At 64.9% G+C, this 43,368-nt stretch carries 31 protein-coding genes and 3 pseudogenes (1 of these 34 cut by a window edge); 15 read left to right on the top strand and 19 right to left on the bottom strand.

Annotated elements, in window-relative coordinates:
* Together LN450_RS03975 and trpB are read right to left on the bottom strand one after the other, a co-directional pair.
* Nucleotides 1-218, bottom strand: a pseudogene (locus LN450_RS03975) (hypothetical protein); the annotation flags it as partial.
* A 54-nt stretch (nt 219-272) separates the two neighbouring features.
* A complete protein-coding gene (gene trpB, locus LN450_RS03970; protein ID WP_005914297.1) occupies nt 273-1,490 on the bottom strand; it encodes a tryptophan synthase subunit beta in 1,218 nt (405 codons plus the stop codon).
* 104 nt (nt 1,491-1,594) lie between these two features.
* On the opposite strand from trpB, the gene LN450_RS03965 reads away from it, so the two are divergent.
* Nucleotides 1,595-2,521 (top strand): LysR family transcriptional regulator, encoded by a 927-nt coding sequence (locus tag LN450_RS03965; RefSeq protein WP_011347951.1) that lies wholly within the window; start codon nt 1,595-1,597, stop codon nt 2,519-2,521.
* A 191-nt stretch (nt 2,522-2,712) separates the two neighbouring features.
* Here the strand turns inward: LN450_RS03965 and LN450_RS03960 are convergent, their stop codons facing one another.
* The 8 genes and pseudogenes from LN450_RS03960 to prmB form a co-directional block, all read right to left on the bottom strand.
* Nucleotides 2,713-3,381 carry a phosphoribosylanthranilate isomerase gene (locus LN450_RS03960; protein WP_008570953.1) on the bottom strand — a complete coding sequence of 223 codons (669 nt, stop codon included), beginning with the start codon at nt 3,379-3,381 and terminating at the stop codon, nt 2,713-2,715.
* Entirely contained in the window at nt 3,378-4,151 is a 774-nt protein-coding gene (gene truA / locus LN450_RS03955) for a tRNA pseudouridine(38-40) synthase TruA (RefSeq protein WP_008570951.1), read from the bottom strand. Before truA ends, LN450_RS03960 begins: the two co-directional genes overlap by 4 nt.
* 162 nt (nt 4,152-4,313) lie before the next feature.
* Nucleotides 4,314-4,720, bottom strand: a pseudogene (locus LN450_RS03950) (VOC family protein).
* Nucleotides 4,717-6,672 carry a type IV pilus assembly protein FimV gene (locus LN450_RS03945; RefSeq protein WP_443735597.1) on the bottom strand — a complete coding sequence of 652 codons (1,956 nt, stop codon included), beginning with the start codon at nt 6,670-6,672 and terminating at the stop codon, nt 4,717-4,719. The pseudogene LN450_RS03950 and the gene LN450_RS03945 overlap by 4 nt, the downstream one beginning before the upstream one ends.
* Before the next feature lie 684 nt (nt 6,673-7,356).
* Nucleotides 7,357-8,382 (bottom strand): aspartate-semialdehyde dehydrogenase, encoded by a 1,026-nt coding sequence (locus tag LN450_RS03940; RefSeq protein ID WP_011347954.1) that lies wholly within the window; start codon nt 8,380-8,382, stop codon nt 7,357-7,359.
* Between the two features lie 83 nt (nt 8,383-8,465).
* Complete coding sequence (locus tag LN450_RS03935; protein WP_041855066.1) at nt 8,466-9,539, bottom strand: 2-hydroxyacid dehydrogenase; 1,074 nt, start codon at nt 9,537-9,539, stop codon at nt 8,466-8,468.
* Nucleotides 9,532-10,635 (bottom strand): chorismate synthase, encoded by a 1,104-nt coding sequence (gene aroC, locus LN450_RS03930; RefSeq protein ID WP_008577522.1) that lies wholly within the window; start codon nt 10,633-10,635, stop codon nt 9,532-9,534. The genes LN450_RS03935 and aroC overlap by 8 nt, the downstream gene beginning before the upstream one ends.
* A 10-nt stretch (nt 10,636-10,645) precedes the next feature.
* Nucleotides 10,646-11,572: a 50S ribosomal protein L3 N(5)-glutamine methyltransferase gene (prmB, locus tag LN450_RS03925; protein WP_008577520.1), complete on the bottom strand. Its 927-nt coding sequence runs from the start codon at nt 11,570-11,572 to the stop codon at nt 10,646-10,648.
* Nucleotides 11,573-11,652: 80 nt separating this feature from the next.
* Between prmB and LN450_RS03920 the strand changes: the two genes are divergently transcribed.
* Together LN450_RS03920 and asd are read left to right on the top strand one after the other, a co-directional pair.
* Nucleotides 11,653-12,303 carry an SCO family protein gene (locus tag LN450_RS03920; protein WP_008577518.1) on the top strand — a complete coding sequence of 217 codons (651 nt, stop codon included), beginning with the start codon at nt 11,653-11,655 and terminating at the stop codon, nt 12,301-12,303.
* A complete protein-coding gene (gene asd / locus LN450_RS03915; protein ID WP_011347956.1) occupies nt 12,300-13,142 on the top strand; it encodes an archaetidylserine decarboxylase in 843 nt (280 codons plus the stop codon). Before LN450_RS03920 ends, asd begins: the two co-directional genes overlap by 4 nt.
* A 256-nt stretch (nt 13,143-13,398) precedes the next feature.
* On the opposite strand, the gene LN450_RS03910 is transcribed toward asd, so the two are convergent.
* A complete protein-coding gene (locus tag LN450_RS03910; protein ID WP_011347957.1) occupies nt 13,399-14,982 on the bottom strand; it encodes a transglycosylase SLT domain-containing protein in 1,584 nt (527 codons plus the stop codon).
* Nucleotides 14,983-15,274: 292 nt separating this feature from the next.
* Here LN450_RS03910 and LN450_RS03905 point away from each other — a divergent pair, with 292 nt between their 5' ends.
* Nucleotides 15,275-16,780 (top strand): helicase HerA-like domain-containing protein, encoded by a 1,506-nt coding sequence (locus LN450_RS03905; protein WP_011347958.1) that lies wholly within the window; start codon nt 15,275-15,277, stop codon nt 16,778-16,780.
* A gap of 50 nt (nt 16,781-16,830) precedes the next feature.
* On the opposite strand, the gene nudK is transcribed toward LN450_RS03905, so the two are convergent.
* Nucleotides 16,831-17,451 (bottom strand): GDP-mannose pyrophosphatase NudK, encoded by a 621-nt coding sequence (nudK, locus tag LN450_RS03900; protein WP_011347959.1) that lies wholly within the window; start codon nt 17,449-17,451, stop codon nt 16,831-16,833.
* A gap of 354 nt (nt 17,452-17,805) precedes the next feature.
* Between nudK and LN450_RS03895 the strand changes: the two genes are divergently transcribed.
* Nucleotides 17,806-19,080, top strand: coding sequence for a DUF4013 domain-containing protein (locus LN450_RS03895; protein WP_011347960.1), 1,275 nt, complete (start codon nt 17,806-17,808; stop codon nt 19,078-19,080).
* A 137-nt stretch (nt 19,081-19,217) separates the two neighbouring features.
* On the opposite strand, the gene LN450_RS03890 is transcribed toward LN450_RS03895, so the two are convergent.
* A complete protein-coding gene (locus LN450_RS03890; RefSeq protein WP_011347961.1) occupies nt 19,218-20,684 on the bottom strand; it encodes a rhomboid family intramembrane serine protease in 1,467 nt (488 codons plus the stop codon).
* 111 nt (nt 20,685-20,795) lie between these two features.
* Here LN450_RS03890 and greB point away from each other — a divergent pair, with 111 nt between their 5' ends.
* Entirely contained in the window at nt 20,796-21,302 is a 507-nt protein-coding gene (gene greB / locus LN450_RS03885) for a transcription elongation factor GreB (protein WP_011347962.1), read from the top strand.
* 323 nt (nt 21,303-21,625) lie between these two features.
* Here the strand turns inward: greB and rimO are convergent, their stop codons facing one another.
* Nucleotides 21,626-23,002 carry a 30S ribosomal protein S12 methylthiotransferase RimO gene (gene rimO / locus LN450_RS03880; RefSeq protein WP_011347963.1) on the bottom strand — a complete coding sequence of 459 codons (1,377 nt, stop codon included), beginning with the start codon at nt 23,000-23,002 and terminating at the stop codon, nt 21,626-21,628.
* Between the two features lie 180 nt (nt 23,003-23,182).
* Between rimO and LN450_RS03875 the strand changes: the two genes are divergently transcribed.
* From LN450_RS03875 to LN450_RS03860, 4 genes are all read left to right on the top strand, one after another.
* A complete protein-coding gene (locus LN450_RS03875) occupies nt 23,183-23,845 on the top strand; it encodes a dienelactone hydrolase family protein (RefSeq protein WP_011347964.1) in 663 nt (220 codons plus the stop codon).
* Nucleotides 23,842-24,276: an HIT domain-containing protein gene (locus tag LN450_RS03870; protein WP_008577500.1), complete on the top strand. Its 435-nt coding sequence runs from the start codon at nt 23,842-23,844 to the stop codon at nt 24,274-24,276. Before LN450_RS03875 ends, LN450_RS03870 begins: the two co-directional genes overlap by 4 nt.
* Before the next feature lie 27 nt (nt 24,277-24,303).
* Nucleotides 24,304-24,471, top strand: a complete 168-nt coding sequence (locus tag LN450_RS03865) for a LiaI-LiaF-like domain-containing protein (RefSeq protein WP_008577498.1) — start codon at nt 24,304-24,306, stop codon at nt 24,469-24,471.
* 410 nt (nt 24,472-24,881) lie between these two features.
* On the top strand, nt 24,882-25,067 hold the full coding sequence (locus LN450_RS03860) for a LiaI-LiaF-like domain-containing protein (RefSeq protein WP_008577497.1): 186 nt from the start codon (nt 24,882-24,884) through the stop codon (nt 25,065-25,067).
* Between the two features lie 21 nt (nt 25,068-25,088).
* Here the strand turns inward: LN450_RS03860 and dcd are convergent, their stop codons facing one another.
* On the bottom strand, nt 25,089-25,658 hold the full coding sequence (dcd, locus tag LN450_RS03855; RefSeq protein ID WP_008577495.1) for a dCTP deaminase: 570 nt from the start codon (nt 25,656-25,658) through the stop codon (nt 25,089-25,091).
* Between the two features lie 91 nt (nt 25,659-25,749).
* The gene (gene apbC / locus LN450_RS03850; RefSeq protein ID WP_008577493.1) at nt 25,750-26,601 is read right to left on the bottom strand and encodes an iron-sulfur cluster carrier protein ApbC; all 852 of its coding nucleotides are present in this window, start codon (nt 26,599-26,601) and stop codon (nt 25,750-25,752) included.
* Between the two features lie 335 nt (nt 26,602-26,936).
* Between apbC and LN450_RS03845 the strand changes: the two genes are divergently transcribed.
* A complete protein-coding gene (locus LN450_RS03845; protein ID WP_011347965.1) occupies nt 26,937-29,927 on the top strand; it encodes a TonB-dependent receptor plug domain-containing protein in 2,991 nt (996 codons plus the stop codon).
* A gap of 360 nt (nt 29,928-30,287) precedes the next feature.
* Nucleotides 30,288-33,345, top strand: a pseudogene (locus LN450_RS03840) (TonB-dependent receptor).
* A 112-nt stretch (nt 33,346-33,457) separates the two neighbouring features.
* On the opposite strand, the gene LN450_RS03835 reads toward LN450_RS03840, so the two are convergent.
* The gene (locus LN450_RS03835; protein ID WP_039417675.1) at nt 33,458-35,053 is read right to left on the bottom strand and encodes a phytoene desaturase family protein; all 1,596 of its coding nucleotides are present in this window, start codon (nt 35,051-35,053) and stop codon (nt 33,458-33,460) included.
* A gap of 450 nt (nt 35,054-35,503) precedes the next feature.
* On the opposite strand from LN450_RS03835, the gene LN450_RS03830 reads away from it, so the two are divergent.
* The 3 genes from LN450_RS03830 (at nt 35,504) to LN450_RS03820 (ending at nt 42,288) form a co-directional block, all read left to right on the top strand.
* Entirely contained in the window at nt 35,504-37,606 is a 2,103-nt protein-coding gene (locus tag LN450_RS03830; RefSeq protein ID WP_039417676.1) for a M13 family metallopeptidase, read from the top strand.
* Between the two features lie 385 nt (nt 37,607-37,991).
* Nucleotides 37,992-40,088 (top strand): M13 family metallopeptidase, encoded by a 2,097-nt coding sequence (locus tag LN450_RS03825; protein ID WP_041855067.1) that lies wholly within the window; start codon nt 37,992-37,994, stop codon nt 40,086-40,088.
* 184 nt (nt 40,089-40,272) lie between these two features.
* Nucleotides 40,273-42,288 (top strand): M13 family metallopeptidase, encoded by a 2,016-nt coding sequence (locus LN450_RS03820; protein ID WP_011347971.1) that lies wholly within the window; start codon nt 40,273-40,275, stop codon nt 42,286-42,288.
* A gap of 208 nt (nt 42,289-42,496) precedes the next feature.
* Here the strand turns inward: LN450_RS03820 and LN450_RS03815 are convergent, their stop codons facing one another.
* Both LN450_RS03815 and LN450_RS03810 read right to left on the bottom strand, forming a co-directional pair.
* A complete protein-coding gene (locus tag LN450_RS03815; RefSeq protein ID WP_014090553.1) occupies nt 42,497-43,192 on the bottom strand; it encodes a rhomboid family intramembrane serine protease in 696 nt (231 codons plus the stop codon).
* 40 nt (nt 43,193-43,232) lie between these two features.
* On the bottom strand, nt 43,233-43,368 hold the end of the coding sequence (locus LN450_RS03810) for an MGMT family protein (RefSeq protein WP_011347973.1). 272 nt of this gene lie beyond the right edge of the window; the window shows 136 of its 408 coding nt (coding positions 273-408); its start codon lies off the right edge, out of view — the gene reads right to left on this strand; its stop codon occupies nt 43,233-43,235.

Raw genomic sequence — 43,368 nt, 5'->3', positions numbered from 1 at the left:
TCAGCAGCGCTGCCAGTCGCGCGCAAGGTCGCAGTGAGGTGCTGCGGCAGCAGGCAGAGACTGACACCGCCAAGTAACGCGCCCAGGATTGCGTAGCCCACTGCCGCCAGCCAGGGCGAGGGCCTGCGCTCGAACGACTCGGCGACAGAGTGCAGGCCAAGTTCGATCAGCAGCTCGGCCAAGGCCTGCAGCAGCACCTCGGCCACCAACTGAAGCATTCCTTCGAGCATCGCCGCGTCCCTGCATCCGGATAGCGTCAGCCGCCACCACTTTTAAAGAGCGATCCCCTCGCGCGCTGCGATGGTATGCACATCCTTATCGCCACGCCCGGACAGATTGCACAACACCAGCGCATCCCTGGGCAGCTCGCGCGCAAGCTTGATCGACTGCGCCACCGCATGGCTGGACTCGAGCGCGGCAAGAATGCCTTCGGTATGCGCCAGCAGATGGAAGGCGGCCATCGCCTCGTCGTCGGTAATGCCCTGGTACACCGCGCGACCGCTGTCGGACAGGAACGAATGCTCCGGGCCCACACCCGGGTAATCCAGGCCGGCGGAAATCGAATGGGTCTCGGTGATCTGGCCGTCATCGTCGCAGATCACGTAGGTGCGGTTGCCGTGCAGCACGCCCGGGCGACCTGCGGCGATGGAGGCGGCGTGGCGGCCGGTGGCGATGCCATCGCCGGCCGCTTCGGCGCCATAGATCTTGACGCCCGGATCATTGAGGAAGGCATGGAACAAACCGATCGCATTGCTGCCGCCACCCACGCAGGCACTGATCGCATCCGGCAGCCGACCATAGTCCTGCAGCATCTGTTCGCGCGCCTCGCGACCGACAATCGCATTGAAGTCGCGCACCATGCGCGGGTATGGGTCCGGGCCAGCCACGGTGCCGATGATGTAGAAGGTGTCGCGCACGTTGGTCACCCAGTCGCGCATGGCTTCGTTGAGCGCGTCCTTGAGCGTGGCCGAGCCGGAAGTCACCGGGATCACCGTGGCGCCGAGCAGCTTCATGCGGTAGACGTTGATCTTTTGCCGCTCGATGTCGGTGGCGCCCATGTAGACCACGCATTCCAGGCCCAGGCGTGCCGCCACGGTGGCACTGGCGACGCCGTGCTGGCCGGCGCCGGTCTCGGCGATGATGCGGGTCTTGCCCATGCGGCTGGCCAACAGCGCCTGGCCGATGGTGTTGTTGATCTTGTGCGCGCCGGTGTGGTTCAGGTCTTCGCGCTTGAGCAGGATCTGCGCCCCACCCACTTCACGGCTGAGCCGCTCGGCGTGGTAGATCGGGCTGGGCCGGCCGACGTAATGCTTGAGGTCCTTGTCGTATTCGGCAATGAAACTCGGGTCCTGCCGTGCCTGATCGTAGGCGGCGGACAATTCCTGCAGCGGGCCGATCAAGGTTTCGGCGACGAAACGGCCACCGAACTTGCCGAAGTGACCGGCAGCATCCGGATAGGCGTAAAAGTCACTGATGGGCTGGGCCGACATGGAATCCTCTGCAGCGATGCGTCATACGAGAGGCATCACTTTAGCGCAGCCGCGGTGCGCAATAAATCGATAAGATTGCCGCAACCTGTGAGCTGGAATCACATATGAGTGCCTTGCTTCCTCCACTGGCGGCGCTGCGTGCGTTCGAAGCTGCCGCGCGCCTGCAGAGCCTCAGCCGTGCTGCGCAGGAATTGCACGTCACCCATGGCGCCATCAGCCGGCACGTGCGTTCGCTGGAACAGGCGTTGGGCGCCGCGCTGTTTGCACGCCAGGGCCGCGGCCTGGTGCTGACCGCGGCGGGCGTTCGGCTTCGCGATGCCACCGGCGAAGGCTTTGGCGTGATTGGTCAGGCCTGGGCGGCATTACAACGCCCGACCGCCGAAGCGCCGCTGGTGCTGGGGTGTTCGGGCAGCTTGCTGGCGCGCTGGGTGATTCCGCGCCTGGGACTGCTGCAGCAAGAGCTGCCTGACGTGCGCCTGCATCTGTCGGCCAGCGAACAGCCACCTGGCCCGGACCTGGACGGCCTGGATGCCGCCCTGCTGCTGGACACCCCGCCCTGGCCCAGCGAGTGGCAGGTGCACACCCTCGGCGTGGAGTGGATTGGGCCGGTGCTGAGTCCTCAGCTCGCATCGACCTTGCAGATCGAGGGGAGCAACCCGGCCGCGCTCGGCGATCACGCGCTGCTGCACACCCGCTCGCGCCCGCAAGCCTGGCCGGAATGGGCCCAGGCGCACGGGCTGGCACCCGAGGGGCTGCGCTTCGGCACCGAATTCGAACACCTGGTGTATCTGCTGGAAGCCGCTGCTGCTGGTCTTGGGATCGCGATTGCGCCGCAGCCGTTGGTCGCCGCGGACCTGGCAGCCGGGCGCCTGCTGGCGCCATGGGGCTTCACCGCCACGCACGGCCGCTGGGTCTTATGCGCGGCCAAGCGCAACCCCGATCCACGCATCGAGCGGCTGGCCGGCTGGCTAGGCAAAGCGCTGGCGACAGACCAGCACACCTCTTCAACCCTGCAGGCAGCGGAGAACTGAGCAGCCATCGCGCGCGATCACCACATGAGCACTTCGCCAGCTGCTGGCGCATCGCGAACACGTGCAAGCGAAAAGGCGCAAGGATCAGGCGACTGTCCAGTGGATCCTGACGCAGCGGTGTTGCAGGCAAGAAGCAGCGCTTGAGATGCCTCGGCATAGCCGCTGCCACGAATCCCGAACCCCAATCACCCTCACGACATGTCGTGACAATCCGCCCGCCGCACTTCCTCGACGAACTTGCGCATCTTGTGGCCGTCCTTGATGCCGGGCGCCAACTCCACGCCACTGGAAACGTCCACGCCCCAAGGCAACGTGGCCACGATGGCGTCGAACACGTTGTCGGCGTTGATGCCACCGGCCAGCAGAAACGGACGGTGCAAGCCGGTGGGCAAGCGCGACCAGTCGAAGGTCTTGCCGGTGCCGCCGCCCGCGCCGGGCGCATGGCTGTCGAACAGAAAGCCAGCGGTATTGGGATACGACAACTGCAGCGTGCGCGCGTTGGCGTCCTCGCCATTCACGCCGCTGCTGCCCATCGGCACCGCCTTGAGATACGGCAGGTTGAAGCTACGGCAGAACGCGTCGTCTTCCTCGCCATGGAACTGCAACAAGGTCGGGCGCACGGTGCGCACCACTTCGCGCACTTCTTCCTTGGAATTGTTGCGGAACAACGCCACCACATCGACCATCGGCGCAGTGGCCTGGCGCATCGCGCGCGCCTCGGCCGGCGCCACGCGCCGGGGGCTGCCATGCGCAAAGATGAAACCTACCGCGTCCACACCCAGCTCGCCGGCCAGCCGGATATCGCCGGCGCGGGTCATGCCACAAAACTTGATACGGGTGCGGTACAGCGATCGATTCATTGGGTCACCTCAGCAGGCAGATGCCACTCTGCAGGATACAGAGGTCCGATAAATACCAGACCTTGTGGCGGCGCTGTCGGGCCGGCCACAGTGCGGTCGCGTCCGGCGAGCAACGTCGCGATCCAGTCGGCCGGCTGCTCGCCGGTACCGACCAAAATCAGCGAACCCACAATATTCCGCACCATGTGATGAAGGAATGCATTGGCCTGGACCTGCACCTCCACCACCTCGCCGATACGCTGCACGTGGATGGCCTGCAGGTGACGGCGCGCGTGCAAGGCCTGACATTGCACGCTGCGGAACGCGCTGAAATCGTTCTCGCCCAATAAGGCCTGCGCCGCCGCATGCATGGCATCGGCATCGAGCGGGCGACGCTCCCAGCTCAGGGTCTGCCGATACAGGGCTGGGCGAATCTGCCGATTGAGCAGGCGATAGCGGTAACGACGCGCGCGTGCGGAAAAGCGCGCGTGGAAGTCATCGGCTGCCGGCACGCACCAGCGCACGGCGATCGACGGCGGCAGGCGCGCAGTGGTGCCCAGCATCCAGCCACGCGGCTCGCGGCGTGCGTCGCTATCGAAATGCACCACCTGGCATTCGCCATGCACGCCCGCGTCGGTGCGCCCGGCGCAGACCACCTGCACCGGCGCATCGGCGACCGACGACAAGGCCGCCTGCAGGCTGGCCTGCACGCTCGGCCCGCCATGCTCGCCCAACTGCTGCCAGCCCTGGAACTCGCTGCCGTCGTATTCCACGCCCAGCGCGTAACGCATCGGTACCTGCCCTATGAGTGAATCGATGAAATCGGCGCGCCGGTCATGCCGCCGCCATCGCAGGCGATTGCCAGCACAGCCCCGTCGCTGCAAAAAAGGTGAAGTGTACGAGCCGCATTGGCTGGTGCCGAGCCGCGGGACGCGCGTGCGACCAGCGCGCAGTCAGTCGTCGGACGCGACGCTGCGCTCGGACCACACGGCCAACGTGGTGCCGCCGGGCTCGCGGAAATGAAACCGGCTCCGCCCGGAAAGCCGAAGACCGGCTTGACGATCACCCCGCCTGCGCCACGCACGCGCTCGATCACCGGGGCCAACGCGTCGGCATACAACACCACAAGCGGACCACCCCCGTCCGGCGCCGGCGCGGCTGCACGGTAGAAGCCGCCGTCCAGGCGTCCATCGTTGAGGGCCAGGTAATCCGGACCGTAGGCCTGGAATTGCCAACCGAACACCGCTTCGAAGAACGCACGGCTGGCATCCGGATCGATGGAGGCGAACTCCACATAGTCGATCCGGCGCTCGCGTGCGTCACTTTCCTGCGCGGCAAGGCGATCGATCGCCGGGCTCATGCCAGGCGTTCCAGCAGCTCGGCGGCTTCGGCGCGCGTGGCGTCGTCGCCGGTGGCGGCAACTTCCAGCAGCAGGCCGCGCGCGGTGTCCTTGTCGCCCAGGTCCATGTAAGCCACCGCCAGTTCCAGGCGATCGCGCCCGGCCGAGGCGACGTCCCGGCTGGCCGAGGGGCTGGGCGCAGCGCTCGGCGCCGCAGGCGGACGCTCGAAATCCAGGCTGTCTTGCGTGGCCACCGCTACCGGGGAAGCGGTAGACGGGACATCACCGATCGTGGGCGCGACATCTGCGTGACTCGCTTCCACGGCCTCGGACGCCGGGTGCGGCGGAGCCTGCGCCGCGTCGACGGGGGCGCTGTCCTGCGGCGGCGTTGCCACCACCGGCGGTGCGGCTCTCAGCGCACGCCAATCGTCGCTGTTGACCGCCATGGGCGCAGCAGCCGGCTCGGACGGCAGCGGCTCGCGACGCAGCACGTCCGACAATGGTTGCTGCGCGTCATGGGCGCGCTCTTCGTCGCGCAGATCGGCCTGCTCGAATTCGGTCTCGTGCACCACATCGGGCTCGCTGGGCTCAGTGGCTTGCGTCGCCTCTTGCGGCTCGGCGGCCTGCACCGGCGCGCCAGGCAGGACGAAGTCGAACTGCCGACGCGGCAACGGCGGCAGCGGCGAGGGTTTGCGACGGCGCGCGGCCAGCCACGCCACCACGGCCGCGACGATCAACACCAGCCCGCCGATCAACCACAGCGGAAAACCGCCACCCTGTTGTGCGGCCGCCGGGGTTTCCGACAGGCGCTTCTGTGCAGCCGCCAGGTCGCTGTCCTTCATGGCGATCAGCGCTTGCTGTTGCTGCTTGAGCTTTTCCAGATCCGCCACGCGGGTCCGCAGGTCCTGCAATTCCGCATCGCGGGTGGCGATGTCTTCCTTGGCCTGTTGCAACTGTTGATTGGCCGCCATCTCGCCCTCGCCTTCGGCACTGGTGCCGGACGTGACGCCGGCCTTGTTGGTCTGACTCGCCACTGCAGGGGCGATTTCGAGCCGCGCGCCGTTGCCAGCCGCTGCGGCAGGTGTGGCGGGCGGCGGCGTTGCGGCAGCGGCGGCGCCGGCCTCGGCCGGTTGCGGCACCGCCGATCGCGCCTGCCGCCACTTGGCGGCCTGCTCGCGCACCATGACCGCCGCTTCGGCCGCACCGACCTGGGCAAGCGCGTCTTCCTGCGGCGTGCGCAGCACCGCGCCCTGCTTCAGGCGATTGATGTTGCCGTTGATGAAGGCGTCCGGATTGGTGCGCAGCAACGCCAGCATGGTCTGGTCCAGCGAGTGCCCGCTGGAACGCGCCACCGCCGCGGCGATCTCCGACAAGGTCTGGCCCGCGCGCACGGCCGGCAACGTGTCGCCGGCCTGCGTCGCAGACGCAGCAGACGCACTGCCAGTTGCACGCGCAGCCGGTTCGGCCCTGGCGTTGTCCTGCGCGGCGGGCGCGGCGACCGGCGCCGGCTCGCGTGCAATCGCATTGCTGGAACCGGCACGCGGCGCTTCGATGGCCGGCTCGGCGATGGCGGCCGCGGTGTTGGGCGCATCGACCAAGGCGGAATATTCGCGCACCAGCCGGCCCTGGCCCCACTCCACCTCGATCAGGAAGTTGATCGCCGGCTGGTCCACCGCCTGGCTGCTGGTCACGCGGATCACCGCACGCCCGCGTGCGTCCTGCGCGAACTGGAACTGCAGATTGCTGACCAGCCCTTGCGGGCGCTCCAGGCCGACGCGCGCAAACGTGGTGGCCGATGCCAATGCCACGCGCGCGTTGTCGAGTTCGCCCGGCTCGTTGGAGATGACCGGAATCTCGGCCACCAGCGGTTGCCCGGGCTTGGACAGCACCCGGATATCGCCCAGTCCCAACGCCATTGCAGCGCCGCTGCAGGCCATCAGCAGCAACGCACCTATCCCTTGTATCGGACGCATCGCGCCCACGCCCCTATGTTTCATGGGCATCAATATAGCCGCTGGATGAGCGAAAAAGTCGGCGCCGTGATGCAGAGCGCTGTGCCAGCGACACTGCCGCAGTGCGGCATGCATGCGTGGCCAATGCAAACCGGCAAGTGCTGATGGGCGCTCTCACTGCGCGAGGTCTCAAGCGCGCAACGGCCTGTCGGCAGATTGCGTGGTGCAAAGTCACGCGCTGCGGGATGCCATGACATGGCGCCAATGGCGTGTCGCCTGAGCAGGCAACGGAGTGTGTGCAAGCGGCTGGCGACAGGTCTGCGCACTGCAAGCTGCAAGGTCCTCCAATGCCACATGAGGCGATACGCGCACGTGCGCATGCCCGCAGGCACGCGGTGGACAGCGCGCCTGCAGGTGGAATTCGGTTGAGGTGGAATTCGGTTGAGAATCGAGCCGACGTTCCATGTGTCGGTGCGCACCCTGCCGGAGCGCTTGCGCGCGGTGCGCCTCTCTGGGAAGCATCACCGCGCGCCGGCATGCTCCAGCACGTGCACGGCGGTTGAGAGCGCCAACCGCACGTCGCGAGCCGTCCCCATGCAGGCGCGAACGGCGCGCTCAGCATCGCAGTGGCCGGGTGACGCCTGCTGCACCAGGCGCCGGCCGCGCGCACGCATGGCGGCTGCGCGGTCGTCTTTGTCGTGCTGCTTAGCCTTCCTGTGCGACCAGTTCGGCCAGCTGCACGGCGTTGAGCGCAGCGCCCTTGCGGATATTGTCGGAGACGATCCACAAGTTCAGGCCGCGCGGATGCGAAAAGTCTTCACGGATGCGGCCGACGAACACCGCATCCTTGCCGGAAGCATGCGTGACCGGCGTCGGGTAGCCGCCGGGCTTGCGCTCGTCCACCACTTCCACGCCAGGCGACGCTGCCAGCAGCGCGCGCGCCTGCTCCACGGTGATCTTGTCGCGGGTCTCGATCGCCACCGCTTCGGAATGGCCGTAGAACACCGGCACGCGCACCGCGGTGGGGTTCACCTGGATGCTGTCGTCGCCGAGGATCTTGCGGGTCTCCCAGACCAGCTTCATCTCTTCCTTGGTGTAGCCGTTGTCCTGGAAGTCGTCGATGTGCGGGATCAGGTTGAAGGCGATCTGCACCGGGAACCGCTGCGGGTCGATGTCCTGAAAGCTCAACAACTCGCTGGTCTGCTTGCCCAGTTCTTCCATCGCCGAACGCCCGCCGCCGGAGACCGACTGGTAGGTCGCCACGTTGATACGCTCGATGCCGTACTGGCGGTGGATCGGGCCCAGTGCCACCAGCATTTGCATGGTCGAGCAATTGGGATTGGCGATGATGCCGCGCGGGCGCTGCTTGAGCGCTTCCGGGTTGACCTCGGACACCACCAGCGGCACGTCGTCGTCATAGCGGAAGGCCGAGGAGTTATCGATCACCACCGCACCGGCCGCGGCGAACTTGGGGCCGTATTCCTTGGACACGCTGCCGCCGGCGGAGAACAGCGCGATGTCCACGCCGGCGGGGTCGAACTCGGCCAGGTCCAGCACATCGACCTTGCCGCCATTGAACTCCACCTGCCCGCCCGCCGAGCGCGACGACGCCAGCGCGTACAGGGTGGCGACCGGGAAGTTGCGCTCGGCCAGTATGCTCAGCATGGTCTCGCCGACAGCGCCGGTGGCGCCCACGACGGCGACGTTGAAACGACGGTTTTCGTTGCTCATGAGTTTGTCTTTATCGAAAGGGGAAATGAGGAAGCACTGCGCGCTGGGTTCGGGGAACCTCCAACGCTGGCCGCGGAGGTTCCCTATCGTTTGGTCGAAATGCTGCCGGTGACGCCGGTTTCTTTCGCATCCACGCCGGTGCCGCCACGTTTGGCAGCGGCAACTGCATCGGCGTTGAGCGCGCTCGGCGGGTTGCCGGCATGCGGGCCCTTGCCCAGCGCAGCGATCAGGTTGTCCACCGCCAGTTGCACCATCGCGCGGCGCGTGGCCAGGCTGGCGCTGCCGATGTGCGGGGTGAGCACCACGTTGTTCAGCGCCAGCAGCTCCGGACGCACATGCGGCTCGCCTTCGTAGACATCCAGGCCGGCACCGGCCAGGCGGCCGTTGGCCAGCGCATCGGCCAATGCCAGCTCATCGACGATGCCACCGCGGGCGATGTTCACCAGCGTGGCGGTGGCGCGCATCTTGCCCAACGCCGCGGCATCGATGATGTGGTGAGAGTCCCTGGTGTACGGCAATACCAGCACCAGGTGATCGGACTGCGCCAGCAACGTCTCGAAATCCACATACCGTGCGCCCAGCGCCTGTTCGGTAGCGGCCGGCAACGGGCTGCGGTTGTGGTACAGCACGCGCATGCCGAAACCGTGCGCACCGCGCCGGGCGATGCCTTGGCCAATGCGTCCCATGCCCAGGATGCCGAGCGTGCTGCCGTGGATATCGGCGCCGAGCATGGTCTTGAACGACCATTGCCCCCACTGCCCGTCGCGCAGCCAGCGCTCGGATTCGGTGATGCGGCGCGCGGTGGCCATCAGCAACGCAAAGCCGAGATCGGCCGTGGTTTCGGTAAGCACGTCCGGCGTGTTGCTGGCCAGGATGCCGGCCGCGCTCAAGGCGTCGATGTCGAGATTGTTGTAGCCCACGCCGACATTGGCGATGGCGCGCAGCTGCGGCGCGGCGGCGATTTCGGCCGCGCCGATGCGCTCGTTGAGGGTGATCAGGGCGCCGTCCAACGGTGCCAGTTGCGCGGCCAGCTCGGCCGGCGAATATGCGCTGACGCGCTGCGTGGTGGTCAGCTCGAAATGCTCGCCCAGCTGCGCGACGACATCGTCGAACAGCGGCTGGCTCACCCACACCCTGGGACGACGTCCGTCAGACATCGACCTGACCGGGAATGCGCGGCGACACCTCGCCCACATCGCCGCACTGGGCACGATGGCGCAACGCCTGGTCCATCAGCACCAGCGCCATCATCGCCTCGGCGATCGGGGTGGCGCGGATGCCCACGCACGGGTCGTGCCGGCCGGTGGTGATGACATCGACCACGCTGCCATCGGCATCCACCGTCGCGCCGGGCAGGCGCAGGCTGGAAGTGGGCTTGAGCACCATCGAAGCAGTGACCGCCTGGCCAGTGGAAATACCGCCCAGGATGCCGCCGGCATGGTTGCTGAGAAAGCCTTCCGGGGTGATCAGGTCGCGGTGTTCGGTACCCTTCTGCGCCGCGCTGGCGAAGCCGTCGCCGATCTCCACGCCCTTGACCGCATTGATGCTCATCAACGCCGCCGCAAGTTCGGCATCGAGCTTGCCGTAGATCGGCTCGCCCCAGCCTGCCGGAACGCCGCCGGCCACCACGTCCACGCGCGCACCGACCGAGTCGCCGGATTTGCGCAGCGCGTCCATGTAGGTTTCCAGCTCCGGCACCTGCGCCGCATGCGGCCAGAAGAACGGGTTGTCTTCCACCGCATCCCAATCGAAACCAGCGGGACGGATCTGGCCCAGCTGCGACAGGAAACCGCGCACCAGCACGCCATAGCGCTGCTTGAGCCACTTCTTGGCGATCACGCCGGCGGCCACGCGCATGGTGGTTTCGCGCGCCGACGAACGCCCGCCGCCGCGAGGATCGCGAATGCCGTACTTCTGCCAGTAGGTGTAATCGGCATGGCCGGGACGGAACTGCTGGGCGATGTTGCTGTAGTCCTTGCTGCGCTGATCGGTATTGCGGATCAGCAAGCCGATCGGCGTGCCGGTGGTACGGCCTTCGTACACGCCGGACAGGATCTCGATCTCGTCGGCCTCGCGGCGCGCCGAGGTGTGCCGGCTCTTGCCGCTAGCGCGGCGCTGCAGATCGTGGGTGAACTCTTCCGGCGCGAGCTCCAGGCCGGGAGGGCAGCCGTCGACGACGCAACCGATCGCCGGCCCGTGCGACTCGCCGAAGGTGGTGACAGTGAACAGCTTGCCGAACGAATTGGCACTCATGCGCGCAGGCTCATCGCTGCGCGGCCAGCTCGGCGATGCGGGCACCGTGGGCGATCAATTCGCGGCATTCCACGGCGAAGATGCCCATCTGCCCGACCTTGAACTCGACCCAGGCCAGATCCACTTCCGGCAGCAGCTTGACCAGGTGCTGCTCGGACTCGCCCACTTCGCAGATCAGCAAGCCGTCTTCGCTCAGGTGCTGCGGCGCATCGCGCAGGATCTTCAACACCAGGTCCAGGCCATCGTCGCCGGCGCGCAGGCCGAGTTCGGGCTCGTAGGAATACTCCTGCGGCAGCGCGTCGGTTTCCTCGTTGGTGACGTACGGCGGGTTGGTGACGATCAGGTCGTACTGGCGACCGCCCAGACCGTTGAACAGGTCCGACTTGAGCAAGGTGACATTGTCGGCATGCAGGCGCGCCTTGTTTTCTGCGGCCAGCGCCAGCGCATCGTCGCTGATGTCCACGCCGTCCACATCCCACTGCGGGTTGTAGTGGCCCATCGCGATGGCGATGCAGCCCGAACCGGTGCACAGGTCCAGCGCGCGGGTCACTTCGCGCCCGCCCAGCCAGGGCTCGAAGCCGGCTTCGATCAATTCGGCGATCGGCGAACGCGGCACCAGGGCGCGCGCATCGCTCTTGAAACTCAGGCCTGCAAACCAGGCCTCGCCGGTGAGGTAAGCGGCCGGCACGCGCTCGGTGATGCGGCGCTCGAACAGACCAAGCACCTGCTCTTTTTCCGAGCGCAGCAAGCGCGCCTGGCCGTAGGCCGGGCCCAGATCGTGCGGCAGATGCAGGCTGTGCAGGACCAGCTGGGTGGCTTCGTCCAACGCATTGTCGTAGCTGTGGCCGAAGGTCAGACCGGCTGCGTTGAAACGGCTGGTGCCGTAGCGGATCAGGTCGATGATGGTGTGCAGTTCGTCGGCCGCGGCGGCAGTCATGGCAACAACTAAAGAGGAATCGGCCCCCGATTATAGAGGTCGGATCGGTATCATGAGCGTCCGTTGCACTGGAAACCGCCATGTTCAATCGCAATACCGGCATCGTGCTGCTGGTGGCCCTGGCCGCTGGCCTGGGGATGTTGCTGGGCCAGAAGTTCCTTGGCGGCGCGCCCAGTTCGCCATGGCCGCCCACCAAGACCATCACCTTTTATCCGCAGCCGCGCCCGCTGCCGCAATTCAGCCTGCGCCAGTCCGACGGCACCCAGCTGGTGCCCGGCGAACTCAAGGGGCATTGGACGCTGGTGTTTCTGGGCTTCACGTTCTGCCCCGATGTCTGCCCCACCACCTTGACCGATCTGGCAGTGGCGCAACAGCAATGGGAAAGCATTCCCGATGGCCTGCGCCCGCGCGTGCTGTTCGTGTCGGTGGACCCGCAGCGCGATCCGCCCGCGCGCCTGGGCGAGTACGCACATGCCTTCCACAAGGACACCCTGGCCGCCACGGCGGACGTGCCGGCGTTGGAGCGCTTCGCCACCGCGCTGGGCTTCGTGTTCCAGAAGGTCCCGGGCAAAGGCTATGCGCAAAATCCCAACGACTACAGCATGGACCACTCCGCCGGCATTGCCGTGCTCGATCCGCAAGGCCGCCTGGCCGGGCTGATCCGCCCCCCGCTCGATCCGAAGGCGATTGCCGCCGACCTCCAACAGCTGACCAAGGTAACCGCTCCGTGAGTCTTGTCACTTCCCTGACCTACGTGCTGCCGCACCGGTTGCTGTCCTCGCTGGCGCGCGCGCTGGCCTACTCGGATAGACCCGCCACCAAGCAGTGGTTGATCGACACGGTCACACGCAAGTTCGGCGTGGACCTGAGCGAGGCACAGGAGCCGGATCCGCGCGCCTATCCCACCTTCAATGCGTTCTTTACCCGCGCCTTGAAGCCCGGCGCACGCGTGCCGGATGCCGACCCGGCTGCGTTGCTGATGCCCGCCGACGGCCGCATCAGCCAGCTCGGCCCGATCGAGAACGGCCGCATTTTCCAGGCCAAGGGGCAGTCGTTCACTGCTGCAGAATTGCTTGGCGACGAGGCCGCGGCGGCGCCGTTCAACGACGGCCTGTTCGCCACCGTGTATCTGTCGCCCAAGGACTACCACCGCGTGCATATGCCGTGGACCGGCACCCTGCGCGAGACCGTGCACGTGCCAGGGCGGCTGTTCAGCGTGGGCCCGGACGCCGTACGCAACGTGCCGCGCCTGTTCGCGCGCAACGAGCGGCTGGTCTGCCACTTCGACACCGATTTCGGCCCGATGGCCTCGGTGATGGTGGGGGCACTGCTGGTCTCCGGCGTGGAGACGGTCTGGAGCGGCGTGGAGATTCCGCGCTACGGCGACCGCATCACGCGCAAGGACTACCGCGGCAAGGGCATCGTGCTGGAGAAGTTCGCGGAGATGGCCAGGTTCAATTACGGCTCGACCGTCATCGTGTTGCTGCCGCCGGGTGTGGCCAGGCTCGATGGCAGACTAGCGGCCGAAACATCGGTTCGTCTTGGCCAGGCACTCGCGCGTCGTCAGTGAAGTGCAACGCCGCCCTCGTAGGAGCGGACCTGGCCGCGACCAGGCGTTTCCGGTGATACGCCGCCCCTACGCGCACGCCATCCTGCTCAGCCTCGGATGAAGAACATCCGGCATAAAACGGGCTGTTTGGATGGTTTGGTTGCGACCGGGTCCGCTCCCACAGCAACCAGGCTTGTCGTGCGCTCGCTGCCAACGTAGCAGCGAACCTGGCCGCGACGAGGCCTTCCCCACAAGGCCTCGCACACCAGCGCCCGGTTCAGCGATCGCACCCCGCCAACCTGATGCTCTGCCCCGGCTTGAGCGCATACGACGGCGCTTTCAAGCCGTTGGCCTTGGCCAGCTCCTTGATCTCGCATTGGTACTTCTGCGCGACGCGACCGAGCGTGTCGCCCTTGGCGATGGTGTAGCTGCGCACTTGCTTGGCCTTGGGCTTGGCCACTGCCGGCTGACCGGTGGCGACGGTGGTCGGGACGCCGGCCATCTGGCTGACATCGCCCACCGCCACGCTGGGCACGTACTCGGGCGCGCTGCTGCTGCGCACGATCGCGCTGTTGAGATCGGCGGTGATCAGGGTGCGCGCCAGATCCGCACGCGGGCCATTGACGCAGTAACGGGTGTAGAGGTTGACGATGCGGTTGGTGGCATTGATGACCGTGCCGGCCGGAATCCAGCCATCGGATTCGTAACGTGGGTTGAGATTGCGCAACGCACGCATGTAGCCGTCGCGTGTGCCCATGCTGCCTAGGCAGATGGTGAGTTCGTAGATGGTGGTCGACTTGGCCAGCTTGAGCGTGGCCGGCTGCGCATCGAGCTTGGGAAAGTCCACCCCGTATTGACGCGGGTGCAGGAAGATCCACGCCGCCGCGATCACCATTGGCACGTAGTCCTTGGTTTCGGCCGGGAACTGGTTATAGACGTCCTGGTCCCAGAAGCCGCGCCCGCCGCTCTGCGCGAACACGCGCGCGGCACGGCCTTCGCCACCGTTGTAGGCGGCCAGTGCCAGTTCGATGCTGCGGTTGAGTCCGGCCATGCGTTCGTTGAGGTAGGCGGCGCTGGCTTCGGCGGCGCTGCGTGCATCGAAGCGGGTGTCGAAGCCGGTGCCGTCCGGGCCCAGCCCGAAGCGACGTCCGGTGGCGGGCATGAACTGCATCAACCCGGCGGCACCAGCGCGCGAGCTGGCATGCACCTTGCCGTTGGATTCCTTGGCCATGATGCCGAACAGCAGCGCTTCTGGAAGGCCGCGCTTCTGCCATTCCGGCCACATCACGCCGCGCAGGTTGCTGTAGTTCTCGTAGCTGGTCAGCAGCGCCGGGCGCATATCGGTGAGCCAGCGCCGGATACCGGCCTGCACGGCCGGGTTGTACTGCACCATCTTGTCGAATTCGTGGCGCTGGTCGTTGAGCAGCGTGGCGGCACGCGCGGCCTCGGGCACGCCGTTCGACGCCGGACCCAGATGGTCCGGGTCGGCTTGCAGCAGCGTGTCGTCGTCTTCCGGATCTTCGGCGGCCGGCGCCTCGGCATCGGCGCGCGCCTTGAGCAGGCGCTTGTAGGTGGCCAACTGATTGGACACCAGGCAACCACGCTGCTTGATGCAGGCGTCGATGATGTCTTCCATGTCCTCCAGCGCAGCATCGCCTTCGGCAGTGCCCTTGGGGTCGGAGTTGTTCACCAGCACCAGCGCATCGCGATAGCGCTTTTCGGCGGCGGCCATGCGCGCATCGAGCGCGGCGGCCTTCTCCGTGTCGCGTTTGGAGATGGCGTGGGCGGCGGGGACGACAGACATCAGCGCCACCACAGCCAGGACAGGCCATGGGCGCAAACCAAAATGAGCGAGCGGCATCGTAGGCAGTACAGCGGAAAGGCAGGCAGGGTAGCTGCCGGGGCAACATCGGGGCAAGGCAGCGAGGCCACCGGGGTCAGTGGGCCGTTAGCTTGGTGGGCGCGGTCGATGCGTGCAGTACCTGCAAACCGGCGCACCGACGCGAACGATCGAGTGCGTCTGCGGCTGCCGCGCGGCGTGCGTGCGTCGCCCGTTCGACCCAGCCTGCCTGCCAGGATCTGCCGCGTTGCCGGTTGGCATTGCCCGCTGGGATTGCCCGCTAGAATCGGCCCTTTCCTACCGGATCAGCGCAATGGCCTCGTTCCTGCTCGGCAAAGGCGTCACCGACGACATCCCTGTAGTGCTGGAAGGACGCTTCGGCAACCGCCACGGGCTGGTGGCCGGCGCCACCGGGACCGGCAAGACCGTGAGCTTGATGACGCTGGCCGAAGGCTTCTCGCGGCTGGGCGTTCCGGTGTTCCTGGCGGACGTGAAAGGCGATGTCGCCGGCCTGGCCGTGGCTGGCGATGGCGCGCCCGGCGTGCTGCAGCGCGCCAACGATTTGGGCATGACCGACTACGCCCCGGCCGCCAACCCGGTGGTGTTCTGGGACCTGTATGGCCAGATGGGGCACCCGGTACGTACGACGGTCAGCGAGATGGGCCCCACCCTGCTCGCCCGGATTCTGGAACTCAACGACACCCAGTCCGGCGTACTCGACATCGTGTTCAAGCTGGCCGACGACCGCGGCTTGCTGCTGCTGGACCTGGACGACCTGCGCGCGCTGCTCGCGCTGGTGGTCGAAGAGCGCAAGGAGCTCTCCACCAGTTACGGACTGGTGTCCAGCCAATCGGTTGCCGCCATCCAGCGCGCCTTGCTGCGTTTGTCCCAGGACGGCGGCGAACAGTTCTTCGGTGAGCCTGCGCTGGAGCTGGCCGAACTGATGCGCGTCGCGCCGGATGGCCGTGGCGTGATCGGCATCCTGGCTGCCAACCAATTGGTGCTCAAGCCGAAGCTGTATTCCACCTTCCTGCTGTGGCTGCTGTCGGAACTGTTCGAACGCTTGTCCGAAGTGGGCGACCTGGAAGAACCCAAACTGGTGTTCGTCTTCGACGAGGCGCACCTGCTGTTCGACGATGCGCCGGCGGCGCTGGTGCAGCGCATCGAGCAGGTGGTGCGCCTCATTCGTTCCAAGGGCGTGGGCGTGTATTTCTGCTCGCAGTTTCCCGACGACATTCCCGACAATATCCTTGGCCAGCTCGGCAACCGCGTGCAGCACGCGTTGCGCGCCTACACGCCGCGCGACCAGAAGGCGGTCAAGACTGCCGCGCAGACCTTCGTCGGCAATCCCAAGCTCGATGTCGCCACCGCCATCTCCAGCCTGGGCACCGGCGAGGCGCTGGTGTCGCCGCTGCAGGGCAAGGGCGTGCCGGCGCCGGTACAGCAGACGTTGATCGCACCGCCGCGCTGCCGCATGGGCGCCATCAGCGAAACCGAACGCGCTCAGGTGCGCGCGGCAAGCCCGGTCGGCACCCGCTACGACACCGCGATCAACCGCGAATCGGCTGCCGAACTGCTGGCGCGCCGCGTCGAACAGGCCGCCGAACACAACGCAGCCCCACCTGCCCGCACTCGCGAAGATGACGACGCGCACGACAGCGGCTTCGGTCAGGCGGTCAAGGACGCGGTCTTCGGCACCCGCCGCCGCCAGGGCATGCTGGAAGCGATGGCCAAGCAGACCTCGCGCACGGTGGGCAACAAGATCGGGCAGCAGATCGTGCGCGGCATCTTCGGTAGCATTTTTGGCGGGAAGCGATGATCTGCTTGATCGCCGCTGCCACGTCTCGATGACACCGTCGCCGTGAAGGGCTACCGCGTGTTGGCGTGAACGGACTCCAACACGCCATGCAACTTGGCGTACTGCAACAGCATGATGGTCTTGGCATCGGCGATCTTCCCTGAGCCGATCATCGCCAGCGCTGCATCCAGTGACAGCTCCAGCACTTCGATCTCTTCGCCGTCTTCTTCGAGTCCACCGCCGCAGCTGACCTTGTCGCCGTCGACGTATTCGCCGACGAAAAAGTACAGGCGTTCGGTGACCGAGCCAGGGCTCATGAAGGCCTCGAATACCTTGCGCACGTTGTCGATCCGGTAGCCGGTTTCCTCTTCGGTTTCCTTGCGGATGCAGGTCAGCGCATCGTCCTGGTCGAGCAGGCCGGCACAGGCTTCGATCAACATGCCATCCGGGTTGCCATTTAGCAGCGTCGGCAGGCGGAACTGGCGGGTGAGCATCACCGTCTGCTTGGCGCGGCTGTACAGCAGAATGGTGGCGCCATTGCCACGATCGTAGGCCTCGCGCGACAAGGTCTGCCAGCGGCCGTCCTTGCGCTGGAAATCGAACGTGACCTTGCGCAGCACATACCAATTGTCCGAGAGCACATCGATGCTGCGGATGCGGACCTGCGGGTTGCCGGTGGCAGAGGGAATCAAGCGACACTCCTTGTGATGCAAGCGACGGCAGTGCCACGGTTGCGGCGCGCACGGTCGCTCGTAGGGCCGCGATAGTGCGGCGGGCCACCATTTTACCTGTCGCTCAGGTTGAACCTCAGGCAATCACGCACGCACCGCGTCGAAGGTCTGCCGATGCGCTTAGGGTGCTGTCTGACACTGCATGCTTCGATGTAAGGCCGGCACTGACGCACGGCCTGGCCAGCAGTATCCAGACCATGCCCGCAACATATCGCCGGTCGCTGGCGATCCGGGTTCGTCGGCTTGCCCTCCCCCAATTGCGCAGCGACACGCGGCCCCGCACAATCCCTTCACATCACACGCTTGGGGAGCGTCATGGAAGACCGTTTTCGCGCACGCAAGGTGGCCACGCAGGCTGCGCCTGCACCGTTCTGGACCCGCATTCCCGCCATCGCCACCTACCCGCTGCGTGGCTCGGCGCTGTATGCGCTGATCGCATTGACGCTGTGCAGCGCCTTGCTGGTGCTGCCGGGCATCCTGAAACTGGTGATTGCCGGTGTGCTGGGCATGGCGACCTATACCTATGCCTTCGACATTCTGCGCCACACCGCCGATGGCCAGACCGATGCGCCACGCCTGGGCTATAACAGCTTCGACAGCGCGGTACTGCGTCTGATCCTGCTGGCCGTCGCGCTGGGCATCGTGATCGGCGTAGGAGCCGTGATCGCCGGCCCGTTCGGCCTGACCATCGCCTATCTGGGCACCATGCTGCTGCTGCCTGGCATGCTGATCTCGCTGGCCATCGACGGCAGCCTGCGCCGCGCGCTCAACCCCGCCGTCTCCATCGACATGGCGCTACGGATCGGCTGGCCGTATCTGGCCGCCTACGGCCTGCTCTACGTGATCCAGGGCAGCGGCGCGGCAGCGGTCTTCTTCGCTACCAAATACCTACCGCCGCTCGTGCGCGAAGCGACGGTCATGGTGACCTCGATCTGGACGCTGTTCGCCAGCTTTCACCTGCTGGGGTATCTGGTGTACCAGTACCACGAGGAGCTGGGCTATGTGCCCAGTGGCGCGGATGCGCACGAACGCAGCGACCCGGACCAGCGCCTGCTCGACGAAGCGGAACAGTACGTGCGCGACGGGCATTCCGACGAAGCCTTTCAGGCCCTGCGTGGCGCGGTGCGCTCGCGCGCGGTGAGCCTGGCGGTGCACGAGCTGTATCAGCGCCTGTTGCGCCAACACCATCGCAACGACGAGCTGCGCGAACACACTCGCCAATACATCAATCGCCTGTTGCAGGAAAAGCAGGAACGGCGTGCACTCGCGCTGCAGCGCGAAGCGCTGGACATCGACCCCACGTTTACGCCGCTGACGCCCGAGCAGGCCAACCTGCTGGCCGAGCGCGCAAGGATGGCCGGGCAGTTCCAACTGGTCACCGATGGCCTGCTGGCCGCCATTGCTGCGTGGCCGCGCGACCCGATGCTGCCTGCCTGGTCGCTGGACGCCGGCGTGCTGCTGGCCGAGCGCTTCGGGCGCGATGATCAGGCGCGCGTCGTATTGCAGAACGCAAAGGATCGCTGCGACGACGAAGCACTACGCGCGAAGCTGGACGCGGCACTGAAAGCGGTGACGATTCAGCCGGCGTGATCGGCTGAGGATCCGTTCTGCAGCTTCCAGGCAGACAGATCCCATCAAGCTCCGAACCATGCATGTCAGCCAACGCGACCGGCCCTTGCCCGCCCGGCGCCGCGCGAGTCAAAGAGCACGCGTTGGGCAGAAACCGCTCAACCGTTTTCGAGCAAAAAGCGTGCTTTTTTGGCCTGTCCCTGCTCGGGAAACTGATCCAGCAGCTGGCGCAGCAAGCGCGTGCGCTGCGCACCGTCCTGCAGCTCACCGTGACGCAAGGCAAGCACGAACCATTGTTGGGCCAATTCATCGCGCGGCGTACTCAATTCGCTTTCCTTCAATAGACGCTCGGCATCGGCCAACAGGCCGTTACGCATGCACGCAGCGATCAGCGCCCTGCGCGCCGTCGGGCTGCAGGCAATCCTGGCCTTACTGAGTTCGGCGGCAACTGCCAGCTGGATGCGTGTCTGTTCGGCGCTATGGGTCTGCAGGGCCAGCAGCGTCTCGGCATGGCGCAGGCTGTCCTGGCTGCGCCCTGCATGACGCGCAGCGCGATAGCGCGCAAGCGCAACCTCCAGATTGTGCGGCTGCTCGCTCGCCAACTCCGCCAGCAAATGTTCGGCCTCGGCGTTTTCCATCCGGCCCAGATGGCGCTGCGCACGCTCCCAGCGATCGTCCACCGCAACCGCGTCGCCCTCCTGCATAAATTCTGGCCGAGTTTGCCGCAGCACCACTAGCAAGGCGCCCAGCAACGCACCGCTCACCAGTCCGCCGGCATGCGCCTCGAAGGCGACTGCGCCGTCGTCGCTGGATGCCAGGCTATACAACTCCCAGCCCAGCCACAGCGGCAACAGCAGGATCGCCGGGCCGCGCACGTAATTGAAGACGACGAAAAACCAATAGAAAAAACGCACCCTGCGCCCGCCCCAGACCACGCAGAACGCGCCCATCAGCGCGGCGATGGCACCGGAGGCACCCAGACCGCCACCGGGCTCGCCCCAGCGCCACCACAAGCTGGCCAGGCTGGCGCCGAATCCGCCGAGCAGATACAGCACCAGGAACCAGCCACTGCCGATCGCGCCTTCCAGCAAGGTACCCAAGGCAAGCAGGAACAGCATGTTGCCCAGCAAATGATCGAAGCTGCCGTGCAGGAACGTGGCAGTCGGCATGCGCGCTGGCGACCATTCGGAACTGCGCTGCACATGGCGCAGCGTAAATATCCTGGACAGCCGCGTGTCGTAAGGCGCACGCAATGCGCGCCACTCGCGCAGACGCGCGTCGCCGTTGAACAACGTGCCGCTGCGCAGGGCGTGTTCGAAGGCGACATCGTGCATCGTCAGGTGCGCCAGATACGCGATGCGTTGCGGTTTAGGCACGCTGTCCAATTTTGCCTGGCGTGCCGCGCGCAACTTGGCGTTGGCGGTCTGCTGCAGGTAGCGCGCATGCGCATCGGCCTCCAGCGCGCCCAAGCCGGAGTGCACGTAGTAGTGCACGGCGCTCTCGACCAGGCTGTCGTCCTTGCGCTGGTAGCCCAGGTAGACCGCCACATTGATCAGCACCAGCAGCAGCGTCACCCAGGGGATGTTCTGCCTCGACCAGGGTTTGTGCAGCGGCATGATCAGCATGACAACGTCCGTGTCTTAAGAATGGCGGAAAGCTTCGCTGTGCGGCGGCAGATGCGCAAGCACGTCATGCGCGCTAGCATCGCGGCCCCGCCGTTGGAAATTGCCTGCCCCATGAGCCGCTGGCGCCCGCCTGCCGAGAAAAGCACTGCGCTGATCACGCCCGAAGGCCATGCCCGCCTCAAGGCCGAGCTGGACGACTTGTGGCGCGTGCGGCGGCCCGAAGTAGTCCGTGCCCTTGCGGCGGCCGCCGCAGAAGGCGACCGCTCTGAAAATGCGGAATACACCTATCGCAAGAAGCAGCTCGGTGAAATCGATCGGCGTGTACGCTATCTGAGCAAGCGGCTGGAAGCGCTGCGCGTGGTGGACACCGCACCCACCGACGCGAACGCGGTGTTCTTCGGCGCACAGGTGGAACTGGAAGATGCCGACAGCGGCGAGTTGCTGCGCTACCGCATCGTCGGCCCGGACGAAACCGATGCCGGACGCGGCTGGATCAGCATCGATTCGCCGCTGGCGCGCGCACTGCTGAAAAAGCGCGTGGACGACGAATTCGACGCGCACTTGCCGGCCGGCAAGCACACGTTTGTGGTGGTGTCGGTGCAGTACGTGCCGCTGTAAGGGATATACAGCGCGCGAAGCGATTCTGGCGCGTGCATCGGCAACGGCGGTAATCGAGGCCACAGAGAACCGAACACCCAGTGCCCCAGGACTGCCGCGTGACCTGCTGATACGCTCGCGCCCCGACCACCCTCATGCGGCGATGTCATGCCCACAGGCGATGTTGGTGCGCAGCGCGTCGTGCCGGGGGCGGCTGCGCGTCGCCAGCCTCGTCGCGCTCAGGCACGCTCCTACGGCTTGGCGTGCCCACCGCGGCATGTGCGCCGACGGTTCGGCACAGTCGGGAGCGCCGACGCCATCGGCCAGCCGGCATCCTGCTGCGGCTAAACGATCTGCAGGTTCAATGTCCGCCCTGGCTGCTGCACCGCGGGGCCAGACGGCAATGCATCGCCAAACAGATCGTGCTCGTCGCTGTCGGTGATTTCCACATCGACCAGATCGCCCACCTTCAAGCCGAGCTCGCCGCCGTTCTGGATATGCACCAGCCCATCGATTTCCGGCGCATCGGCACGCGAGCGGGCCACCGCGATGTCGTCTTCGATCACATCCACCAGGCACTGCTGCACGCTGCCGATCTTGGATTCCAGGCGCAACGCAGAGATCTGCGCCTGCTTGGCCATGAAGCGCGCCAGGCGCTCGTGTTTCACTTCTTCGGGCACCTGATCCGGCAATGCGTTGGCGCTGGCGCCATCGACCGGCGAATACGCAAACGCACCGACGCGGTCCAGCTGCGCCTGATCCAGGAAGTCCAGCAAGGATTCGAATTCGGCATCGGTTTCGCCGGGGAAACCGACGATGAAGGTCGAGCGCACGGTGATCTCCGGGCACATCGCCTTCCAGCGCTGCACGCGCTCCAGGGTTTTTTCCACCGCGCCCGGGCGCTTCATCAACTTGAGGATGCGCGGGCTGGCGTGCTGGAACGGGATGTCCAGATACGGCAGCAGCCTGCCTTCGGCCATCAGCCCAATCACATCGTCCACGTGCGGATACGGGTACACGTAATGCAGGCGCGTCCACACGCCCAGCTCCGACAACCCCTCGCACAGCGCCTTCATGCGGGTCTGGTACATGCGGTCGCGCCACGGACGCTCGGCGTACTTCAGGTCCACGCCATAGGCCGAGGTGTCCTGCGACACCACCAGCAATTCCTTGACGCCACCGCGCACCAACCGCTCGGCTTCGCGCAGCACCTCATCGACCGGACGCGAGACCAGATCGCCGCGCATCGAGGGAATGATGCAGAAGCTGCACCGGTGATTGCAGCCTTCGGAAATCTTCAAGTAAGCGTAATGGCGCGGGGTCAGCTTGATGCCGTAGTCCGGCACCAGGTCCACGAACGGGTCGTGACGCGGCGGCAACGCGGCGTGCACTGCCTCCATGACGCTCTGGTAGTCCTGCGGGCCGGATACTGCCAGCACCTGCGGATACGCCTCACGAATCTGCTCCGGGCGCTTGCCCAGGCAGCCGGTGACGATGACCTTGCCGTTGGCGTTCATCGCTTCGCCGATCGCGTCCAGCGATTCGGTCACTGCCGAATCGATGAAGCCGCAGGTATTGACCACCACCACATCGGCAGCGTCGTAGCTGGGCACGATGTCGTACCCCTCCACGCGCAGCTGGGTGAGGATGCGTTCGGAATCGACGAGCGCCTTCGGGCAGCCAAGGCTGACGAAGCCGACTTTAGGGTTCAGCTGGGACATGGAAGCAGGAGCCTGGGAAGCGGAGCGGCCTGGGGCCTGAGCGGGTCAATTATAGCGGCGCGGGGGCGACGCTCTGAACCGCATGCCGCGCAAGCGGGGTCATCTTAGCGGAACCCTCACCTTCGCCCCCGCCGATCCGTTCGATAATGCGCGCCTCCCCGGACTGCAGCAGGAGTTTCCATGGGTCACTGGACCACGCTCGACACCCCCGACGGCCAGGTTGCCGCCTGGCACGCCACACCCGCTTCCAGCCCGCGCGGCGGCCTGGTGGTGATTCAAGAAATCTTCGGCGTCAACGAACATATCCGCGCAGTGGCCGACGACTACGCCGCACGCGGCTATGAGGTGCTGGCACCGGCCTTTTTCGACCTGGAAGAAAAGGACGTGCAGTTGCCGTACGACCAGCAGAGCCTGCAGCGGGGCCTGGCGCTGGCCAACGCGGTCGGCCTGGAGCGCGCCGTGGAGGTGGTGAAATCTGCCGCCACCCTGCTCACCCGCGCCGGCAAGGTCGGTACGGTGGGCTACTGCTGGGGCGGCTCCGTCGCGCTGCTGTCGGCCATTCGCCTGGGGCTGCCGTCGGTCAGCTACTACGGCGGCCGCAACACCCAGCTGCTGGACGAAACCCCCAAGGCGCCGGTGATGTTCCACTTCGGCGAGCGCGATGCCAGCATTCCGCCCGAGGCGATCCAGGCCCATCGCGAGAAGCTGCCGCAGATGGAAACCTTCGTTTACCCGGCCGGGCACGCCTTCAACCGCAGCATCGACCCCACCCACTACGACGCCGACAGTGCCGAGCGCGCACTGGAGCGCACCCTGGGCTTCTTCGCGGCGCACCTGGGATGAGCGACACCGCACCGGACAGGCCTGCGGGCGACTTCCAGCTCGACCCGCGCCTGGCGGCCGATAGTGTGTTCGTGGCCGACGGGCCGCTGTCGCAGGTGCGGCTGATGGACGACACCCGCTTCCCGTGGCTGGTGCTGGTGCCACGGGTGGCCGATGTCAGTGAATGGATCGATCTGGATGGCGGCCAGCAGCGTTTGTTGCTGGCCGAAATCAACCAGCTCTCGCAGTTGCTGCGCGCCGAACCCGGGGTGGGCAAGCTCAATATCGGCGCGCTGGGCAACATCGTGCGGCAGCTGCATGTGCATCTGGTCGGCCGCCACCCCGGCGATGCCGCCTGGCCCGGGCCCGTCTGGGGCAGCGGCAGTGCGCAGCGCTTTGCGGCCGAGGCGTTGCAGCAGCATGTCGCGGCGTGGGCGCAACGGCTACGATAGGCACCTGTCTTTCAACCAGTCTCCCGCATGAAATCCAATGTCGTCGCCGCGCTGATCCTGATCCTCGTCGGCCTGCTGTTCCTGGCCAACAACCTGGGCTGGACCAATCTCAGTATCGGTCGCTTGATCGCCACCTGGTGGCCGGCCGCACTGGTTGCGTGCGGAATTGGCATGCTGTTCGGGCGCGGGAAGTAGGTCGGGCGGGGATTCGGGAGTCGGGATTGGCGAATCGCAGCAGCGGTATCTGGCTGCTAATGGCCCTAACGACCTATCTTCTGCGGTGGCATGCAGCAGCTTCCTTCTCCCCTGGGGACATTGTCCTCCTTTATGGGGGAGAAGGTGCCCCGAAGGTTCGGATGAGGGTACGGGCGAAGCCTCGTGCATTTACCGACGGCTAGTCTGAGCTGGCACTTCCGGCCCCGCCCCACATAACCGAACACTGACAGCCCAGACCCGCGTCGCCTGCCCTGATCACGCATCACCGCACTTGAGGCACTCACTGGCGATGCAACATGACGACTGTCATCCGCAACTGTTGACTTCCGGCACCTGATTGACGGGCGCATCGAGCGCAGCATGGCCTCACACCAACCGAGGATGTCGCCATGAACTACCGTCTGATTCCTGCCCTGTTCCTGATCGTCCTGGGCGCGTTGTTTCTGCTGGACAACCTGGGATTGGCGCATATGGATGTGGGCAACCTGATCGCGACCTGGTGGCCGGTGTTCCTGATCGCCGCCGGTGTGCGCCAATTGCTGCGCTACCGCGAGAAGGCGGCTGTGACCTGCTGAAGGCCACGGCCGCGCCACCCATCAGGTCCGCGGCAGGGTCACGCCGGTCTGGCCCTGGTACTTGCCGCCGCGGTCCTTGTACGAGGTTTCGCACACTTCGTCGGACTGGAAAAACAGCATCTGCGCCACGCCTTCGTTGGCATAGATGCGCGCCGGCAGCGGCGTGGTATTGCTGAATTCCAGGGTCACGTGGCCTTCCCACTCCGGCTCCAGCGGGGTCACGTTGACGATGATGCCGCAACGTGCGTAGGTGCTCTTGCCCAGGCATACCACCAGCGTGTCGCGCGGGATGCGGAAATATTCCACCGTACGCGCCAGCGCGAAGCTGTTCGGCGGAATGATGCAGACATCCGATTCGATATCGACAAAGCTGCCGGGATCGAAGTGCTTCGGATCGACGATCGTCGAGTTGATGTTGGTAAAGACCTTGAACTCGCGCGAGCAGCGTACGTCGTACCCGTAGCTGGAAGTGCCGAAGCTGACGATGCGCTGCCCGGCAGCATCGTGCTTGACCTGGCCGGGTTCGAACGGCTCGATCATCGCGTGCTGTTCGGCCATGCGCTTGATCCAGCGGTCGCTCTTGATGCTCATGCGTGTTCCTTGAAGACGGAAGGCGGCGGGCCGAGCGGCCCGCGCGAAGACGGCGAATTCTACCAGCGGCCGGCATCGCCGGCCCGATGCGCTACAGCAGGGATGCAGAGATCGGGATGCTGGCGCGTGGGCGCTTGCCCAGTTCCTCGGCAAGCCGCGTCGCCGCCGCTAGGTAGGCCTTGGCTGCCACCGACTCTGGCGCGGCCACCACAACCGGCTGGCCGGCATCGCCTTGCTCACGGATTGCGATCTCCAGCGGCAACGACCCCAGCAACGGCACGCCGTACTGCGCCGCCATGCGCTCACCGCCGCCTTCGCCGAACAGATGCTCGCGGTGGCCGCAGTTGCCGCAGGTATGCACCGCCATGTTCTCGACGATGCCGAGCACCGGCACCTCGACCTTTTCGAACATCTTCAAGGCCTTGCGCGCGTCCAGCGTGGCGATGTCCTGCGGCGTGGTGACGATGACCGCACCGGCTACCGGAATCTTCTGCGACAGTGTCAACTGGATGTCGCCGGTGCCCGGCGGCAGGTCGATCAGCAGATAGTCCAGGTCGTCCCACAGGGTGTCGTTGAACAACTGGGTCAGCGCGGACGTCGCCATCGGCCCGCGCCAGATCATGGGGGTGTCCTGATCGACCAACAGGCCGATCGACATCGCCTCGATCCCGAATGCACGCAGCGGCTCGATCGACTTATTGTCCGGGCTGTCCGGCCGCCCGCTCAGGCCCAGCATTGCCGGCACGCTGGGGCCGTAGATATCGGCATCCAGCACGCCGACGCGCGCGCCCAACTGATGCAGCGCCAGTGCCAGATTCACCGCAGTGGTGGACTTGCCCACGCCGCCCTTGCCCGACCCCACCGCAATCACATTGCGGATGCGCGAATGCGGCGCCAACGTGCCCTGCACCGCGTGCGCGGCGATTCTGCGTTCGCCCGTCATGCGCCAACCGCCTGCGCAACCGCGCGCGTCGCCAAGAAACCACTTTTCGCCATCGTGTTCATCGCCTACCCGGTTTGTCGTGTGCTACCGCGAGCGACTCAAGCATCGCCTTGCGCCGCATCGAAGAGGGCGTGAGTGTACCGGCTCGATCAGACGCAGCCGCCTTGTTTGCCAACGCGACACAGACGCACGTGCAGCTCGCACGTGACACTTACTGACAAATTTCGCAGAGATGGACACAAGATTAAAGAATTGTTACGGTCAAAATGCGGTTCAGCTGGTGCTCAGCGAACCCAACTGTGCAAATCGAATCCCAGCAAGGAATCCGCGAAATCATGTCGAGCCGTACCTCGCAACGCACCCGTCGCCATCGCCTCAGCACTGCACTTTTCGGCGTACTAGCCGCCTCTGCGGGCAATGCTGCCGCCCAATCCGAAAATGGCGTCGCGCCTGATACGACCGATCTGGACAAGGTCACCGTCACCGGATCGCGCATTGCGCGTACCGGCTTTGTCACGCCCTCGCCCGTGACGGCCATCAGCGCCGAAGAAATCCGCGCCACCGGTGCGACCACCATCAGCGACCTGATGGCGCGTATGCCGGCACTGGCACCGAGCTACACATTAGGCAACTCCACGCGCTTCATCGGCACCGCCGGCCTGGGCCTGCTCGACCTGCGCGGCATGGGCGTGGACCGCACGCTGGTGCTGGTCAACGGGCGTCGCCACGTAGGCTCAAGCCCAGGCTCGACTGCGGTGGACGTCAACACCATTCCGGTGGAATGGGTCGAGCGCGTGGAAGTCATCACCGGCGGCGCATCGGCGGTGTATGGCGCCGACGCGGTGGCCGGCGTGGTCAACTTCATCCTCAAGAAATCCTTCACCGGTTTTGAAACGCGCGCGCAGACCGGCCTGGCCGACGAAGGCAACTACAACCGCTCATTTGCCAGCTTTTCTGTCGGTACCGATTTCGCAGGCGGTCGCGGCAACATCGCGGTGTCCGGCGAATACAGCAAACAAGATCGTTTCGGTCGCGGCAACCGCGCCATCGGCCGCGAGTATCTGGTGAGTGTGCCCAACCCCGGTTTCGACCCCACCCGTCCGCCGAGCGAAAGCAATCCGCAAAACGTGCTCAGCGGCCCCGGTGGCAATCATTCGACCTCCTACGGCGGCACCTTCAATCTGGGCACGTTCGATTTCCGTAACCCGGCCAGCTACGGCAACCGCTATGTGTTCAACGACGACGGCAGCTTCCGGCGCAACCGTTACGACGGCACCGTGGTGAGCAACACTTCGTGCGTGGATTGCGATTTTGTCGACCTCAATGCGGTGGCCGATCTGCAACCCGGCTTCGATCGTAAAAGCGTCAACACCATGGTCAACTTCGAGATCAGCGAAAACCATCGCGTGTTCTTCGAAGGCAAGTACAGCGAAACCGATTCGGAATTTTTCGGCCAACCGGCATTCGACAGCTCGCTGCGCGTGCGCCGCCAGAACCCGTACGTCAGCCCCGAGCTCGGCGCCCTGATGGATTCGCGCGGCGCCACGCAGATCCTGATGAACCGCTTCAACGTCGATGCCGGCCGCCGCGGCGAAAACATCGAACGCAAGACCTACCGCGCGGTTCTCGGCGCCGAAGGCAACCTGACCGACAACTGGACCTACGATGTGTCTGCCAATTACGGCAAGACCACGGTGGACCGCCTCAACCTCAACAACCGCATCAATGAACGCTGGCAGGCCGGCATCGACGCCGCACGCGATGCCAGCGGCAACATCGTCTGCCGCACCACGCTGGATCCGACTGCGGTCAACCCCAACACCGGCCGCGTGTACTCGGCGCTGGCACGCGAGGGCTGCGTGCCTTTCAGCGTGTTCGGCAATGGTGCGGTCACTCCGGAAGCGGCTGCATGGTTCAACACCACCGCGCGCTCGCAAGCCAAGATCCAGCAGACCGTATTCAGCGCCTCGGTGGCCAACAGCAGCCTGCTGTCGCTGCCGGCGGGCGACATCGGTTTCGCTGGCGGCGTGGAATACCGCAAGGAACAGAGCGAGGAAGTCACCGACCCATTGGCTGCGTCGGGCGCGACCTTCCTCAACGCCATCCCGAACAGTGGCGGCGACTACAGCGTCAAGGAAGTGTTCGTCGAAAGCACCATCCCGTTGCTGGCCGGCCTGCCGGGCGTGGATCGCTTGGCGCTGGACGTTGCAGGGCGCTATTCGGACTACAGCAGTATCGGCTCGACCAAGACCTGGAATGTCGGTCTTGACTGGACCATTATCCCGTCGCTGCGGTTGCGTGGCACGCTGGCACAGGCCGTGCGCGCGCCCAGCATTGGCGAGCTGTACGACTCGCAGAGCGAAAACTTCGCCACCATCAACGACCCCTGCAATTACCTGCCCACCAATATCAACCGTCCCGGCACCGCCGGCGATGTGGCGTTGCGTCAGGCCAACTGCAGCGCGCTGGGCATTCCGGTGGGCTGGATCGATACCTTTACCTCCACTCGCCCCGGCGTGAGCGGCGGTAATCCGGAATTGAAGCCGGAGCGCGCGCGCAGCCTGTCGTACGGCCTGGTGTGGCAGCCGGAGTTCTTCGAAGGGTTCGGCATGTCGATCGACTATTGGCGCATCGACTTGCGCGACGCTATCGGCGCAGTGACCGCGGAAACCAATGCCACCCGTTGCGTGGATAACCCCGGAGGCATCGGCAACAGCTTTTGCGGCTTCGTGCAGCGCGCACCATTGGGTGGCTTCACCGATCCGCAGGGGCGCATCTATCCCGAACACAGCATCATCGGGTGGCAGGCGCTCAACGAAAATCTTGCCCGTTCGCGTCGCGTGGGCGTGGATCTGGAAATGGACTACCGCTTCCAGATCGGCGGAGGCAATACCGTGCTGCGGTTCGTCGGCACCCGCCTGATCCAGTCGCGCGAATGGGTGTTCCAGGACTTCCCGGCCGAATACGACGAGTACGTGACCTACGTGACCGACCCGCGCTGGCGTGCGCAGTTCCAGACCAAGTACAACTGGAACGAGTGGCGCGCGTCGTGGGACATGAACTATGTGGACGGCAACCTGCGGGTGACACCAGAGAGCTATAACAGCAACCCTGGCTCGGCCAGCCCGATCAAGAACGGCTCGTACGTCTATCACAACTTCCAGTTCGGCTATCAATTCCCCGGCTCGAAGATCGACGTATACCTGGGCATCGACAACGCCTTCGACAAGGATCCGCCGCGCAACTACTTCGGCTCGGATTTCACCTCTGCGCTGTATGACAACGTGGGCCGGTTCTTCTACCTGGGCACGACAGTGCGATTCTGATGGCCTCACGCGTGTAGAAGAAGCCCCGCTTGTCGGGGCTTTTTTTTGCGGTTTGGCAACGCGATGGATCATCACTCGCTGCGCAGACCACCCAACAACCTTCGAACACGCCAATTACATCAGGCAATCTGTATCGAACGTAACCATTAACTCACGAGCGCCGCTCCAGGTCGTTTGCCTACGTGTGCAATACAACGCCACTTTGTGCCGAATTCCTCATTTCCGATGCGGATTTGGGTTATTTCATTAACAAATCGTGTCAGACGCTTGCACTCGGTAGCAGGCATTCATTACGTTCGGGTTAAGGCCATCTGACTCCCCGATGACCGCCCTATCCGAACTCCAGTTGAAAGGTCAGGAATGAGCAATCAGTTTCGTCGCCAAGTCCTCAACGCACCGCTCTCGCCGTCGTGCTCGGTGCATGCCTAACCAACGGCGCGGTCTACGCGCAAAGCACCACCGGCAGCATTTACGGCAGCGCCCCGTCTGAAGCCGGCAGCACGATCGTCGTGCAGAGCGACACCGGGCTCAGCCGCACCATTACGGTGGATGCCAATGGCCGCTACAACCTCGGCTCCCTGCCGGTGGGCGCCTACACCGTCACCCTGAAGCGCGGCGACCAGGTCGTCGACACCCGCAAGAACGTGCAGTTGCGCGTTGGCTCAGGCACTGAAGTGTCCTTCGCCGGCGCGGCCGCATCGGGCAGCAACGCCGATGCAACCACGCTCGGTGCGATCACCGTTACCGCCGCCAACGCACCGAAGATCGATGTCAGCTCTACCAGCTCGCGCTCGGTCATTACCTCCGAGCAGCTGGCCACCTTGCCGCTGGGGCGTAGCGCCGAAGCGATTGCGTTGCTTGCGCCGGGTGCGGTGGCTGGTAGCGGCGCGTTCAATAACGGTTCGCGCTCGGTGGTCTCTTTCGGCGGTTCCGGCGTCACCGAAATGCTTATCACATCAATGGTTTCAACGTCAGCAATCCACTGAGCAATCTGGGCGGCGTCAGCCTGCCTTACGGCGCTATCGACCAGCAGGAAACCTATACCGGTGGCTATAGCTCGCGCTACGGCCGTTCAACCGGCGGCGTGATCAGCCAGGTGGGCAAGCGCGGCACCAACGAGTGGCACTTCGGTGCACAGGCGGTGTGGGAGCCGAAGGCGCTTGCAAGTTCGCGTGGCGATGTCTGGTTCCCGAACGCTACTTTGCCCACGAATTTCGGGTACACCGATCCTACTCAACCGGGCACGCTCTATCGCAGCGGCAAGGACAATACACAGACCCGTACGGTGTATAGCGCCTACGCCGGTGGTCCGCTGATCGAAGACAAGTTGTTTATTTTTGTCGCCGGCGAAACCGATAAGACCGACGGAGTAACGACCAATGCGGTCACCGACAGCACCCAGGCGCGCAACAACTACGACTACAGCTCGCCCAAGTTCTACGGCAAGATCGATTGGAACATCAACGACAACAACATCCTGGAATATACGCGCGTTCAGAACACCGATCGCCGTTCCGGGTATTACACATCCTTCGATTACGACAGCCTTTCCGGCGGCGAAGCGACCGGGACATACCCGGATACGTTCAAGATCAAGGACACTTACGACATCTTCAAGTACACCGGCTACATTACCGATGACTTGACGCTGAGTGCCACGTGGGGGCGCAGCAAACAGGAAAACAAGCAATTCAACCAGCTGGTCTCCGACCTGCCGTTCCTGGGCAGCTTTACCAACCAGGATCCGGCGATCACTGGCGGGCAACCGATTGGCAACAACCAGACCACCAACCGCGCCAAAGCCGACGACCCGACGAACAAAACGCGCAGCCTTCGTGTAGAACTGGAATACCGTTTGGGCGACCACGACCTGACCGCTGGCGTGGACAACATGTACTTCAATGCCTACAACGAAGGCGTGCGTACTACCGGTCCCGGTTATCAGTGGATCTACGGTCGCCAAACCGATCCTACGCAAGCCATCCGACCCGGTCTGGGAGTCGGTCCTTCCGGCGGTAATGGCTACTACGCGCAGCGCCGCATCTTCACCACCACGACCAGCATGGCCGTGGAGCAGAAGGCCTATTATCTGGAAGACCGTTGGCAAGTCAGCGACAACTGGCTGGTGACGCTCGGCATCCGCAACGATAAGTTCACCAACTTCAATAGCGACCATGTTGCTTATGTTGACAGCGGCGACCAATGGGCACCGCGTGTTGGCGCCAGCTGGGACATTTTCGGCGACTCCTCGTTGAAGGTGTTCGCCAATCTGGGGCGTTACTACCTCGCGCTGCCTAACAGCGTAGCGATTCGTGGCGCGTCGGCGTCTACCTACACCGACGAATACTTCGCTTACACCGGTATCGACGCAAATGGCGAGCCCACCGGCCTGCGTTCGCTTGGCCCTGGCCCGGTGTCTTCCAACGGCGAGTACGGCCAGGCTCCCGATCCGAACTCCTTTGCTCCGACGGATCTCAAGTCGCAGTACCAGGACGAATTCTTGATCGGCTTCGAAAAGACGCTCGGCTCAAGTTGGAACTCCGGTGCCAAGTTCACCTATCGCAAACTGCAGTCGGCCATCGACGACGTCTGCGACACCGCAAAGATCGGCGACAAGCTGACCGCTCAGGGCGGCGATGCGGATGCTGTCAGCATTCCCGGCTGTGTGATGTTCAACCCCGGCCAGACCAACACCTACAATCTGCGCAATGTCGATGGTTCTGGCTACACCAGCGTGCGTATGTCCCAGTCCGATTGGGGCTTCACCGACAAAGCACGCCGTAACTATGTTGCCGTCGACCTGTTCCTGGAACACCCGTTCGATGAGAAGTGGTATGGCCGCGTCGACTACACCTGGTCGCATAGCTACGGCAACACCGAGGGGCAGGTGAAGTCGGATATCGGTCAATCCGATGTGTCCAAGACCCAGGATTGGGACGCCGCGGCTCTCATGTACTACGCCGGCGGCAGCCTGGCCAACGACCGTCGTCATCAGCTCAAGGCCTTCGGCGCCTATCAGCTGACGCCGGAATGGATGGCGTCTGCCACGTTGCGTGTCATGTCCGGAACGCCAAAATCCTGCCTTGGTTACTTCGGCACCGACGAGAGCGATCCGATCAGCTATGGCTCGGCATATCACTACTGCGGTGGTCAGCCGTCGCGTCCGGGCGATGCAGGCCGCACGCCTTGGACAACCAACTTGGATCTGGGCGTGACCTACCGTCCTAGCTTCGCCGACCACAAGCTGGCGTTGGGACTGCAGGTCTTCAACGTGCTCAACCAGCGAGACGTGCTGCGCGTGAACGGTGTCTACGAAACCGCACCCTCCACGGTGTCCAACACCTACGGGATCGGAACCGATACGTTCTCTTTCAATACGCCGCGCTTCGTTCGTCTCTCGGCATCCTACGACTTCTGATCGTCGGCAACGGAAGCGTCTAAATGGCGCTTTCGTTGCAGTGGATGTTCTTGCTCCAGGCCTCTGGTTTCAGAGGCCTTTTTTTATGCGTCGAGTGTCTTAAGGTGAGCTTTCACCCACCCAAAATCACCCGCGCCGCATTATGTCCGGGTGCACCGGTCACACCACCGCCCGGATGCGTGCCCGACCCGCACAAATACAACCCCGGCACCGCGCCGCGATAGGCACCCTGCCCCAGCAGCGGGCGCGCGCTGAAAAGTTGGTTGAGGCTGAGGGCGCCGTGAAAGATGTCGCCGCCAACCAGGCCGAAGATGCGTTCCAGATCGAGCGGGCTGAGGATCTGCCGGCCCAGGACCGATGCCGCGAATCCGGGCGCGTAGCGCTCGACCGTTGCGATCATCAGATCGGCCACCTCGTCGCGATAATCGTCCCACTGCCCGCCATCGGGCAGTTGCGGTGCCACGTGCTGGCAGAACAGGCTGGCGACATGCTGACCAGGCGGCGCAAGGGTGTCGTCCAGGGTGCTGGGAATGAGCAGTTCGACCACGGGCTCACGCGACCATCCCAACGCGCGCGCGTCATGCCAGGCGCGGTCCATGTAGTCCAGGCTCGGTGCCATGATGATGCCGGCGGTCAGGTGATCGCCGTCGCCGGGCAACGCGGTGAAGTCCGGCAGGCGCGAGAGTGCGACATTCATGCGGAAGGTGCCCGACCCGCAGCGGTAATGGGCAATACATTCGCGCGTTGTCGCAGGCACGTCGCCTGGCCGCATCAGGCGCTGATACAGCAGTTTCGGGTTGACGTTGGCCACGATCGCGCGGGCGTGGATCGTCTCACCGCCGGTCGTGACGACACCGACCGCACGCCCCTGCTCCACCAACACGCGCTCCACCACGCAGCCGGTACGGATCTGCACGCCGTACTCGCGCGCGCTGGCGGCCATGGCCTGAGTGATCGCACCCATGCCACCGATGGCGTGGCCCCATGCCCCCTTGACCCCGTTGCTCTGCCCGAACACGTGGTGCAACAACACGTATGCGGTACCCGGCGTGTGGGGACTGGCGTAATTGCCGACAATGCCATCGAAGCCGAACAAGGCCTTGATCGGCGCGCTTTCGAACCAGCGATCCAGATATTCGGCCGCTGAAATCGTAAACAGGTCCAACAGCTCCTGGCGCAGTGTCAGCGGCAGGCCCTGCAACTGCAGCCCGAGCTTGCCTGCCCGCCATAGCTGCGGCAATGCCTGTAGCCAGCCGCCATCGGTGACATCAGGCGGTGGCTGCAAGGCCAGCGCACGCAATACGTCGGCCAACTGCTCCAACCGCGCTTCGTAGGCGGGCAATGCGGCCGCATCCCGCGCTGAAAACCTGGCAACTTCCTGTGCCGTGCGCCCTGCCCCGGCAAGCAAATAGTCACCGTTCGGCAACGGCAGAAAATTTTTGAGACGTCGCGGCACCACGTGCAGGCCATGGCGCTCCAGTGCGAGATCGGCGATGACCTTGGGTTGCAGCAACGACACCGTGTACGCCGCCACCGAATTGCGGAAACCGGGATGAAACTCCTCGGTCACCGCCGCACCGCCAACCACGTCGCGCGCTTCCAACACCAGCACCCGTTTACCAGCCTTGGCCAGATAGGCGGCGCACACCAGCCCGTTGTGGCCGGCGCCGATGATCAGTGCATCCAGGGGTTCAGAGGCGACGGGCATGCACTGGTATATAGCACCGCTCATCTGCGCCCACCATCTGTCAACGGCAGCGTATGAGCGCCTGCCCGCCGCTAACAATGCAGCACTGCGGCGGCGCGCGCAGGTGGTAGGCGAAGAGCGGCCGCTGCACAGTGCCGCTGGTGGTTGCCAGCAAGTGCCCCGCTGGGTGATTCGGGGGTGACCACGCCGACACCTCCAGCCGACAGCTGCAGGTTGTGTGACATCGACAGTACCGCCGTTGCCTGCTGGCCATGGCGGGCCGGCTCACTGGATGTTCGGTACCCCCGCGCCCCAAAAGCTGGTGCCTCGCCCGGCCCTCTACGCCCCGCACCCATGACCTTCGACACCATGCCATCCGGCTGGCGAGGCGTAGAGTGCCGGCCACGGCCCCGGCGACGGGGCTTCCCATCGATGCTTCCGGAGTCCTTTGTGATTCGTACACCTCATTTATTGACGCTGACCCTGGCCGTGGCCACCGCCCTGAGCGGTTGCAAGAAGTCCGAAGACACCGCACCTGCGACTCCTGCGGGCGACACTGCGGCCACTACCCCGGCAGCGCCCAAGACGCTGACCCTGGACCAGAGCAAGCTGCCGGCAGTGAACCAGTTCACCGCGGCCGACCTGGACCCCAACAGCAACGCCTGTACCGATCTGAACGCCTACGCCAATGCCAAGTTCCTGGCCGCCAACCCGGTGCCGAGCGACCGCACCAGCTGGGGCGCGTTCGAGATGCTCGACGAGCGCTCCAATGCGATCCAGCGGCAGTTGGTGGAACAGGCCGCAGCCGACAGCAAGGCCACCGGTGTGGAAAAGATCGTCGGCGACCTGTGGTCGACCGGCATGGACGAAGCCAAGATCAACGCGCAGGGCATCGAGCCGCTGAAGCCGGAACTGGCCGCCATCGACGCGATCAGCGACCAGGCCAAGCTGGTGGACTACCTGCGCAGCAGCGCGGCCAAGGGCAACAACGTCCTTTTCGGCTTCGGCGCCGAAGCGGACTTCAAGAAGTCCAGCCAGAACATCGCCTATGCCATGCAGGGCGGCCTGGGCCTGCCGGACCCGGAGTACTACACCAGCCCCGCCAACAAGGCCAAGCTCGAGGCCTACCAGGCGCACATTGCCAAGGTGCTGGAGCTGTCGGGCGTGGCCGCGGCCGATGCCGCCGCGCAGGCCAAGCAAGTGGTCGCGTTCGAAACCCGCCTGGCCAAGGTGTCCAAGACCAGCACCGAGCTGTCGCGCGACGCCTCGCTGGCCTACAACCCGATCTCCCCCGCCGAGGCCGACAAGCTGACCCCGAACTGGTCGTGGACCGAGTTCTTCAAGTCGCAGGGCGTGGCCACGCCGGAGATGTTCTCGCTGGCGATCCCCGCCTTCCATCAGGAAGTGAGCAAGATGATCGCCGACACCGACCCGACGATCTGGCGCGCGTACCTGCGCTTCCACACCGTCGATGGCGCTTCGCCGTTCCTGAGCCAGCCGTTCGTCGATGAGAACTTCGCGTTCTACAACAAGACCATGCGCGGCCAGAAGGAAATCAAGCCGCGTTGGAAGCGCGTGCTGGCCACCATCAACGGCCAGGCAGGCGAAGCGCTGGGCCAGCTGTACGTCAAGGTTGCCTTCCCGGCCGATTCCAAGGCCAAGATGGAAACCCTGGTGACCAATCTGCGTACCGCGCTCAAGGCCCGCATCGAAAAGCTGGACTGGATGAGCCCGGAGACCAAGACCAAGGCCATCGCCAAGTGGGAAAGCTTCACGCCCAAGATCGGCTACCCGGAAAAGTGGCGTGAGTGGAATGGCCTGAGCACCGGCCGCGACAGCTACCTGGGCAACGTGATGGCCGCGCAGGAATTCAACTACAAGTGGAACCTGTCCAAGATCGGCAAGCCGGTGGACAAGACCGAATGGAGCATGAGCCCGCAGACGGTCAACGCCTACTACAACCCGCTGCAAAACGAGATCGTGTTCCCGGCCGCCATCCTGCAGCCGCCGTTCTTCGACCCGAATGCACCGGAGGAAATGAACTACGGCGGCATCGGTGCAGTGATCGGCCATGAGATGACCCACGGTTACGACGACCAGGGCAGCCGCTTCGGCGCCGATGGCAACTTCATCCCCGATCCGGGTTGGTGGACGCAGAAGGACCTGGACGCGTTCAAGGCACGCACCGGCAAGCTGGTGGCGCAGTTCGACGGCTACCGCACGCCGGCCGGCGACAAGGTCAAGGGCGACCTGACCCTGGGCGAAAACATCGCCGACCTGGGTGGCCTGAACACCGCCTACGACGCCATGAAGGCCGCCACTGCCGGCAAGGACGACCCCAAGACCGACGGCATCACCCGCGACCAGCGCTTCTTCCTCAACTGGGCCACGGTATGGCGTCGCAACTTCACCCCGGAAGAACTGGCCGTGCGCCTGAAGACCGACCCGCATGCACCGGCGAACTTCCGCGCCATCGGCGCACCGTCGAACATGCCGGCATTCGCCGCCGCGTTCTCGTGCAAGGCGGGCGATGCGATGGTGCGTCAGGGCGACAAGCAGGTCGTGATCTGGTAATTGCGCAAGCGCGGTAAAACCACGGGCGGCCATCGAAAGATGGCCGCCTGTTTTCGTTGTGCACCCCGTATTTGCCGCAGCGTCTTTCTCCAAATCCGCCAGCCGGCACCAATAACCGAGGCAGGCCATGCTCCTGCACTGGATGATCTTTCCTGCACGCACGCGCTGCCAGACCGATGCCGACCAACGGGTAGAACGCGCATCCTGCTGCGACGCCGTCGCTGCGCTCGCCACAAGCGCAGGCTACGCAAGACCCGCAAACACCAGTTGCAATGCGGTGCGATCTGCAATCGCGCCTGCATGCAAGCCTCAACAAAACTCAACGCACGCGCCCCCTGGTGATGGGTCCGCTTATGCTCGGCGTTTATCCCAGCCGCTGGCGCCCATGTCACACACCAAGACCTCCACGCTTGCCCTTGCCCTGCTGGTCGCCCTGGCAGGCTGCCAACGCGAAGCGCAAACCAGCAGCACGCCGGAAAAAACCGCGACCTCGGCACCTGCAGCGACAGCGGCCGCGAAACCTGCGTTCGACATCGGCGAACTGGATGCAGTTACCAACGCGTGCCAGAACCTGGACGATTTCGTCAATGGCCGTTGGAAAAAAGCCAATCCCATCCCGGCCGACCGCACCAGTTGGGGGGTCTCCGACGTGCTCGTGGAGAACAGCCTGACCACCCAACGCCAGATTGCCGAAGACGCCGCAAGGCAGGCGGACACCCAAACCAATCCTGTCGCCCACAAGATCGGCATGCTGTATGCATCGGGCATGGATGAAGCGGCCATCGAAGCGGCCGGCGACCGGCCGATCAAGCCACAGCTCGACGCCATCGCCGCGCTGACCTCAGGCAAGGAGGTTGCCGATTACATCACGCATCGTTTTGCCGAAGGCGATGCGCAGGTGTTCGATTTCGGCGCACGTGCGGACTTCAAACATGCCGACAGGCAGATCGGGTTCGCGCAGGAAGGTGGACTGGGCCTGCCGACCAAGGAGTACTACGTCTCTCCCGAATACGCGCCCATTCGCGAGGCATATCTGGCTTACATCGCCAAATCCTTCGAGCTCACCGGCAGCACCGCAGACGCCGCCAAGGCACAGGCGAGCGAGGTCCTGGCGCTCGAAACACGGCTGGCCGCGGCCTCGCTCACACGCACCGAGGCGCGTGACCCCAGGAACCAGTATCACTTCGTCAGCACGGCCGAGGCCGACAAACTCACGCCGCACTTTGCATGGAGCAATTTCTTCGCCGTGCAAGGCATCGACAGCGGTGCCGGCTTTTCCCTATCGCAGCCGCGGTTCTTCGCCGAATTCGATCGTCAGCTGGCGAACGCGCCGATCGCCCAATGGCAGGCCTATCTGCGCTTCCACACCATCAACGACGCCTCCAAGCAGCTCAGCAAGGCCTTCGTCGACAACAACTTCGCGTTCTATGGCAAAACGCTGTCCGGGCAACCCGAACAGCAGCCGCGTTGGAAGCGCGTATTACGCACGGTCAATGGCGCAATGGGCGAAGGGCTGGGGCAGCTCTACGTCGCCAAGGTGTTCACGCCGGACGCCAAACAGCGTGCCAGCGACTTGGTGGACAACGTGCGTGTTGCGCTCAAGGCGCGCATCGAGAACGTCGACTGGATGAGCCCGGAAACCAAGGCCAAGGCCATCGCCAAGTGGCAAACATTCCTGCCCAAAATCGGCTATCCCGACACCTGGCGCGACTGGTCGGGGCTGGAAATCGTGCCTGGCGCGTATTACCGCAACCTGCAGGCAGCAGCGAAATTCAATTATCACTACGACATCGCCCAGATCGGTAAGCCCACCGACCGGATGCGCTGGCAGATGACCCCGCAGACGGTCAATGCGTATTACGACCCCAGCACCAATTCCATCAATTTCCCGGCTGGAATTCTGCAGCCGCCGTTCTTCGACGCCAGTGCGGACGACGCCTTGAACTACGGCGGCATCGGCGCGGTGATCGGGCACGAAGCCACGCACGGCTTCGACGATGAGGGTCGGCAGTTCGACGGCGCCGGGAACAATGTCGACTGGTGGACACCGCAGGATCGCAAGGCCTTCGAACAACGTGCCGAGCGACTGGTCAAACAGTTCGATGCCTACGTGCCGCTGCCCGACCACCCCACGGTGCATGTCAATGGCAGGCTCAGCCTGGGCGAAAACATCGCCGACCTGGGCGGTACCAACGTCGCCTACGATGCGTTGCAGGCAGATCTGCGCGCGCATCCGGAACGCGCCGTCGCGATCGACGGCTACAGCCCGGATCAACGCTTCTTCCTGAACTATGCACGCAGCTGGCGTGGGCAGACGCGCGAACAGCAGCAGCTGGTCTACCTCGCAAGCGACCCCCATGCGCCCGACAACCTGCGCGCCATTGCCCCGCCCTCGAACATGCCCTCCTTCGCCAAGGCATTTTCCTGCAAGGCCGGCGATGCGATGGTGCGGTCAGAAAAAGACCGTGTGGTGATCTGGTAAGCCTGCACAGGCGACGGCTGCAAGCGCTTCCAACACGGTGGCACCCGGTACAGGCCCGCACGCGCGGGCCTGTCGCATTCATGCAAGCGGCCGGCACCGAACACGAACCGGCGCGCGCGCCTGCCTGCGCGGCACGCAGCCTTGCTAAACTCCGCCGACTTCAATCTGGCCACCCTTCTTCTCGATGCCCACCATTCGTCCGCTTGCCCTCGCTCTTGGCTTCAGCCTGATCTCGCTGCTGTCCGCCCCCGACGCCGACGCCGCTCGCAAGAAGAAGGCCGCAGCGCCCAAGGCTCCGGCCGTCTCGGCGGCCTGCACCAATTTCTACGACTACGCCAACGCCAGCTGGCTCAAGGCCAACCCCGTGCCGCAGGCCGGCGCCGTCACCGCGCTGGGTCAATTGTCCGAGCGCGCTCTGCAGCAACAGCGCGAGTTGCTCGATGCATCGATGAAGTCCCCGCAGGGCAACGTGCAGAAGCTGCTCGGCGATTTCTGGGCCAGCGGCCTGGACGAAGCGGCTGTCGAGAAGGACGGCTCCAATCCGATCGCCCCCCTGCTCTCGCGCATCGACGCGATCAAGAAGGCCAAGGATGTGCCCGCTTCCATCGCCGCGTTGCATCAGGTCGGTATTCCGGTCGGCTTCAATTTCGGCCCGGACGTGGACCTGAAGGCGCTCGATCGCCATATCGGCTACTTCATGCAGGGCGGCATGGGCCTGCCCGACCCGGCCTTCTACACCCGCACCGACGCCGACACCCAGGCGCTGATGGGCCGCTACCGCGCGTACGTCAAGCAGATCCTGGCGCTGACCGGCACCGCTGCCGACAAGCTCGACGCCGACGCCGCCTCCGTGCTGCAGATCGAAACCGCGCTGGCGCGTAGCGCGCAGTCGGTGCAGGGCATCAACAACCCGTTCAACAACTACGCACCGATCGCCACCAAGGAACTGGGCAAGCAGTACAAGAACCTGCGCCTGGCCGACTTTCTGGAGGCGCAGGGCGTCAAGGACGACCTGGTGTCGATGGCCGACCCGGCCATGTTCAAGCAACTCGACAGCATGATCGTCAGCATCAAGCCGGACCAATGGAAGGCCTACCTGCGCTGGCGCGTGGGCGATGCGATGGCGCCGTACCTGTCCAAGAGCTTCCACGATGCCGAATACCAGTTCCGTGGCCGTCTGCTGCGTGGCGATGCGGTGCCGCCGCAGCGTTGGCAGCAGGTACTGGACGCGATCAACGTGGCCGCCGGCCCGATGCTCGGCCGCGAGTACGTGGCGCGTTATCTGAGCAGCGACACCCGTCGCCAGGCCGAAGCCATCGCCGACCAGGTACGCGATGCACAGCTGGCCGCGCTGGAGCGCACCGGTTGGGGCAACGGCGAGGTGGTGGCCGAAGCCAAGGCCAAGCTGGCCGCGATGAAGATCGAAGTCGGCGCGCCGCGACGCGACCTGGATTACACCGTGCAGCCGATGGGGCGCGGCAGCTTCGGCGGCAATATGCTGATCGCCTCGACCTGGCGCCACCGCGAAGAGATGAAGCGCATCGGCAAGGGCAACGCCGACCGTCGCTGGGACGTGCTGCCGCAACAGCCGGCGGTGGCCTACGACATTGCGCAGAACCGCCTGATCGTCACTGCCGCCGTGTTGCAGGCGCCGGTGTTGACCACCGGCGGCACCCAGGCCGCGCAGTACGGTGCCTACGGTGCGCTGGTCGCACACGAGATCACCCGTGCGATCGATGCCAAGGGCTCGCTGGTCGATGCCAAGGGCGAATTGCGCAGCTGGTGGACGCCGGCCGAAAAGGCGAGCTGGACCATGCTGACCAACAGGGTCGCCGCGCAGTTCTCCGCCTACCCGTACCCGGGCGTGCCCAACGCCAAGGTCAATGGTGCGCAGACCGCCGAAGAGAACCTGGCCGATCTGGCCGGCGTCGAATTGGCCTGGCAGGCGTTCAGCAAGGCGCAGCCGGCAGCCACCGAGGCCGACAAGCAGGCCTTCTTCACTGCCTGGGCCGGGCTGTGGGCACAGCAGTTGTCGCCCAACGAGGCGGTGCAGCGCGCAAGCGCCGACATCCGCGCACCGGGCCAGTGGCGCACCAATGGCCCGCTGTCGAATCTGCCCGAGTTCGGTGCAGCGTTCAGCTGCAAGGCCGGCCAGCCGATGCAGCGCGTGGATGCCGAGCAGTTGAAGATCTGGCGCTGAGTCAGGCGCCAGCAAGTCGCTGGCAATCAGCACGCAGTGGCAGGCAATAAAGAAGAGCGCGGACTCCGCGCTCTTTTTTTGTGCCTGGCATTTCGCCCATCCGTTGCTTACCTCAACGCGCTCTTCGTAGGGGCGGCCCGGCCGAGATGAAGCCTTGCCGGTAAAACCCCATCGCGGCCAGGGTCGCTCCTACGGAGCAGCGTGGATCTCAACGCACCACGCGCAACGGCGGCTTGCGCTTCCCGCCGCCCTTCCTTCCGCCGCTGCCGCCGAATGGCGACTGGCCGCGCCAGTAGCGGATCATCAGCCAGCCGAACAGCATGCCGCCCAGATGCGCGAAGTGGGCCACGCCAGGCTGCCAACCGGTCGCCCCGAGCAGTAACTCGATCGCGCCGAACACGATCACGAAGGTCCGCGCCTTCATTGGAATCGGCGGGAACAGCAGCATCACGCGCTGATTGGGGAACAGCATTCCGTAAGCCAGCAGCAAACCGAACACGCCGCCCGATGCGCCGACGACCGGCGCACCGCTTTGCGTGAACCAGGCCATCAGCAACTGGCACAGGCCGGCGCCGGCGACGCACACGAGGTAGTAGGTGAGAAAGCGCTTCTGGCCCCAGGTCTGTTCCAACGGCGCGCCGAACATGAAGAGCGCCAGCATGTTGAAAAATAGATGGTTGAAGCCGCCATGCAGGAATGCGTAGGTCAGCAGCTGCCAGGGCATGAAGCTGGCACCCGGCGAAAACGCATCGAAGCCGTTGGACAGCGGCCACAACATCAGCCACGACAACACGCTGTCCGATGGCAACACGCCAGCGCCCAGGTCGCCCACCGCCCATTGCAGCAGGAACAAGCCGATGTTGGCGATCAGTAATGCTTTGGTGACGGGCGGCAATTGAGGCATGGCGGCTTCCTTCGGAATGCTGCCGATGATAACGGCAGGCTTATGAAGGTCCCCACACGGCCGCATCCAGCCGCTGCGCGGCGCTGGCCCGGCGCACACGGCCACGTTCCACCTGGACGCCCTCGTCGCGCAGGCGCTGGCATTGCTCGCGGTAGCCTGCCGAGCCTTCGGGCAAG

The sequence above is a fragment of the Xanthomonas euvesicatoria pv. euvesicatoria genome, assembly GCF_020880415.1.
In the GTDB taxonomy this organism is placed as follows: Bacteria; Pseudomonadota; Gammaproteobacteria; order Xanthomonadales; family Xanthomonadaceae; genus Xanthomonas; species Xanthomonas euvesicatoria.
Note: the sequence above shows the minus strand (reverse complement) of the source record. Positions and strands in the feature narration are given on the sequence as shown.

Excerpts from the sequence above, each read along its gene's own strand:
- LN450_RS03860 (WP_008577497.1), top strand. The coding sequence starts at position 24,882 with ATGAACTACCGTCTGATTCCTGCCCTGTTCCTGATCGTCCTGGGCGCG.
- LN450_RS03935 (WP_041855066.1), bottom strand. The coding sequence starts at position 9,539 with ATGTCTGACGGACGTCGTCCCAGGGTGTGGGTGAGCCAGCCGCTGTTC.
- greB (WP_011347962.1), top strand. The coding sequence starts at position 20,796 with ATGAGCCGCTGGCGCCCGCCTGCCGAGAAAAGCACTGCGCTGATCACG.
- prmB (WP_008577520.1), bottom strand. The coding sequence starts at position 11,572 with ATGACTGCCGCCGCGGCCGACGAACTGCACACCATCATCGACCTGATC.
- LN450_RS03845 (WP_011347965.1), top strand. The coding sequence starts at position 26,937 with ATGTCGAGCCGTACCTCGCAACGCACCCGTCGCCATCGCCTCAGCACT.
- LN450_RS03825 (WP_041855067.1), top strand. The coding sequence starts at position 37,992 with ATGTCACACACCAAGACCTCCACGCTTGCCCTTGCCCTGCTGGTCGCC.
- LN450_RS03875 (WP_011347964.1), top strand. The coding sequence starts at position 23,183 with ATGGGTCACTGGACCACGCTCGACACCCCCGACGGCCAGGTTGCCGCC.
- LN450_RS03920 (WP_008577518.1), top strand. The coding sequence starts at position 11,653 with ATGTTCAATCGCAATACCGGCATCGTGCTGCTGGTGGCCCTGGCCGCT.
- LN450_RS03865 (WP_008577498.1), top strand. The coding sequence starts at position 24,304 with ATGAAATCCAATGTCGTCGCCGCGCTGATCCTGATCCTCGTCGGCCTG.
- LN450_RS03890 (WP_011347961.1), bottom strand. The coding sequence starts at position 20,684 with ATGCTGATCATGCCGCTGCACAAACCCTGGTCGAGGCAGAACATCCCC.
- LN450_RS03815 (WP_014090553.1), bottom strand. The coding sequence starts at position 43,192 with ATGCCTCAATTGCCGCCCGTCACCAAAGCATTACTGATCGCCAACATC.
- LN450_RS03965 (WP_011347951.1), top strand. The coding sequence starts at position 1,595 with ATGAGTGCCTTGCTTCCTCCACTGGCGGCGCTGCGTGCGTTCGAAGCT.
- rimO (WP_011347963.1), bottom strand. The coding sequence starts at position 23,002 with ATGTCCCAGCTGAACCCTAAAGTCGGCTTCGTCAGCCTTGGCTGCCCG.
- LN450_RS03870 (WP_008577500.1), top strand. The coding sequence starts at position 23,842 with ATGAGCGACACCGCACCGGACAGGCCTGCGGGCGACTTCCAGCTCGAC.
- aroC (WP_008577522.1), bottom strand. The coding sequence starts at position 10,635 with ATGAGTGCCAATTCGTTCGGCAAGCTGTTCACTGTCACCACCTTCGGC.
- dcd (WP_008577495.1), bottom strand. The coding sequence starts at position 25,658 with ATGAGCATCAAGAGCGACCGCTGGATCAAGCGCATGGCCGAACAGCAC.
- LN450_RS03945 (WP_443735597.1), bottom strand. The coding sequence starts at position 6,672 with ATGCGTCCGATACAAGGGATAGGTGCGTTGCTGCTGATGGCCTGCAGC.
- LN450_RS03895 (WP_011347960.1), top strand. The coding sequence starts at position 17,806 with ATGGAAGACCGTTTTCGCGCACGCAAGGTGGCCACGCAGGCTGCGCCT.
- trpB (WP_005914297.1), bottom strand. The coding sequence starts at position 1,490 with ATGTCGGCCCAGCCCATCAGTGACTTTTACGCCTATCCGGATGCTGCC.
- LN450_RS03905 (WP_011347958.1), top strand. The coding sequence starts at position 15,275 with ATGGCCTCGTTCCTGCTCGGCAAAGGCGTCACCGACGACATCCCTGTA.
- LN450_RS03960 (WP_008570953.1), bottom strand. The coding sequence starts at position 3,381 with ATGAATCGATCGCTGTACCGCACCCGTATCAAGTTTTGTGGCATGACC.
- truA (WP_008570951.1), bottom strand. The coding sequence starts at position 4,151 with ATGCGTTACGCGCTGGGCGTGGAATACGACGGCAGCGAGTTCCAGGGC.
- apbC (WP_008577493.1), bottom strand. The coding sequence starts at position 26,601 with ATGACGGGCGAACGCAGAATCGCCGCGCACGCGGTGCAGGGCACGTTG.
- LN450_RS03835 (WP_039417675.1), bottom strand. The coding sequence starts at position 35,053 with ATGCCCGTCGCCTCTGAACCCCTGGATGCACTGATCATCGGCGCCGGC.
- LN450_RS03910 (WP_011347957.1), bottom strand. The coding sequence starts at position 14,982 with ATGCCGCTCGCTCATTTTGGTTTGCGCCCATGGCCTGTCCTGGCTGTG.
- LN450_RS03820 (WP_011347971.1), top strand. The coding sequence starts at position 40,273 with ATGCCCACCATTCGTCCGCTTGCCCTCGCTCTTGGCTTCAGCCTGATC.
- LN450_RS03940 (WP_011347954.1), bottom strand. The coding sequence starts at position 8,382 with ATGAGCAACGAAAACCGTCGTTTCAACGTCGCCGTCGTGGGCGCCACC.